The following is a 56,353-nucleotide window of genomic DNA, read 5'->3' as shown; positions in this document are numbered from 1 at the left end:
CGCCAAGGCGAGAATGGCCAGCGTCGGGATGGTGGTGCCGAGATTGATGATCTGGGCGAGCAGCGGCCCGAACAGTCCGAGGCTGCGTCGGGCAAGGAGAATGCCGATCGGGATGCCGGTGACGATGGCGATCGCGCCCGAGATGGCGACCAGCTCCAGATGCTGGAGGGTGAGGAAGCTGATATCCTCGCGATAGAGCATCATCGCGCTCAGCGTGCCGCTGGCGTTCGCCCATACGCCGAGGACGAAGACCAGGCCGAGCAGCGCGAGGCGCCACAAGGTCGCCAGTGCCGCCATCGGGTGTGCGGTGCGGGTGCCCTCCATCACCTGTCCCGATAGGTTGCACCCAGAAGATGGGTGATGCCGCGCTGGGTGATGTAGCCCTGATAGACGCCGGAAGCGTCGACGCAGGCGAGCCAGGACTGATCGTTGGTGAACATGCGCGACACCGCATTGCGCAGATTGTCGTCGATGTCGATCACGCTCGGAAGCTTCTCGAAATGATCGCCGACCACGCCCTTCTTGCCGCGCAGCGCCTCCAGCCGGACAAACCCGCGCGCCCGCCCCTGCGGGCCGACCATCACCACCGAGATGTGGCCGTGGCTCTCCATCAGCGCGATCGCGGTTTCCACCGCATCCTGTGCCGTCACGCGCGGTGGATTCTCCGCCATGGCGTCCCGCACCGCGATCAGGCGCAGCCGCTTGAGGGTGCGGTCGGCCCCCACGAAATCGGCGACGAAGCTGTCGATCGGATGTGCCAGAATATTGTCGGGCGTATCGTACTGCACCAGCCGGCCGGCTTTGAAGATGGCGATGCGCGAGGCCATCTTCACCGCCTCGTCGATGTCGTGGCTGACGAAGATCACCGTCTTCTTCAGCGCCGCCTGCAGCTTCATGAACTCGTCCTGGATCACCTCGCGGTTGATCGGGTCGATGGCGCCGAAGGGCTCGTCCATGAGCAGCACCGGTGGATCGGCCGCCAGCGCGCGGATGACGCCGATGCGCTGCTGCTGGCCGCCGGAAAGTTCCTTCGGGTAGCGCCGGGCGTAGGCGGCGGGCTCGAGATTGACCATTTCCAGCAGTTCAGCGGCGCGTTTGCGCGAAGCCTTGCGGTCATGGCCGAGCATGTCGGGCACCACGCAGATATTGTCCTCGACCGTCTTGTTGGGAAACAGGCCGATCTGCTGGATGACATAACCGATGGAGCGGCGCAGTTGCACTGCGTCGACCTCGGTCACATCCTTGCCGTCGATGAAGATGCGCCCGCCGGACGGTTCGATCAGGCGATTGACCATCTTCATCGTCGTCGTCTTGCCGCAGCCCGATGGACCGAGCAGCACACAGACCTCGCCGGCGCCGACCTCCATGCTGACATTGTCGACGGCGGTGGTGGCACCGAATATCTTGGTGAGATTCTTGAGCCGGATCATGTCGCCTCCGCTGTCAGGATTGCCGCAGCCCAACGGGCGTGAGGCGCCGCTGCAGCAGGAGAAGGCCGAGATCGGCGAGGATGGCGAGCACGCTGACCGCGATCGCGCCGGTGATGAGCTGGCGCGGATCGGTCTGCGAAATGCCGCGCGAGATGAACACGCCGAGCCCGCCGGCGCCGATATAGGTCGCGATGGTGGCGATGGCGATGTTGAGCACCACCGCGTTGCGCACGCCATTGACGATGACCGGCAGCGCGACCGGCAGTTCCACCTCGCGCAGGCGCTGGAACGCGGTCATCCCCATGCCGCGCGCGGCCTCGCGCAGCGCCGGGTCGATGTTCATTATGGCGGTATAGGTATTCCGGATGATCGGCAGTTGCGCGTAGAAGACAAGGGCGATCACCGCCGGCAGATAGCCGATGCCCTGGCCGATCGGCGACAGCACCGGGATGAGCAGGCCGAAGAAGGCGATGGACGGGATCGTCATGATGATCGCGGCAACATAGAGCACACGGTCGGCCGCGACGCGGCTCTGGGTGATGAGGATGCCGATCGGCACGCCCGTGAGCACCGCGACGCTGACCGCCACGCCGACAAGCGAGATGTGCTCCCAGCCGCGCGCCACGATCTGCGACCAGTTGGCGATGGCAAAGTTCAACGTTTCCAACGGCGTTGCTTTCCAAATGAGCGCCCGACCCCGCATCCGGTGGATGCCTTGCTGGAACACCTCTACTGATGCACGGGCAAGGGGCGGCTTTCGTAGCGTTTTCGACATCGGGGAATAGGAATCCGACATCGCCCGGATTCCCCCGGTAAAATCCGCCGCCGGCAATTCTGCAACCGAGGCCTTAGCTCGGGCCTTAGCTCGGGCCTTGGCCGCCCAAGGTGGCGCAGGCGCGGCACCGGCTCTCCTTGCCAAGACGCATGTCGTGTTTCTGATTGCGCTCGTCGCAAAGCGGTGGGTGCCCGGCGTGCACTCGCTGCAAGGATTGATAAATGGCGGGTCCGGGTCAATGCGTCCTCGGCCGTCCCGAGGCGACATCATGAACGTCCAGACCTTCATCCACGATCTGCGCCATGCCGACCTGCCGCCACCCGTCGCGGCGCTGGCGCGGCGCTGCCTGCTCGATCTCGTCGGCGTCGCCGCCAGCGGCCGGCGCACCGATCTCGCGCGGATCGTCACCGATCACGCCGCCCGCCAGTTCGGCGCCGGCGAAGGGCGCGGCGCGCGCATGATCTTCGACGGACGGCGGGTCTCGCCGGCCGGGGCCGCCTATGTCGGCGCCTCGCTGATCGACTCGTTCGACGCCCATGACGGCCACGCCCTCACCAAGGGTCATGCCGGCGTCGCCATCCTGCCGGCGCTGCTCGCCTTCTGGGAGGCGGAGGATCTCGCCCTCGACGACCGCGAGGTGCTGACCTCGATCGTCATCGGCTATGAGATCGCCACGAGGGCGGGCATCGCGCTGCATGCCAGCGCCTGCGACTACCACACCTCCGGCGCCTGGAACGCGCTGGCCTGCGCGGCGCTTGGCGCCCGGCTGTTGAAGCTCTCCCCGGCGCAGACCCGGGAGGCGCTCGGCACCGCCGAATATCACGGCCCGCGCAGCCAGATGATGCGCTGCATCGACCACCCCACCATGCTGAAGGACGGCTCGGGCTGGGGGGCGCTCGCCGGCGTCTCCGCCGCCTATCTCGCCGCCGACGGCTTCACCGGCGCGCCGGCGCTCACCATGGAAGCGCCCGGGCAGCAGGCGCTGTGGGGCGATCTCGGCACGCGCTGGTATATTCTCGAACAGTATTTCAAGCCCTATCCGGTCTGTCGCTGGGCGCAGCCGGCGGTGGAGGCCGCGCGCCGGCTGATGGCGGCGCACGGGCTGACCGGCGCCGACATCGCCGAGGTCGAGGTCCGCAGCTTCGCCGAGGCGGTGCGCCTCGCCTCCGCCCGTCCCGCCACCACCGAGGAAGCGCAATACAGCCTGCCGTTTCCGCTGGCCGCGATGATCGTGCGCGGGCGCCTGGGTGCCGACGAAATCACCGGCGCCGGCCTGCACGACGCCGCGGTGCTGGACCTCTCCGCCTCCATTCGCCTGACCGAAGACCCCGACATCTGCGCCCGCTTCCCGGCGGAGCGCTTCGCGGTGGTCTCGCTCGGCACCCGGGACGGTCGGCACGTCACCTCGGAATGGACGCAGGCCGATGGCGGACCGGCCAATCCACTCCCGGACGACGAGATTTCGGCCAAGTTCCAGGCCCTTGCTGGTCAGCTCGGCGACAACCGCCGCCAGGCGATCGAGACGCTGATCACCGAGATGGGCACCGGCGAGATGGGCACCGGAAAGCCGGCCGCGGACCTCGCCGAACTCGTGCTGGCACCGATCGGAGAGGCGGCATGAGCGTCGATCGTCGCTCCGTTGCCGACAAGAAACTCACCGTCCAAGGCCATGCCCAGCTCCTTGTCGTCGGCGCCGGCGCCGCCGGCCTCGCCGCGGCGATCGAAGGGGCACGGCGTGGCCTGTCGGTAGTGCTGCTGGACGAGAACCCGGTGCCGTTCGAGACCATGGGCGAGAGCGTGCCATTGCATTTCGGTGGGCGCGTCGGCGGCGTGGCGCGCAATCGCAACGCCATGATGGAGGCGATGCTGGAGAGCGCGCCCGACCTCGCCACCGCGTTCGAACTGGGCGTGGATGTACGGCTCGGCACGGCGTGCTGGGGCCTTTACGTCAATGGTGCGAATCTCGGCTGGATGCCGGCGCCGCTCGCCGGCCTCGCCGACGAGGAAGGCGGCACGCATCTCGTCAGCTTCGAACGCGCCATCGTCGCCACCGGCCGGCGCGACATGGGACTGGCCTTCCCCGGCTGGGAGCAGCCGGGCGTGATGGGGGCCACCGCCGCGGTGCAACTCGCCACGCGCTATGGCGCGCTGGAAGGCACCCGCGCGGTCGTGCTGGGAACCACGGCGGAAGCGCTGCTGGCGGCGCTGACCCTTCAGGCCCGCGGAATAACGGTGGCTGCCGTGATCGAGCAGGCAACCGCGCCGGTCGGCCCGGCCGATCTCGTCGCCGACCTCCGCAAGAGCGGAATCGAGCTGCGCTGCGGCGAGGTGGTGCGCGCGGTCGACACCGATCTCAACGGCGTATGCGGCGTGGCGACACGTTCGGGTCCGCTTGCGTGCGACCTCGTCGTGCTCGGCATCGGCGCCGTGCCGATGGTCGACCTCCTCGATGCCGCCGGCTGCGAACTGGCCTTCCACGCTGCGCGCGGCGGCTACACCCCGATGCTCGACGCGGCGGGGCGCACCAGCGTGGACATCATCCAGGCGGTGGGCGACTGCGCCGGCATCTGGCCCGCCAAAAGCCGTGATGCCGCCATCGCCGAAGCCGAAGCTCGCCAGGCCGTGGCGGCGGCCGCCGCCGCGCTGGGCATGGCGGGAGAAGCCCGGCCACCAGCCCCCCCGCCCGGCGACGCCCCCCCCGCCGAGGCGCCCTACGACATCAGCGCCTACCGCCAGGACTGGGTCCGCGCCAGCGTGATCGAGGCGACAGGCGAGCCCTATATCTGCCAGTGCGAGGAGGTCACCGCCTGCGAGATCCTTGACGTGCGCCCGCCGCGCTATCTCGACTGGCAGGGCGCGGACCATCGCCGGCGCAACCTCGCGACGCTGCTGGGAGAGGAACCACCCAATCCCGATCAGATCAAGCGCCTTACCCGCGCCGGCATGGGGCCGTGCCAGGGACGGCGCTGCCGCGAGCAGGTGCAGGCCCTGCTCGCGCTGCAGGCCGCCGTGCCGCTCGGCGCCGTGCCGCTCGCGGGCTATCGCGCCCCGGTCCGCCCGCTGCCGCTCAAGGCCGCCGCGCCGCAGGCCGAAGACGCGGCCTTCGGCGAGCAGTGGGACTCCTGGTTCGGCATGCCGCGGCAATGGGTGCCGTTCTGGGATGTCGAGGACGACTACACCGTTGCCGGCCTTGCCGTGGAAAAGCCCCATGCCAGCGAATGATCTCACGCAACCGGACGGCGCCAGGGGGGCGTCGGTCGTCGTGGTCGGTGGTGGCGTCACCGGGCTCAGCGCGGCCTGGTGGCTGGCGCGGGCCGGCGTCGATGTTGTCGTGATCGAGAAGGGCATCGTCGGCTGGGAGGCCTCGGGCCGCAACGGTGGCGGCTGCTCGCACCATCACTCGCCACTTTTCGCCGAGGAGCAGCGGCTCTGGCCGCTGATGGACGAGATGCTCGGCCACCCCACCGAGTTCCAGGCCAACCGCGTGCGCATCGCGCTCAACGAGAAGCAGCTGGCGCTGTACAGCCGGGCGGTGGTCAATGCCCGCCACCAGGGCTTCTGCATCGACGAGATCGACGCGAAGCAGGTGCGCGAGCTTGTGCCGCTCGCCGGCGACAATGTGCTCGCCGGCCATTTCTACCATTTCGGCGGGCACGCCAACCCGCACCGTACCGTGCAGGCCTTCGCCTGGGCGCTGCAGGACCTTGGCGGACGGGTCATGCAGCACACCACCGTGACCGGATTCACTCGCGAAGGTGGCAAGGTGATCGCGGTGGAAACCGACAAGGGCCGCTTCGGCTGCGACCACCTCGTGCTCGCCGCCGGCCCGCAGACCGGCCGGCTGGCGGCGATGCTCGACGTCGACATCCCGCTGAAGGTCGCCCGCGCCGAGATGATCGTCACCGAGGCGCTGCCGCTGATGCCGATCGGCGGCGTCGACGGCAACGGCCTCTATGGCCGGCAGACCTTGCGCGGCAACCTCGCCTATGGCGGCGGACCGCATGAATGGGTGGAGACCGAGGAACTGCCGGGCGGCGCCCGCCCGTCGACGCCGCTGATGCAGAACATCGCCAAGCGGGTGGCCGAGCTGCTGCCGCTGGCCGGCCATGCAAGGATCATCCGCTCCTGGGCCGGCCTGATCGAGAACACGCCGGACGGGCGGCCGGTGATCGACCGCGCGGAAGGCTGGGACAACCTCACCGTCGCCACGCTGTCGGGGGTCGGCTTCGGCCTGTCGCCGGCCAGCGGGCGTGCCATCCAGCAGTTGGTGACGGACGGTGCGTGCTCCTTCGCCGACTTGTCGACGCTCCGCCTCCGGCGTTTTGCCCATCTGGAACCGGACTGGGCCGCGCTGCAGGGCTGGCAGTCGCTGGCGATGGCAACCTGAAACCCGGTCCATCGACGGCGCGCATGTCGGTTTCGTTGCCTTGATGACGGTTTTGAGCCATTCTAAAGGCCTGTCCTCCGTCCCCGGTGCCGGCATGTTCTACGACTCGGTCGCAGAGCCACTGACGTTCAGCTTCCTGCTGATCGAAAACCTCTCGATGATGAGCCTTTCCTCCGCCATCGAGCCGCTGCGATCGGCCAACCGGCTGATCGGGCGCGAGGCGTTTCGCTGGCGGCTGTGCAGCGTCGATGGCGAACCGGTCACGGCCTCCAACGGCATCCGCCTCGATGCCGCGCCGGTCGAGCAGGCGCTGGATGGCTCGCATGCCATCTTCGTCTGCGGCGGCATGCGGATCGCCCCGACGGACGTGAAGCGCTACCTCGCGGTGCTGCGCGGCGCGACGCGGCGGGGAATCGCGGTGGGCTCGCTCTCCACCGGCAGCTATCTCCTCGCCTGGGCCGGGCTGCTCGACGGCTATCGCTGCACCATCCATTGGGAGAATGGCGCCGCCTTCGAGGAGGATTTCCCGAAGGTGATCGCCACCGGCAAGATCTACGAGATCGACCGTGACCGGATGACCTGTTCCGGCGGCACGGCGGCGATGGACATGATGCTCCACGTCATCGCCGACCGCTATGATCCCGACCTCGCCCAGAGGGTCGCCAACCAGTTTCACCACGAGCGCATCCGCGACGCCAATGACGAGCAGCGCGGCGGCCGGCTGCGGCGGGTCGGCAGCCTTCCGGCCCCGCTCCAGCGCACCGTGCACACCATGCAGCGCAATCTGGAGACGACGGTCAGCGTCGGCGAACTGGCGAGGGCGGCGGGACTGAGCCCGCGCCAGCTGGAACGGCTGTTCAACCAGCATCTCGGCATGACGCCGGCACGCTACTACCTCTCGCTTCGCGTCGATCGCGCGCGCGAATTGCTCATCTACACCAACCAGCCGATCCTGGAGATCGCCGTCGCCGTCGGCTTTGCCTCGACCTCGCATCTCGGCCAATGGTTCAAGCGCATCTACGGCATGCGCCCGAGCGAGCTGCGCGAGCGCGCGGGTCGGCGCCAGCTCGGCCAGATGGTGCAGCGAGGCGACGTCGCCTCCCTTTCACCCGCTGTCGCATTCGGGACGGACGCGCCGGCCAAACAGTAGGATAGTTGCCATCGTCGCATGCCGGGAGCCGACGATGAGCGCGCGTGATAAAGTGGCCGAACTGATGGCGCAGTACCGGGCGGGCTTCAGCCTGCCGGGGCCGCTCTACTACGATGGCGATCTCTTCGATTTCGAGATGAAGGCCATCTTCGGGACGCAGTGGCTCTTTGCCTGCAATGAGTGCGAGGTGAAGGAGCCGGGCGACTATCTCACCCTCGAACTGGGACGCAACTCCATCATCATCGTGCGCGATGACAATGGCGAGGTGCAGGCCTTTCACAACACCTGCCGGCACCGCGGCTCGCGCATCTGCCAGGAGCACAAGGGCACGGTCGGGCGGCTGGTCTGCCCCTATCACCAGTGGACCTATGATCTCGACGGCACGCTGCTCTCCGCCACCCAGATGCCGGACGATTTCGATCCGCGGCGCTATTCGCTCAAGCCCGTGCATGCCGCCAACGTTGCCGGCCTCATCTATATCTGCCTCGCCGAGAACCCACCCGATCTCGACCATTTCAAGCGGACCGTGACGCCCTACATCGCCCCGCATCAGCCGGCGCGCACCAAGGTGGCGTTCGAATCGGTGCTGATCGAGAAGGCGAACTGGAAACTCGTCATCGAGAACAACCGCGAGTGCTACCACTGCGCCGGCAATCACCCGGAACTGCTGGTCTCACTGGTCGAGGCGGCGCTGCCCAGCGACACCCGCACCCACTGGTTCAGCGAATTGATGAAGCGCAAGGCGGGCGAATGGGACGCGCTTGGCCTGCCGCACCGTCCGGCCGATGGCGGCATCGAATTCCGCTGCATCCGCCTGCCCTTCAACGAGGGCGTGACCTCGATGACCATGGACGGCAAGCCGGCCTGCAAGAAGCTGGTGGGCGACCTCACCGAGCGCGATCTCGGCTCTGTGCGCATGTTCCACGTGCCGAATAACTGGAACCACTTCCTGTCCGACCATATCATCCATTTCCGCGTGCTGCCGCGCGGGCCGATGGAGACCGAGGTGCGCACCACCTGGCTGGTGCATGAGGACGCGATCGAGGGCTGGGACTATGATGTCCAGCGGCTCGCCGAAGTGTGGCAGATCACCAACCAGCAGGACCAGCACCTGGCCGAGCAGAACTTCCTCGGCGTGCAGTCGGACGCCTATGAGCCCGGCCCCTATTCGCCTGCCGGCGAGTTCATGATCCTCGACTTCAATCGCTGGTACATGTCCACGATGGCCGAGCACCTGCCGCCGGGCGCGCCCGGGCTCCGGGTGGCGGCCGAGTAATGGCGCCGCGCGACCTGCGCCTCGCCTGCGTCGGGCGCCGGCGGGAGACGGCCGATGTCGTCACCTTCGTTTTCCGCGATGTCGAGGGCCGGCCCTTGAGGCACCTGCCGGGGCAGGCGGTCACGCTCGCGCTGCCCCTGCCGGGCGAAACCGTGTGGCGGACATTCACGGTCGCCTCCACGCCGACGCGGCCGGAAGTGGTGGAGTTGACCATCAAGGCGGCGCCGGGTGGCCATGCGACGCGCTGGATGCACGAGGCGCTGCACCCCGACATCGAGATCGACGCCCGGGGGCCGATCGGCCGGTTTTCCATCGTCCATCATCATGCGCCGGCCTTCGCACTGATCTCCGGCGGAAGCGGCATCTCGCCGATGATGTCCATGTTGCGCTGGATGGCCGATCGGGGCGAGAGCGTCGACATCGTCTTCCTGCATGCGGCGCGCACGCCGGCCGACGTTCTGTTCGCCGAGGAACTGGCGGCGCTGGACCGGCAGATGCCGAACCTGCGTGTCGTCACCCTGGTCGGGGATGTGCCGATCGGCCAGAGCTGGACGGGTTACCGGGGCATGATCGACCGGCGCATGCTGGCGCTGATGATGCCGGACCTCGCCCGGCGCGAGGTGTTCTGCTGCGGGCCGGCCGGCTTCATGGCCGCCGTCGCGCGCATCCACGACGCCGAGGGCGGACAGGCGGAGCATTTCCATATCGAGAGCTTCGGTGCCTCCAAGGCGGAGGAAAGCCCACGGGAAGCGACCTCGATGCCGGGCGCCCTGCTTGAGCAGCCCGGCACCACGCTGACCATAGACGGCCGGGCGATCGCGACACGCCCCGGAACGACCGTGCTCGCCGCCGCCCGCGCGGGCGGCATCGTGCTTCCCACCGGCTGCCAGGAAGGCATGTGCGGCACCTGCCGGGTCCGGAAACGCGGCGGCGAGGTGGAGATGACGCACAAGGGCGGCCTCAGCGCCCGCGAGGAGCGCGAGGGCTATATCCTCGCCTGCTGCTCACGTCTGAAGGGCGACGTCGAGGTCACGACCCGGACCTGAGTGCCGCGCCCGGTCCGCCGCCGCGCCTCGCGCATGAAGGCGGGCTGCTCCGCGCCCGCCTGGCGACCGATGGCGCAAGCCTTCTTCGGTCCCTGCCGTCCTGCGCCCGCCTGCGCCGCGCGCCCATACCCCATTGAACCGCTTCCGGATTCCCGAGTCGCCGCGCCGGGCGAATGCGTACGGGCTTGACCGTGGAACCGTGGTATGTACACTGGTCTGACCACGGCATGACTAAGGCCGTGCACCAGGATGCTGCAAGCCCCGCGATGAACGAGACATTCGAAATCACGCGCCTCGACGAACAGGGCGGCAAGGGCTTCGAGAAGGTGTTCGCCTTTCTGCGCGAAAGGCTGCTCGCCGGCGCGCTCAAGCCGGGCGACCGGCTGATCCCGGAACGCGAGCTCGCCGCGCAGCTGGGGGTCAGCCGCCCGATCCTGCGCGAGGCGCTGCGCGCGCTCACCGTGCTGGGCATTGTCGAAATCCGCGACCGCGTCGGCACCATCGTGCGCCGGCCGGACATCTCGGTGCTGAACGACTTCTTCACCTTCGCCCTCGCCCATCGCGCCGACCTGATGGACGACATCGTCCAGGCCCGCGTGGCGGTGGAATGCCAGTCCATCCGGCTGGCGGCCGAACGGGCGAGCGTGGGCGATCTCGAGCGCCTGCAGGCGGCGCTGCGCCGGATCGAGGCGACCATCGACGATGTCGATGCCGGCGGCCGGGCCGATTTCGATTTCCATCACGCCATCGTTCAGGCCAGCGGCTCCGAGACGCTGCGGGTGCTCTACGATTCCATGTCCGCGGTGCTGATGCGCTCGCATGTCGACCGCCGCCATCTCGTGCGCGTCTTCGACATGCGCACCTATCTGATCGAGGACCACAAGCGCGTCTTCGACGCCATCGTCGGCGGCGACCCCGAGGTCGCCGACCGTTCGCTGCGCGAGCATTTCGCCATCGGCGACGAGTTCCGCCGGAAACTGGCCATCGAGGGAGGGCACCGGGCCGACAAGCTCGACTGATCCTCGCCACAACAAAAAACGCAGGATGCTATGGGACGGAAACAAGGAAGCGTCGGCTTCATCGGCCTCGGCACGATGGGCCGCGAAATGGCACGCAATCTCCTCGAAGCCGGCTTCGCCGTGCGCGCGTTCGACGTCGTGCCGACGGCCATCGAGGCTCTTGTCGCGCTCGGTGCCGAGGCGGCCAGCGGACCCGCCGATGCAGCCCGCGACGCCGACATCGCCATCACCATGCTGCCCGACACGCCGCAGGTCGAAGAAGTCGTGCGCGGCGCCGGCGGCCTGCTGGCCGATCCACCGCGCGGGCGGCTCGTCGTCGACATGAGCACCATCTCGCCGGTGGCGGTGCAGCGCATGGCGGCCGAACTGAAGGGCGCGGGCATCGACCTGCTCGACGCCCCGGTTTCCGGCGGCCCTGTCGGGGCCAAGAACGCAGCCCTCTCCATCATGGCCGGCGGCGACGCCGATGCCTTTGCCCGCGCCCGGCCATTCTTCGCGGCGATGGGCACGACGATCAACCATGTCGGCGGACCGGGTGCCGGCCAGGCGGTGAAGCTGTGCAACCAGCTCATTTGCGGCATCAACATCCAGGCGGTCTGCGAGGCTCTCGCGCTCGGCCGCGCCTTCGGCGTCGATCTCGACCAGCTCCGGCAGGTGCTTCTCGGCGGTTCCGCCGCCTCGTGGATGCTCGACAAGCTCGGCCCGGCGATGATCGCCGGCGACGACGCGGCCGGCTTCCGCATCGACCTGATGCTGAAGGACCTGCGCCTCGTGCAGGAACAGGCGCTCGCGCTCTCCGTGCCGCTGCCGGCGACCGCGCTGGTGACCAGCCAGTATGTCGAGGCGCGCGCCCATGGCGAAGGCGCGAACGGCAACCAGGCGCTGTTCCGCGTCTATGACCGCATGGCCAACCAGCCACGCCCCCCGGGCAATGGCTGAGCCGTCGCCGGATACCTCGCACGCCTTCCGGACAGTTGGGTGGAGCCTCCCCCATGGGTCTCGAACTTGATTTCTCGGTCGTTCTGGAGCGCTGGCGCGCCCTGCTCGACGGGGCGGCGCTGACGCTTCAGCTCGCCTTCATCGCGGTGATCTGCGGCGCGGCCATCGGCGTTTTCGGCGCCATCGGCCGGCGCGGCGGCAATGCGCTGGTGGAGCGTCTGTGCGGCGCCTATGTCGAGGCGATCCGCAACACGCCGCTGCTGGTGCAGATCTTCCTGGTCTATTTCGGCCTTTCCAGCCTCGGGCTGAAATTCTCCGCCTTCACCGTCGCCGCCGTGGCGCTGACCATCAATGTCGGCGCCTACACGACGGAGATCATGCGGGCGGGCTTCGATTCCATCCACAAGGGGCAGATCGAGGCGGCGGAAGGGCTCGGCCTCTCCAGGGCGCAGATCTACTGGCATGTCATCATCTGGCCAGGCATCGAGCGGGTCTACCCCGCGCTCACCAGCCAGTTCGTGCTGCTCATGCTGGCCTCCTCGGTCACCTCGCAGATTTCGGCCGAGGAACTGACCGCGGTCGCCAACTACATCCAGTCCGAGACCTACCGCTCCTTCGAGACCTACATCGTCGTCGCGTTCATCTACATCGCGCTGTCCTTCGTCATGCGGTTCGGCTTCTGGCTGCTGGGGCTGGCGCTGTTCCCGCGCCGCCGCCGTCTCGGCACCCCGCTGTGAGGAGATGATCATGGGCGGCGATCTGAACATCAATCATCTGCTCTTCCTCGCCCATGGCGCGCTCTGGACCGTAGGGCTTTCCGCCATCGCGCTGGTCGGCGGCGGCACCTTCGGCTTCCTGGTCGCGCTAGGCCGGGTCTCGTCGAGCCGCGCCGTGCGCCTGCTCGCGGCCAGCTATGTGCAACTTATCCAGGGCACGCCACTGCTGGTCATCATGTTCCTGTCCTTCTTCGGGCTGGCGGCGATCGGCTTCAACATCTCGCCGCTGCTGGCCGCCGGCGCCTCGATGACGATCTTCGTCGCCGCCTATCTCGGCGAGATCTGGCGCGGCTGCATCGAGGCGGTGCCGAAGCAGCAATGGGAGGCGGCCGAAGGCCTCGCTCTGTCGCGCGGCCAGCGCATGATCAAGGTCATCCTGCCGCAGGCCATCCGCATCGCCACGCCGCCCACCGTCGGCTTCATGGTGCAGATCATCAAGAACACCTCGCTCGCCTCGGTGGTCGGCTTCGTCGAACTGACGCGGTCGGGCCAAATCATCAACAACTCGCTGTTCGAGCCGTTCATCATCTACTCGATCATCGCCGTTGTTTACTTCTCGCTCTGCTACCCGCTCTCGCGCCTCAGCCGCCGGCTGGAGCGCACGGCCCTCCAGAAGAAGCCGGCACTTGCGTGACACGGCCCGGGGACAGCGAAGGAAACCGCCCATGAACGCCCATTCCGCCCCTCCCGCAGCCGCCGCGCCGGTCGTGGCGCTGCGCAACGTCCACAAAAGCTTCGGCCCGCTCAAGGTGCTCGACGGCGTCAGCTTCACCGTCCCGCGCGGCGAGGTGATGGTGCTCATCGGCCGCTCGGGGTCGGGCAAGAGCACCGCGCTGCGCTGCATCGACCGCTTCGAGACCATCGACAATGGCGAGATCGAGGTCTGCGGCCGGCGGGTCGATGATGCCCGGCTCGACGTGCGGGCGCTGCGCCAGGACGTCGGCATCGTGTTCCAGAGCTACAATTTGTTTCCCCACCTCACCATCGAGGAGAACATCACCCTCGCCCCGCATTCGGTAAAGAAGGTGCCGAAGGCCGAGGCCCGCGCCCTCGCCGCCAAGGTGCTGGCCCAGGTGGGGCTGGAGGAGAAGTTGCACGCCTATCCCGAGCAGCTCTCCGGCGGCCAGCAGCAGCGCGCCGCCATCGCCCGCTCGCTCGCCATGCAGCCCAAGGTGATGCTGTTCGACGAGGTGACGTCGGCGCTCGACCCGGAACTTACCGGCGAGGTGCTGAAGGTCATCGAGGCGCTCGCTACCGAGGGCATGACCATGGTTCTGGTCACCCATGAGATGAGCTTCGCGCGCGGCATCGCCGACCAGGTGGTGTTCATGCACAAGGGCAAGGTCCACGAAGCGGGATCGGCCGACATCCTCTCATCGCCCTCCACGCCCGAACTCGCGCAGTTCGTCGGCACGGGGCTCTGAGCCTTCAAAACAAAGTAAACAAGGGAGAGACGCATGATCAAGCATACGATGTTCGCGGCCGCCGTGGCGGCAGCATGCTTCCTCGGCGGCACCGTCGCCCGGGCCGACCTGCTCGACAACATCATGGCGGCGAAGAAGATCCGCATCGCCACCGACCTCGCCATTCCGCCCTCCGGGATGATGGACGCCAGCATGAAGCCGACCGGCTCCGACGTGGACACCGCCGAGCTTCTCGCCAAGGACCTCGGCCTTGAGATCGAGTGGGTCCAGACCACCGGCGCCACCCGCATTCCCAACCTGCAGACCAACAAGGCGGACGTGGTCATCTCTACCCTCTCTGTCACCCCCGAGCGGGCCAAGGTGATCGACTTCACCGACCCCTATGCCGCTCTGGAATCGGTGGTCGGTGGGCTCAAGTCGATCGAGGTCAAGGACTGGGACGGCCTGAAGGGCAAGACCATCGCCGTGTCGCGCGGCACCACCCAGGACACCGCCCTCACCAACCGCGCCAAGGATGGCGGCGGTTTCGAGGTGGCGCGCTATGACGACGACGCCACCATGGTGACTGCGGCGGTGACCGGCCAGGCCGATTTCATCGCCACCTCGGGCACCATCGTCAACCAGATCGGCGTGAAGAATCCCGCCCGCCCGTTCGAGCCGAAGGTACTGATCACGACCTTCAATCTCGCCATGGGCGTGAAGAAGGGCGAGCCGCACCTGGTCGCGAAGCTCAATGAATGGATCGCCACCAACATCGCCAACGGCAAGCTGAACGCGATCTACAAGAAATATCACGGCACCGACCTGCCGGAGAACATGCGCGGCGCCAGCTGATCGCTTCCACCGCCTCCAACCGGCGGCGCCCGCGAACCGGCGCCGCCGCCTTCCCGCACTTCAAGGAAACACAACATGCGCCTTGTCATTGGATCCGATCATGCCGGCTGGTCGCTGAAGGGCGCCGTCATCGACCACATACGCGGCCTCGGGCACGAGGTGATCGATGTCGGCTCGTATGACGACAAGCCGGTCGACTTCCCCGACATCGCCCGCCAGGTGGCGGCGAAGGTCACCTCCGGCGAGGCCGAGCGCGGCATCATGGTCTGCGGCACCGGCGTCGGCGCCTCCATCGCCGCCAACAAGATGAAGGGCATCCGCGCCGCCGTGTGCCACGACATCCATTCCGCCCACCAGTCGGTCGAGCATGATGACGTCAACGTCATGTGCATCGGCGCTCAGATCATCGGCCCCTGGCTGGCGCAGGATCTCGTGACCTCCTATCTCGCCGCCGAATTCTCCACCGACGAGGAATTCCGCCGTCGGGTGGAGAAGCTGCACCAGATGGATGCCGAAGGCTGAAACCGGCGGGCGGTGAGGAGACGCGCATGATCCTTGTCTTCGGCTCGATCAACATGGACCTCGTCGCCTCCGTCGCCGCCATTCCACGGCCGGGGGAAACCGTGCTGTCGCCGGGATACCGCACGCTGTTCGGTGGCAAGGGTGCCAACCAGGCGGTGGCGGCGGCGCGGATGGGCGGCCGCGTGGCGATGATCGGCCGCGTCGGCGGCGACGCGTTCGGGCAAGCCTGCCGCGCCAATCTCGCCGCCAATGGCGTCGACACCGGCGCAATTGTCACCGCCACCGAGCCGACCGGCTGCGCCTTCATCACCGTCGACGCCGCCGGCGAGAACGCCATCACGGTCGCGAGCGGCGCCAATGGCGCGGTGGAGGCCAGCGACCTGCCCGATCGGGAAATCGGCCCCGGCACGCTGGCAGTGATGCAGATGGAGGTGCCACCAAAGGCGAGCCTCGCCGCCGCGCGCAAGGTGAAGGCGGCGGGCGGCCGGGTGCTGTGGAACCTCGCCCCCGCGCCGGCCGGCCTGTCCGAGGCGGCGCTGCGCGACATCCTCGCGACCACGGATATCTTCGTCGTGAACGAGATCGAGGCGCTCATGGCGGCCCGCGCGCTCGGCGGCGCGACGGACATTGAGGCGGCGGGGCAGCTTGTCGCCCGCCGGGGCGGGATGGTCTGCGTCGTCACCGCCGGTGCTTCCGGTGCGTTTGCCTGCCTGCCGGACGGAACGGTGCGCCACACGCCGGCGCCTCCCGTCACCCCGGTCGACACCACGGGCGCCGGCGATACCTTCGTCGGTGTGCTTGCCAGCGAACTCGGCTCGCCTGCAGACCTAGGCTCGCGTGCAGACCTCGATGCGGCTCTGCGCCGCGCCTGCGCCGCGGCCTCGATGGCCTGTCTCGCGACCGGAGCGCAGGACGGGATGCCGGACCGCCAGCAACTGGATGCCTGGCTATCCCGCTGATCCCTCGACGATCGGGCCGCCGGCCTTGATGACGTCTTACCCGTTCCACGGCCCCAGGCTTGCCGCGACGTCGGCGACCCGCTCGGGCCCGCCCAGGCCCATCCAGACCGCGGAAGCGCAGGCGGCGAACAGCTTCTGCACCCGCATGTCGGTCTCGTCATAGATGTAGCGGGCCTGCGAGGCGGTATTGAACATGCCGATCACCTCGCCTTTCCACATCACGGGCACATAGATCGAGCAGCCGACGCGCCCGGTCTTGATGATCTGGCGGAAGATCGGGTCGACATCGGTGTTCGGCACCACCGCCGCCTGTTTCGTCTGCACCGCGTGACCGGGCCGGCTGTCGGTGACCGAGATGCGGGCCCGTCCGAGGCCGAAATTGTCGGCGAACACGATCATGTGGTCGCGGCTCGGGGCGATGAAGAAGCAGGCGGAGACGACGAACTGGGTCTCGCCCGGCTTCAGCGCGCCCGGCTGGTTCACCGCGTCCGGATCGCCGAGCAGACCGCGCGTGGCATTGGTGAAATGGCGCACCCCTTCCTCGGGGTCGCTCTCGCGCCAGGCCGCCTCATTGGCGTCGTGCAGCACCTCGATGGCGCGGGCGTGGAAATCGGCGGGACGGGGCATGATGTCACTCAATGGCTGAGGCGGGCGGGATAGGTGTCGGCAGCGATGTTCATGCACTGGCAGCGGCGGTAGATGCGCTCGTAATGGGGCGAGATGCGCTCGACATCGGCCTCCGAGGCGGAGAGCTGCGGCTCGATACGGCTGTGCGCCTCGCGGATCTCCTCGATGATCGCCGCCTCGTCGATGCGGGTCAGCTTGCCGTCACGCTCGATCACCTCGCCATCGACCATGACGAGATCGACCTCGGCCCGGCTCGCCGCATAGACCAGCTGGTTCACCGCATTGTTGAGCGGAGTGAAGGGGATGCGGTCGAGCCGGTAACCGACGATGTCGGCGACGCGCCCCGCCTCCACAGCGCCGAGCTCCTGCCCGCGGCCCAGCGCCCGGGCGCCGCCCATGGTGGCGGCATGGAACGCCTCCTCGGCGCCGACCCAGTCGGTGTGGTCGCCGCGCAGCTTCTGCAGCAGCGCCGAGAGATAAAGCGCGTTCTGCATGTCGGTGCCCTCGATCGAACCGCAGCCATCGGTGCCGAGGCTCACATTCACCCCCGCCTTCAGCAGCGCGCGCACCGGGGCGAGGCCCGAGCCGACCTTCAGATTGGAGGGCGGGTTGTGCTGGATCGACACGCCGGTGCTGGCGAGAAGGTCGATCTCGCGGGGGTTCAGCCAGATGCCGTGGATGAACGCCGTCTTCGGCTTCATGAAGCCGATGCGGTGGAGATATTCGATCATGGTCGAGCCGTAGAACAGATGGCCGGTCACCACCTGCATCCGAGTCTCCTGCACATGGATCATCAGCGGGAGGTCGAAATCATCGGCCATGCGGCGCACGTCGAGCAGGAATTCCTGGGTGCAGCGCTGCGGCGCCGACGGCGCGGCCATGTAGGCGACGCGGTTGGTCGAGGGATGGCGGTCGCGCGCAAGCCCGCGCACGAAGTCCAGCAGCTCGGCGCCGCTATACATGCGGGTGCCGTCGAACTCGGCGAGCAGTTCCTTGGGAAACTCCTCGTCGACAAAGGGCACGGCGCGGAAGAACGGCTTGTCGAACAGGGTGATGCCGACATTGGCGCGGATGCCGATGTCCTCATAGGCCTGGAACACCTGCTCGACATGGTCCGGGCGGATGCGCGGGCTCTGGTTGGTGTCGTCGCACAGCGTGGTGGTGCCGCTCCTCACCGCCTCGATGGCGCCGATCATGGTGCGCAGATAGACGTCGCGCGGCGTCAGCTCGATCGGCTTGAGCGGGCGGACATAGTTCATCCAGAGCTCGAGCGGCAGGTTGTCCTTGCGGCCCTTGTAGAAGCCCTCATGGCTGTGGTGGTGGCCGTTGATGAGGCCGGCGGCGATCAAAAGCTCGCGCCCGTCGATCACCGTGCCGGCGGCGGGTTCGCGTGCGCCAGCCGGGCGAACCTCGGTGATGAGCCGGCCCTCGATCTCGATATCGACCGGCGCGGGCGTCGGAGTGGCGTTCTCCCCTGTCAGGGCATGGCAGTTGAGGATGGTGGTCTTCACGCGGCATCTCCCGGGATGGCGAGGCAGTTCTCATTGGCCCGCGGGCGGGACGGCAGCCGCCCCTCCTCCACGGCATGGCAGGCGACGAGAGCCGCCTCGACGCGGATCGGCTGGGGCCGCTCGCGGGCGCAGCGCGCATTGGCCAGCGGGCAGCGCGGGTGGAAGGCGCAGCCGGAAGGCGGGGCGAGCGGGCTCGGCACCTCGCCGGAAAGCCGGGCGCGGGCACGGTTGGGCGCGCGAGGGTTGGGCACGGTGTCGAGCAGCAGCCGCGTATAGGGATGCAGCGGCCGGGCGAGGATCTGTGCGGCATTGCCCTGCTCCACCAGCCGGCCGAGATACATCACCCCCATCGCGTCGGCCATGTGGGCAACCACGGCGAGGTTGTGCGAGATCAGCAGATAGGTCAGCCCCCGCTCGCGCTGCAGCCTCTTCATCAGGTTGAGAATCTGCGCCTGCACCGAGACGTCGAGCGCCGAGGTCGGCTCGTCGCAGACGACGAAAGCCGGGTTGGACGCCAGCGCCCGGGCGATAGAGATGCGCTGGCGCTGGCCGCCGGAGAACTGGTGCGGAAACTTGGCGGTGTCGCCGGGGGACAGGCCGACCGTCTCCAGCAACTCGGCCACCCGCGCCTTGAGCGCCGCCCCAGGCTTCATCAGGCCATGAGTCAGGATAGGCTCGGCGACGATGCGGCCGATCCGCCAGCGCGGGTTCAGGCTGGCATAAGGGTCCTGGAAGATCATCTGCAGGTTGCGCCGGTAAGGCATGGCGGCGTGGCGGGTGCGGAAGCCGGCAATGTCCACGCCCATGAAGGAGATGCTGCCCCCTGTAGGCGCTTGGATGCCGGCAATGGTGCGGGCGATGGTCGACTTGCCGCAGCCGGATTCGCCGACCAGCGCGAAGGTGGAGCCCCGCGCCACCTCGAAATCGACCTCCTCCACCGCATGCACGGTGCGCCGGCCGGCGCCGGTGACCAGCCGCTTCAGCAGCGGCGGCGAGGCGTCGAAGCGCACGGTGAGCCGGTCGACCGAGAGGATCGTGTCCTTCGCCACCATCACGCCGCACTCCGCCCGGCGGGGTCGGCGAGCCAGCAGGCGACCTGCGACGCCCCGGTGGTGAAGCTCGGTGGCCGTTCGCCGGCGCAGCGCGCGAGCGCCTGCGGGCAGCGGGGATGGAAGGCGCAGCCCGGCACCGGCGCGTCGAGACGGGGCATGGAGCCGGGAATCTGCATCAGCTCCTCATCCCGCCGGTACATGTCGGGGATCGAGGCCATCAGCCCGCGCGTATAGGGATGGGCCGCCGCGGCGAGCAGCCGGCGGGTCGGACCGACTTCGACCAGCCGGCCGGCATACATCACCGCGACGTGGTCGGTGACTTCGGCGATCACGCCCATATCGTGCGTCACCAGCATCACCGCAGTGCCGCGCTCGCGGCACATGGCGCGCAGCAGATCGAGGATCTGCGCCTGTATCGACACGTCCAGCGCCGTCGTCGGCTCGTCGGCGATGATCAGGCGCGGCTCGCAGCAGAAAGCGAGCGCCAGCACCACGCGCTGGCGCATGCCGCCGGACATCTCGTGCGGGTAGCTCGCGAGCCGCTCGCGCGGCGCGGGAATGCCGACCTCTGCCAGCAGACGCGCGGCGCGCTCCACCGCCTCGGCCTGCGTCAGGTCGAGATGGGTGCGCATGGTTTCGACAAGCTGGTCGCCGATGGTCATCAGCGGGTCGAGGCTGGTCAGCGGGTCCTGGAAGACGGCGGCGATCTCCCTGCCGCGCAAGGCACGCATGGCGTCCTCGTCCAGCGTGTCGATCCGCCGACCGTCGAACAGGATGCGCCCCGCCGCCTGATAGGCCGGCCGCTCCAGCAGGCCGAGAACGGCGGTGCCGGTGACCGACTTGCCGGCGCCGGACTCGCCAACCACGCCGAGGATCTCGCCCGCCGCTATGTCGAACGACACGTCGTCGACGGCGGTGAGCACGCGATGGCGCTGGGCGATCTCGACGCGCAGCCCCTGTACGGAAAGCAGCGCGCTCATGAGGCAAGCTTCGGGTTGAGCGCGTCGCGCAGCCAGTCGCCGAAGATGTTCACCGACAGCGACAGCAGCACCAGCAGCAGCCCCGGCAGCGCGCTGATCCACCAGTCGCCGGAGAACACGAACTCGTTGCCGATGCGCACCAGCGAGCCGAGCGAGGGCTGGGTCGAGGGCAGTCCGACGCCGAGAAAGGACAGGGTGGATTCGGTCAGGATGGCCAGCGCCAGGTTGATGGTGGCGATCACCAGCACCGGGCCCAGCACGTTGGGCAGGATGTGGGTGAGCAGGATGCGCGCCGTGCTGACCCCGGTCACTTTCGCCGCCAGCACATATTCGCGGCTGCGCTCCACCAGCACGAGGCCGCGCACCGTGCGCGCATATTGCACCCAGAAGGAGGCGGCGATGGCGGCGATCAGGATCGGCACCGCCAGTTCCGCGTGGAGCGCCGAGGGCATGGCGGTGCGCGCCACGCCGTCGATCAGCAGGGCGATGAGAATGGCGGGAAAGCTCAGCTGCACATCCGCCGCCCGCATGATGAAGGCGTCGAGCACGCCGCCGAAATAGCCGGCCATGAGGCCCAGCAGCACACCGGCGATGGCCGCCGCCGCCACGCTGGCGAGCCCCACCACCAGCGAGGTGCGCAGCCCGTAGAGCATGGCCGAGAGCATGTCGCGGCCCTGCGGGTCGGTGCCGAGCAGATAGGTATCGCCGAACAATCCCTCGCCGCCCGGCGGCAGGCGCGCATCGGCGGCATTGGCGGCGGCGGGGTCGAAGGCGTCATAGGGCGCCAGCACCGGCGCGCCCATCGCCGCCACCAGCAGCGCAAGGCCGACCAGGGCGGCGAGGATCGCCACCGGCGAGCGTCGGAAGCGATAGGCAACATCGCCCTGCCACCAGCTGCCGACGGTACGGCCCATCTCGACGAGGCTCATGCCGTCCTCCTGACGCCACCGCCTGACCGCACCCTCGGGTCGATGGCGACATAGGCGAGGTCCACCGCGAGGTTGATGACGGCGAAGCACAGCGCGATCAACACGAGATAGGCGGCAAGCAGCGGCACGTCGGCGAACTGGATCGCCTGGATCACCAGCAGCCCCAGCCCGGGCCACTGGAACACCGTCTCGACGATGATCGAGAAGGCGAAGACGTTGCCGAACTGCAGGCCGATCATGGTCACAACAGGCACCAGCGTGTTGCGCAGCGCATGCCGGTACTGGATGGCGCGCGGCTTCAACCCCCGCGCCCGGGCGAAGCGGATGAAGTCGGCGCGCATCACCTCCAGCATCTCCGCCCGCGCCAGCCGCAGGATCAGCGCCAGCTGGAACACGCCCAGCGTGATGCTGGGCAGGACAAGCGCGCGCAGCCCGCCGACGGTCAAGAGGCCGGTGGTCCAGCCCCCGATCCGCACCACCTCGCCGCGCCCGAAGGAAGGCAGCCAGCCGAGCCAGACCGAGAAGAACAGGATGAGGGCGATACCGATAAGGAAGGTCGGCAACGCGACGCCGATCAGAGAAGCGGCGAGCAGCACCTGCGACAGCCAATGGTCACGGTTGAGCGCGGTCCACACGCCGAGCGGCACGCCGAGGCCGGTGGCGATGAGCATGGAGATCAGCGCCAGCTCCAGCGTCGCCGGGAAACGCTCGGCGATCAGCGTCGCCACCGGCTGGCCGAAGCGGTAGGACATGCCGAAATCGCCGGTGAGCGCATTGCCGACAAAGCGGGCGAACTGGAGGATGAAGGCGTCGTCCAGCCCCAGCGCCGCGCGCATCGCCTCGCGGTCGGCGAGGCTGGCGCTCTGGCCGACCATGTTGTTCACGGGATCGCCGACATAGCGGAACAGCGAGAAGCTGACGAAGGCCGCGACCAGCAGCACGAGCACGGTCTGCCCGAGCCGTCCGAGAACGAAACTCATGTCGCGGCCTCCCTTTCGGAGCGTCAGTCGACGCTCACCCATTTCAGCTCGAGGCTGTCATCCGAGCGCTGCACCACGTTCACGCCCTTGCGCACGCCCCAGGCGAGGCCGGCCTGATGCACCGGGATGTGGCCATAGTCCGCCTTGTCCAGCATCATCGCCTCGAAGATCATGGCGTTACGCTTGGCCGGATCGACCTCGACCTCGATCTTCCGGGTCAGTTCGTCGACCTTCGGGTTGGAGTAGTTGCCGATATTGTAGGTGCCGACCTTCTCCACCGGCGTGTTCATCGTGTCCTGCAGGGTGGAGTGGGCGTCGTAGCTCAGCGGCTGCCAGCCGATCATGGCGAAGGAGGTGTCGCGGGAGAGCACCTTCTCGAAGAATTTGGAGCGGGTCTGGGCGTTCAGCGTCACCTTCAACCCGACACGTCCGAGCATGCCGACGATGGCCTGGCAGATGCGCTCGTCATTCACATAGCGGTCGTTGGAACAATCCATGGTGAAGGTGAAGCCGTCGGGATAGCCCGCCTCGGCCAGCAGCTTCTTCGACGCTTCCGGGTCATAGGGCGCGGCGCGATCGTCGAGCTTGGGGTCATAGCCATTGATTCCCGGCGCGATCATGGTGCCGGCGATGTGCGAGGTGCCGCCCATGATGCGGTCGCGGATCGCGTTCATGTCGATCGCCTGGTAGATTGCCTGACGGACACGCTTGTCCTTGAGGGGGTTCTTGCCTTTGGCGTCGGAGTTCTGCAGCTCGTCGCGGTGCTGGTCCATGGCGAGCATCATGGTGCGCAGCTCGGAGCCCTTGATCACCTTGGTGCCATCGTTGCCCTCGATGCGCGCCACGTCCTGCTGCGGCACCGGGTAGACCATGTCGACCTCGCCCGAGAGCAGCGCGGCCACGCGGGTGGCGTCGGACTGGATCGGCGTGAACACGACCTTGGAGACGTTCGAGCTCTTCTCGCCCCACCAGTTCGGGTTGGGCACCAGTTCGGTCTTCACGCCCGCCTGCCGCGACGCGATCATGAACGGGCCGGTGCCATTGGCGTTGGTGGAGGCGAAGTTCTCGACCTTGGCCTTCACGCTAGCCGGCGCGGTGGCGCCGTTCTTCTCCGCCCAGTCCTTGCTCATGATGTAGGTGGAGGTGATCTGCACTGGCAGGATCGGGTTCGGCTTGGCCATCACCAGGTCGACCGTGTGATCGTCCACCTTCTTGATGTCGGTCACCGAGGCCACGGTATAGGCCATGTCCGAGCCGTCCTTCTTCACCCGTTGCAGCGAGAAGATGACGTCGTCGGCGGTGAGCGGCGTGCCGTCGGCGAATTTGACCCCCTCGCGCAGATGGAAGCGCCACACATCCGGTTCCGGCTGCTCCCATTTGGTGGCGAGCGCCGGCACCAGTTCGAGGTTCTTGCCGCGCCCGACCAGGGGCTCATAGATCTGCCCCAGCCAGGAAAGCGTGAAGGTCTCGGCCAGCGCATGCGGATCGAGCGAGGCCGGATCGACCCGGTAGGCATAGCGGAAGGTCTTGCCCTCCTGCGCCACGGCCGATGTCGGCAGCAGGACCGGCGACGCGACGAGGAAGGCAGCGGATAGCGCGGTGGTCAGCAGAACGGGCAAGCGCATGTCACAGCTCCTGGAAGGTCATTTTTGAATTCATTATCGTGAAAGAAGTCTGCAACAACTAAGTGTTCACTTAAATATCAAATAGTAGGCATTGCGCAGGGCACAGGGCCGTCGCGATGCCGCGTGCCGCGCCATCTGCTGCACGATATCTATGCAGAACCCTTCATTTCAAACCGTCTATCCGGATTGACGAAAACCGACGGCCGGGGCAAGACGAGATGAGAGCGGCGAGGCGAACATCAAGTCAGCCCCGCAACCCGAGACTCGATACAGCGTCAGTCGGATCATTTTTGAATGCAAAAAATCGTCCCCTTCCCACGCCAGTTGATCGGCATGCTGACGCCTTCGTCGAACACCGTGCTGGAGCCCTACACGGCGCGGATGCTGGAACCGCTGTTCCCGGCGGTCTCGGCGCATTTCGGCCGCTTCCGGGTGACGCGGATCGCGCTCGACGACAGCGCCTCGGAACAGTTCCGCCAGGAACCCATCCTCGCCGCGGCTGAACTGCTGGCGGATGCGCGCACCGATGTCATCGCCTGGAACGGCACCTCGGCGAGTTGGCTCGGCTTCGACACTGACGAGCGCCTGTGCGCGGCGATCCACGCCCGCACCGGCGTGCAGGCCACGAGCTCCATTCTCGGCCTCAACCGCCTGATCCTTGAGCGGGGCGTTAAGCGGCTCGGCGTCGTCACCCCCTATACGGACGATGTCGGCAATCGCATCGCCGCCAATTATGCTTCCATCGGCGTCGAGGTGGTCGCGGGCGCCCATTGCGGCATGTCCGACAATTTCTCCTTCGCCGAGATTCCCGAAGAACGGATCGGCGCGATGTGTACGCAGGTCGCGCAAGCGGCGCCGGATGCCATCGCCATCGTCTGCACCAACATGCGCGGCGCCCTGGTCGGCGCGGAGGTGGAGCGCCGGCTGGGCATTCCGGTCTTCGATTCCGTCAGCACCACTCTATGGGGCTGCCTGCGCGCGCTTGATGTCTCCACCGCAGCTCTCGCGTCGTTCGGCTCGATCTTCACCGCCCCGTCCGAGGCGGGCCTGAAGCTTCCGGCGGAGTAGGCTCGATGGCGGGCTCGACGACCGCGCTGGCGCAGGAGGAGGCGGGCACGCTGCACGAGCAGATCGTCAACAAGCTGCGCGGCGTGCTGCTCAATGGCGAACTGGCCGATGGCGCGCGCATCCCGGAGGCGCTGCTCTGCCTGCGCTTCGGCATTTCGCGCACGCCGCTGCGCGAGGCGCTGAAGGTGCTCGCCGCCGAGGGCTTCGTCGAGCTGCGGCCCAATCGCGGCTCCATCGTCGCCCCGATCGACCCTGTCGAAGTGGCGCACCTGTTCGAGATGAAGGGCGCGATCGAGCACATGATCGGCCGCCTCGCCGCCGTGCGGGCGACGGGCGAGGACGTCGCGCGGATCGAGCAGGCGCATGGCGAGCTGGCTCTTCATCCCGATCCCGCGGCCTACACGGCGCTGAACCAGGAATTTCATCGCGCGCTCGCCGCCGCCACACACAATCCCGTCCTGCTCCAGACCTATGACAATCTGCAGAAGCGGGTGCTGCGGCTGCGCTTTGTCGTCAACGAGAACCCGCAGCGTGTGCTTGAGTCCTTCGGGGAGCACGAGGGCATCATGGTCGCCTTCCGCGCCCGCGCCCGCCTTGATCTCGCCGAGCGGCTGGAGGAGCACAACCGCCTCACCGGCGAGGCGGTCAGGCGCGCGCTCAAGGGCGAGAACGCCTGAACGCGGCGGCACCAATGCGGCGCGGATGGGATTTTAGGCACCGCCTGCCCAAGCGGCATGCAACGCCGCCTCCATTCTCATAAAATCATATGAAAACAATATGTTGAGCTAGAACGCCGTGGCCAATCAATCAGCTTTACGGCCTCTGGCGCTCACTCCAAACTAAGTAAGTACTTAATTGTAATTTCCCTCTCGCCCTTGTCGCGCCCACGCACCGGAGCCGCCAAATGTCGATGACCCGCAGAGCTTTCAACCAGATCGCCTTGGCCGGCTCCGGCCTTGCCGCCGCCGGCACGCTCACCGGCGGCCTCATCACGCCCGCCCGCGCCGCCCAGCGCCTGCTCGTGGTGCAGTGGGGCGCGAACTGGATCGAGGTCTCCAAGCAGATCACCGCCGACTTCAACAAGACCAACCCGACCCAGATCGCCTGGGAGCTGCATTCGGGTGGCGCCGCGGCAGTGGTCGCAAAGATCAAGGCGGTCTGGCCGAATACCCAGTACAACGTGCTCTCGGTGTGGGACCCGGTGTTCCGCGCCATGATCCGGGAAGACTGGCTGCTGCCGATCGACGAGAGCATCGTCACCAACCTTGCCACCATCCCCGATCAGTTCATCCAGAAGAACGACAAGGGGCAGAAGATGTCCGTGCCGTTGTCGACGGCGGGCGCTTTCTGGGGCTATCGCGAGGACCTGCTGCCCGGCGGCTTCGATTCGGTCGATGACCTGCTGCGCCCCGAATTCAAGGGCAAGCTCTGCGTCCCTTACCCGATCGGCCTGACCGGGCTGTTCATCGTCAGCTGCGCCATCCAGCGCGGCGGCAACGAAAAGGATGTCGAGCCGGGCTGGGATCTGGTGAAGGAACTGGCCGCCAAGGGCCAGATCGGCATGATCGCCACCAACAATTCCGAATACATCAACGCCATGGCTTCGGGCGAATACTCGGTTGGCTTCTGGAACAATGGCGGCTGGTTCGCCACCGCCAAGAACTTCCCGGTCAAGCTGAAGAACCGCATGCCGGACAATAAGGGCTTCCTCTACAATGAGGGCTTCTGCGTCCTGAAGGGCTCGCCCGAGAAGGCCGCCTTCGAATTCGCCAACTTCTTCGCCGAGCCGAAGATGAACGAGCTCTACAACATGAATCTCGGCTCCGGCCCGACCCAGCCCTCCGCCAAGACCAACCCGATGCTGGTGGACTGGTACTACAAGCCCGACGAACTGGCGAAATACGCCTACTTCGCCGACTTCGCCTATCTCGGCTCGGTGATGAACGAGTGGAATGCGCGCTGGGAACGCGAGATCGTGCCATTGGTGCGGCGCGGCTGACCGCGGGTGAGCATGCGGGCGCGATGGGGCGAGGTGCGGCGATGAGACGGCCGGGACTGACAGCGGCCCTGCTGTGGCCGGCGCTCATCATCATGGCGCCGCTGCTGCTCGGCCCGCTCCTCGCGCTGGGGCATGAGAGCCTCAAGCCGTTCGTCGGCGGGCGCATCGGCGGCAACGATGCCGAGGCGCTCACCTTCGACAACTACGCCGCGATCGCCGCGCCCGAATATGTGCGCTATTTCCTCGACACGTTCCGCGTCGGGCTGATCAGCTCGGCCTTCGCGCTGGTGCTCGGCTTTCCCATGGCGCATTTCATCGTGCGCCGCGCCGCGCCCGCCACGCGCCGCCTGCTGATCGGCGGGCTGGTGGGAACGCTGTTCCTCAGCCTGATCGTACGGGTCTACGCCATCGCCATGACCTTCGGCCCGCACGGCCCGCTCTCCGGCTTCAGCCGACTGTTCGGCATCGCCTCGAGCAGCCCGGACGGGGCGGAGCTGATGGTCGTCCTCGGCCTGATGAACACGACGCTGCCGCTTGTCGCCCTTACGCTCCTCGGCACGTTGCAGAACATCAATCCGCGCCTGGAAGAAGCGGCGATGTCGCTCGGCGCGCCGCGCTGGAAGACCTTCTTCCAGGTCACCGTGGCGATGAGCCTGCCGGGCATCCTCTCCGCCGGAATCATCGCCTATGCGTTCTGCATCAGCAATCTCGTAGTGCCGATGCTGGTCGGACGCGGCTTCATCCTGTTCGTCTCGAACCTGATCTATTTCCGCTTTTCCGAGGTCGCCAACTTCCCCAGCGGCGCGGCGCTCTCGATCGTGATGATGGTGGTGTCGGTGGCGCTGTTCTACGGCCTGCTGCACCTGGTGCGCAGCCAGTGGCAGGAGGCCGGCAAATGAACGGCCTCTCCCTTACCAAGCGCCTCGCCGACGCCGTTTTCGAGACCGCCTATCTCTCGCTGATCACGCTGTTCATCGCCTTCTCCGTGATCCCGGTGATTGTCGCGGTGGTGCTGTCGTTCGACGCGCGCGGCTTCATCGGCCCGTTCCCGCCGACGCAGTTCTCGCTGCGCTGGTATGAGAGCTTCATGGCCGACAGCTATTATCATGACGGCCTCGTCACCGGCCTGATCGTCGCCACCGTTGCCACTCTGGTTTCCACCGTCGCCGGCACCTTCGCCGCCATCGGGTTGAGCCGCGCGGACTTCCGCGGCCGTGGCGCGCTTCAGGCCGCGCTGCTCTCGCCGCTGGTGGTGCCCAATGTGGTGCTCGGCTTCGGCATGCTGATCTTCGCCAGCCGGCTCGGCATCATCGACGGCATGACGCGGCTGATCATGGGCCACATCCTCATCACCTTCCCCTATGTGATGCGCACCACGGCGGCGTCGCTGGTGGGCATCAAGGCGAGCTATTACGAGGCGGCGCTCAGCCTGGGGGCGAAGCCGTGGAAGGCGCTGGCGCAGGTCACGCTGCCGCTCGCGCGCACCGGCATCCTCGCCGGCGCGGTGTTCGGCTTCGTGACCTCCTTCGACGATGTCGGCGTCAGCCTGTTCCTCACCGACGCTTTCACCTTCACCCTTCCGGTGGCGATCCTCGCGCAGATGCGAGCCAATCTCGATCTGACGATCGCGGCGCTGTCGGTCATCTTCATCGTCGCGACCGTCCTGCTGATCGTGCTCCTCGACCGCCTGGCGGGGCTCGACGCGGTGGTCGGACGCGGCGTTTACGGGCGTTGAGCATGGCGGTCCTCGAACTCCAGAACATCACCAAGCGCTTCGGCGGCGCGGCGGCGGTCGACAACGTCTCGTTCGAGGTGGGACGCGGCGAGATCGTCGCCCTGCTCGGCCCCAGCGGCTGCGGCAAGACCACGACCTTGCGCATGATCGCCGGTTTCGAGTGGGCCGATGAGGGGCGCATCTTCATCGGCGACGCCGACATGGCGCTGCGCCAGCCCTATGATCGCAATGTCGGGCTGGTGTTCCAGGACTACGCGCTGTTCCCGCATATGAGCGTGGCGCAGAACATCGCCTTCGGCATGAAGAATCGTGGCGTGCCCCGCGCCGAGATTGGCCGGCGCATCGGCGAAGTGCTGGGCCAGGTGCAGTTGCCCGGCATCGCGGAGCGTCGGCCGAGCCAGCTTTCCGGCGGCCAGCAGCAGCGCGTCGCGCTCGCCCGCGCGCTGGTGACACGGCCGGACATCATGCTGCTCGACGAGCCGCTGTCCAATCTCGACGCCAGGCTGCGCCTGCAATTGCGGCGCGAGATCCGCACCATCCTGTCGACCTTCGACTGCACCTCCATCATCGTGACCCACGACCAGGAGGAGGCGATGGGCCTTGCCGACCGCATCGTCCTGATGAACAGGGGCCGCATCGAGCAGATCGATGCCCCGCACGACCTTTATCAGCACCCGAAGACGCTGTTCGCCGCCGATTTCATCGGCCATGCCAACTGGATCGGCGGCACCCTCGCCCGCCGGGGCGTCGGCGCGGGAGCGGTCGAGACCGCGCTCGGTAGCATCGGCGTCGCGCCGGGCGCCGTGGCGGATGGACCGGTGACACTCTGCATCCGTCCCGAGCGCCTCGCGCTGGTGGACGATGAGACCGGCGTCGACACGCGCCTCGCCGCCGTGGTCGAGCGGCATGACCCGATCGGCGCCGATCTGCGGATCTGGTCGCGCCTGACCGACGGCACGCTGGTGCAGTCGCTGGAGAAGAATATCGGCCGCGAATTGCCCGCCCCCGGCTCGGCCGTGATCCTTGGCTTCCGCGTCGCCGATTGTATCGTCCTGCCGGGAGCACGGCCATGACCGCCCTGTCCGCCCGGCCGCAGGCGATCCGTGGCGGCCTTGTCGCCTTTCCGGCGGAGGGCACGGTCCGCGCGGCCGATCTCCTCATCGAAGGCGGTCGCATCGCCGCCATCGTCGCCCCGGGTGAAGCCCTGCCCGACGAGGCCGAGCGCGTTGATGCCACCGACCGGCTGATCACCCCCGGGCTGGTCAACGCCCATACCCACAGCCACCTCGCCATCGCCAAGGGCATGGCGCGCGCCTGGACGCTGGAACTTCACCTGCACAACGGGCCATGGACGGGCGGCGGGCAGAATGTGGACGACCGCTATCTGCTGGCGCAGGCCTCGGCGGCGGAAATGCTGCTGAAGGGCTGCACCGCCTGCTACGATCTGGTGCTGGAGTTGCCCACCCCCTCGCCCGAGGGCATGTTTGCCACGGCCGCCGGCTATGCCGACGCCGGCATGCGGGCCGTGGTGACGCCCATGCTCGCCGACCGCACCTTCTGGCAGGCGATTCCCGGATTGCGCGAGGCGTTGCCGCCGGAAGCGCGGGCAAGCGTGGATGCCATCGTCATGGCGTCCTCCGACATGGCTCTGGCAGCCTGCGAGCGCGTCCTCGCGCACTGGCCGCACGACCGCGCGCAGGTTCGCCCCGGCCTGGCGCCAACCATCCCGCTGCACTGCTCCGACGACTTCTGGCGCGGCGCCCGCGCGCTGGCCGACCGCCATGGCGCGCCGATGCACGCGCATCTCGCCGAATCGAAGATCCAGGCGCTCGCCGGTCAGGCCCGCTACAGAATGAGCCTGACCGCCCATCTCGACCGGCTCGGCATTCTCGGCCCCGATTTCACCGCCGCCCACGGCATCTGGCTGGGCGAGGACGATCTTGCGCTCCTCGGCCGCAGGGGCGCCTGCATCGCCCACAACCCGTCCAGCAATTTCCGGCTCGGCAGCGGCATCGCCAATGTGCCGGCCATGATCGCGGCCGGTGTTCAGGTGGGGCTTGGAAGCGACGCCTGCAGTTGCTCCGATCACCAGAACCTGTTCGAGGTGATGCGGCTCGCCTGCTACCTCTCGCGCACCGCCTCCTTCGACCCCGACGACTGGCTGACCCCCGCCGATGTGTTCGCCATGGCAACGCGCGGCAGCGCGCGGGCGCTCGGCATGCAGGACCTGATCGGCGACATCTGCCCGGGCCATGCCGCCGACCTCGTCTTCCTCGATCTCGGCTCGATCAATTTCACCCCGCTGAACGACGCGCTGTACCAGCTGGTCTTCGCCGAGGAGGGGCGCAGCATCACCCGCGTCATGGTCGGCGGGCGCATTGTGGTGGAAGATAGCCAGCTAACCACCATCGACTACCCCGCCCTGCGCGCCCAGCTTAACGACCGCGCCCGCGAGATCTTCGCCGCCAACGCCCCGCGCCGGAGGGAACTCGCGGCCATCGAACCCTACGTGAAGCACTTCTGCGTCGGCCTCGCCCAGGGGCGGATCGAACTCGCCGGGAACCCCGCGACATGACCCCACCCGCTCTCGACCTCGTAGCCGCGCTCACCCCACTTCTGGCGGCGCTTCGCGCGCAAACCGGAGCGCTGCGCTGCACCGTGCGGCTCGACCACCCCACCCTCGGCCTTTCGGTGAACGTGCCTTGCGCCGAGGTGCTGGCTCCCGGCGCTGCCTCGATGATGGCGAGCGCCTCCGTCGACCATCGCCGCGCCCGGTCCGTGCGCTGGATCGAGGCGAACCGGCGTACGCTGGTGCAGGGCGACGTCTTCGCCGACCCGGCGCTGGCGCCGCCACGGGCACTGATCGAAATCTTCCGAACCCGCTCGCAGATGGTGGCGCCGCTGATCGGCAGCGACGGCTACATGTTCGGCTGGATCTCCGCCCATTTCGCCGAAGGCCCGCGCACCTTCAGCCCGGCCGACGTTGCGGCCGTCGAGGATGCGCGCGACGACGTCCTCGCCCTGCCCGGCATGCCGCTGGATATCTGAAAGGAGCCCGCGCCGATGGACCTGATCGTACGGAACGCCCGCCTTCCCCACGAACCCGGCCGCACGGTCGATATCGGCATTGAAGGCGGGAGGATCGTCGTCATCGAGACCGGCCTCAAGGCCGAGGGAGAGGAGTTGGACGTCGGCGGGCGCCTGGTCTCGCCCGGCTTCGTCGAAACCCATATCCACCTCGACAAGTCCTGCATCCTCGACCGCTGCCAGTCGCAGCGCGGCGACCTTACCGAGGCGATCGGCGAAGTCGCCAAGGCCAAGGCCGGCTTCACGCCGGAGGATGTCTATGCCCGCGGCAAGCGCACGCTGGAGAAGTGCCTGATGCAGGGCACCACCCACATGCGCACCCAGCTGGAGGTCGATCCCGGCATCGGCCTGCGCGGGCTGGAGGGTGTGCTGCCGCTGATCGAGGAATACCGCTGGGCCATCGACATCGAGATCTGCGTGTTCCCGCAGGAGGGGCTGCTCAATAATACCGGCACCGACGCACTCATGGTGGCGGCGCTGAACAAAGGCGCCCGGGTGGTCGGCGCCGCGCCCTACACCGACAGCGACCCGCACGGCCAGATCGACCGGGTCTTCGAGATGGCGCGCGAGTTCGACGCCGACATCGACATGCATCTCGATTTCGGGCCGACCGCCGACACGCTCGACCTCGATTATGTGTGCGCCATGGCGGATCGCTACCGCTGGGGCGGGCGCACCGCCATCGGCCACGTCACCAAGCTCGCGGCCGCGAGCCCCACCCGCTTCGACGCGGCCGCAAGGCGCATGCGCGATGCCGGCGTCGCCCTCACCGTTCTGCCCTCGACCGACCTGTTCCTGATGGGGCGCGACTGCGATTGCAACCAGCCGCGCGGCGTCACCCATACCCACAAGCTGATCCATCACGGCGTGAACTGCTCGCTGTCGACCAACAACGTGCTGAACCCGTTCACGCCGTTCGGCGACTGCTCGCTGGTCCGCATGGCGAACCTCAACGCCAACATCTGCCATATCGGCGCCACCGACGACATCCGCGAATGCTTCAACATGATCACCGAGCGCTCCGCCCGGCTGATCAACGCCCGCGATTACGGGCTCGCCCCTGGCAAATCGGCCGACTTCGTGGTGCTGGACTGCCAGACCAGCGAGGCGGCGATCGCCGAGCTCGCACCGGTCCTGTTCGCCTACAAGCGCGGACGACGCACCCTGACGCGGCCCGCCGCGACGCTGCACCGTCCGCCGCTCAACTGAGTTTTTCGCATGCCGCATGCAGACACTTATGACCGCCCGCCTGCCGATCCGTTCGGCGCCTTCTGCCAGGAAAATCATGTCGCCCGCCCTGCTACCGGCGAGGGGCAGCTCTCGGGCCTGTCCTTCGCGGTCAAGGATGTGTTCGATGTCGCCGGCAGCCGCACCGGCTTCGGCCATCCCGCCTGGCTCGCCACCCACCCGCCGGCCGAGGTGACGGCCGGCGCGGTGACGCGGCTACTCTCCGCTGGCGCCGACCTGCGCGGCCGCACGCTCAGCGACGAGCTGTGCTACTCGATCTCGGGCGAGAATTTCCATTACGGGATGCCGATCAATCCGGCGGCGCGCGAGCGCCTGCCAGGCGGCTCCTCCAGCGGCTCGGCGGTGGCGGTCGCGGCCGGACAGGTGGACTTTGCCATCGGCACCGATTGCGGCGGCTCAGTGCGCGTGCCCGCCGCCTATTGCGGGCTGTTCGGCATGCGCCCGACCCATGGCCGCATCGCGCTCGACGGCGTCTCGCGGTTCGCGCCGCGCTTCGACACGGTCGGCTGGTTCGCCCGCGACGCCGTCCTGCTGAAGCGCGTGGGCGAGGCTCTGCTGGGCCCCTCGCGGCCGCAGGGATTCGACCGCGTGCTGCTCGCCGTCGACGCGTTCGAGCAGTGCGACCCGCTGGTGCGCCCCCAGCTGGACCGGGCAATGGAACGGATCGGACCTTCCGCCCCGCTGCGCCTGAGCGCGATCGGCCTCGACCGTTGGCTCGACGCCTTCCGCACCGTCCAGGCCGGGGAGATCTGGCAGTCGCTGGGGGGCTGGATCAGCCATGCCCGCCCGAGCTTTGGCGACGGCGTAGGCCAGCGGCTGGCGGCGGCCGAGCAGATCGGCCATGCCGAGGCGGAAGCGGCCCGCCAGCATGTCGACGCCATCGCCGCGGAACTGGCCGAGACCATCGGTGACGGCCTTGTCGTCCTGCCGACGACGCCGGGGCTGGCGCCGCTGCGCAGCACCGGCTCGGCCGAGATCGAGAACGTCTATCGCCGCCGTGCCATGCAGTTGCTGTGTCCGGCGGGGCTCGGCGGCCTGCCGCAGCTCACCATTCCGGTCGGAACGGTAGCCGGGGCGCCGGTAGGATTGTCGATCATGGCCCGACGCGGCAAGGATATGGATTTGCTGGAACTGGCGGCGAAAGCCTTCGCCGACCTGCCGACCACACCGGGCCCACGATGAAAGCGACACGTTCCGCGGCCGCGCCTCCCGAGGAAGGACACACCGCCTCCTCGCCGGCGCCGGCGAAATCGCGGCGCACGGCCGGCAAGCGCAACGCCGTGGCCACGCGCCAGCGCATCCTCGAAGCCGCCATGGCGGAATTCGCCGAGCACGGCTTCAGCGGCAGCCGCATCGACCGCATTTGCGCCGCCGCCGACGTCAATGTCGGCATGATCTATCACTATTTCGGCAATAAGAACGATCTCTACCTCGCCGCGCTGGAATCCTCCTACAAGATCATCCGTGACCGCGAGCAGAGCCTCGACGTCAACGACGCCGACCCCCTGCTGGCGTTGAGGGCGTTGATCGAGCTGACTTTCGACTTCCTCAGCACCGATCCGCATTTCGTGCGGCTCATCATGAACGAGAACCTGATGATGGGCCGGACGGCGCAGCGGTCAGCCACCATTCCGCACATGACGCGCCCGCTGCTCGATTCGCTGCGCACCATCTTGAAGCGCGGCCAGAAGGAGAAGGTGTTCCAGAAGAATATCGACGCCGAGAACCTCTATGTCTCGATCCTCGGCCTGTGCTTCATCCACGTTTCCAATCGCCACACGCTCAGCAGCATGTTCCAGCGCGATTTCGCCGAGCCCGACTGGCTGGCGCAGCGCAGGCTCATCGTCGTAGACGTGGTGACCAGCTACATCACCGACAAGGCCGGCAAGTGACGCGGCGTCCGACGCGGGAGTCAAGGGTACGAACCCACCTCGCGGGGAGCCGCGTGAGCGCGGGAATGCCCGGCAAGGCAAGCGACGCCGATCTGGCGTGCGACGCCCAGATGATCGACACAGTGGTCGACACCCGCGTGGCGATCATCGGCGGCGGCTTCTCGGGCGCCACCGTCGCCTGGCACCTGCTGCACCGGCGGCCCGACCTGTCGGAGGTCGTCATCGTCGAGCCGCGCGCCGAGATCGGCCGCGGCCTCGCCTACAGCGCGACCGACCCCGCCCACCGCATCAACGTGCCGGCGACGCGCATGTCGCTGACCCCGGACACGCCCGACCATTTCAACGACTGGCTGGAAGCCTCCGGCGCGCTCGACGCCGACCCGGCCGCCCGCCACGAAGGGCGCAACTTCCCCTCGCGTGCCGTGTTCGGCCGCTATGTCGCACAGGCAATCGCGGCAGTTGGGGCGCGAGTGCGCCATGTCCGGGCAACGGCCGAGAACATCGACCTCGTTGACGGGCGCTATCTCGTCACCACCGCGGGCGGCACACGCATCCGCGCGGAGATCCTCGTCCTGGCGGTCGCCCATGCCGCACCATCCGCGCCGCCCGCCGTTGAAACGGCGCTCCACGGCCATCCGCGCTATGTGCGCGATCCCTGGCAGGGCGGCGCCTTCGATTCCATTCGACCGACCGACCGTGTGCTCATCATCGGCACCGGCCTCACCATGGCCGACATCGTGGCGAGCCTCGAGGCGCGCGGCCACACGGGCGAGATACTCGCCATCTCCCGCCGGGGCCTGCGCTCACGCGGCCACCCGGCGGCGCAGCACGACTCCTCCGGCGATTTCGTCAGCCCGCCCATCGGCACGGCGGGCGACCTCGTGCGCCGCATCCGCGCGGCGGTGGCGCAGGCGGAACAGGCAGGCCAAAGCTGGCACTGCGTGCTCGACCAGGTACGGCTGCAGGGCAGCGCCATCTGGAATGCGCTGCCTCTGGCGGAGCGTTCGCGGCTGCTGCGCCATCTGCGCCCGTTCTGGGATGTGCATCGCTTCCGCATCGCCCCGCAGATCGAGGAAGTGCTGGACCGACGTATCGCCGCCGGAACGCTCGACTTGCGCGCGGCCTCGCTCAAGGCGATCAAGCGGGAAGGCGAGGCGATCCATGTCGACCTGCACCAGCGACGCGGCGGCGCACTGGTGCACGAGACCTTCGACGCGGTGATCGTGGCAACGGGTCCGGCGCATGGTTCGGTCTTCGCCTCCAATCCGGCGCTCGCCGCACTGGAGGCGCACGGCCTCGCACGGCCCGACCCGCTGCGGCTCGGCATCGACGTCACCTTGAACGGCGAAGTGCTCGACGCGCGGGGCGCGGTGCAGCCCACGCTGGTGGTCGCGGGCCCGCTCGCGCGCGGCACGATCGGCGAACTCATGGGACTGCCCGACGTGACCAACCATGCGATCCGCATTGCCGGCGCGGTCGAGCGGATGCTCGCCGCCGGCGCGGCGGAGCCGGCGGCGTAGCAGCGTTGTCTCGACTTCGGCCGGCGGCGGGGTCGGATCGCTGCGCCGCGAGGCGTGAGCATGGTAGACTGAACGGCGAGCCGTTGGCTCGGTGTTCCGCGGGACGACGCCCTCCCCGGGAAAGCCTGCTCATCAACATAGGCGGTTGCTTCGTGATCGGCCTGTTCGCAGCCCCTTTCGAGAGCAGTACCCGGTCGGTCGTCCCGTTTGGGGTCCGCCAGTTCATGCCGATCGGCCTGTCCGGCGGCTTCACCACCTTTTCGACATTCAGCCTGCAGACACTCGTGCGGCTCGATGCCGGCGAGGCAGGCCGGGCGGTGCGGAATGCCGCGCGGTCGATCATCCTATGCCTGATCGCCGTCGGCCTGGGCTATAAGTTGCCGAACGCCCTCGGCGCGGTGACAAGGAGTATGGCCACGTGAGAATATCATCGGTCCTGACCAGTTCCGCCAGCGTTCCCGCCGCCCTTGATGGTGCCGAGCTTGCCGCCGCCGCACTGCCTGGCGTGTCCATCGAAGCCCTCGAAGTGGTTGTCGATCCCGCTCAGATGATCGCCTCAAGCGAGGAAATCAGTATTCAGCAACTGAGAGGGCACGGCCGAGCAGCGCGCCCGCACGACCCGCGCGGCGTTCGACGACTGGAGCGCACAGCGCGCCTCCAAGGTCGCGCCAGTGGCCTGGCAATCCGGCACCGGCCGGCGTCCATCGGCACCCGGCGCCACCCGGCTACCGATTCTTCCATGGGATGATCACTCGGGATACGTCTCGCCCCGATCCGCTGCATCCTTGTGGAACAGGATGAACACCAGGGGGTTGCCAGGCTCCGCCATCGCGTCGCTGCGCTGGCCGGTCACCTCGCCGGCAACGCTGCTGGTGTATTCAGCGACCACTTCGCCGAAACTGTCGCGCTGGATGGCGACCTTCTGTCCCGGCTCCACCTTGTCGTTGAGCCTGACCAGGTGCTCGACGATCCCGCCCTCGGTGGCCAGGATCGGGAAGGCGCTGTTGCCGACGAAGACATCGACATCCTTGCCCGTGCGTCCCATCGGGCCGGCCACGATGCCGTGATGCTTGAGGACGTTCATCGTGCCTTCGACGAATAGCGCGATCATCTCAATATCCAGAACACGCGCCGCGCCGATCTCCGGCGTGAAGGCAGGAATGCCCACATCCATGAAGGCATTGTGCAGCACGCCCGGATAGACGTGATTGTCGAAGATCTGGCCGACGGGATAGAGCTCCACCATCGCCTTGACCTCTGGCACATCCATCCCGCCGATGTTGAAGGCGGTGACGTCGAACCCGGTGGTCCCGGTGTGGAAGTCGATGGCGGCATCGGCGTTCGGCCGCAGCAGGCGGTTGAACAGAAGGCCGGCATGCCGGCTGGGGGCGGTAAGCCCATTCTCATTGCCTGGCCATTCCCGGTTCATGTCGATCAGATCGGCACCTCGGCCCGCATTGGGCCATCGGCGCTGCATGCCTTCCATGGCGGCGCGGGACACATCCGTGACCGCCATCACCGTGCCCGACATCTGGGCCGGATCGAGCTGGTTCATCACCGACTGCACCGTGTGTATGGAACTCATCTCGTCGCCATGCACGCCGCTGACCAGCACGACGCGCTTGCCCGGCTTCGCTCCCTTGGCGACCGTCACCGATACATACCAGTGCTGGCCGCTGGGCATCTCGACACCCTGAAAATACAGGAGATGCTTCTTGCCCGGCTCCAAATCACCGAGGTCGAGCGCGCTGACGACCTTTTTCCCCTGGATGACGTCGCCGGTGTAGACGGTCGCCGATGATGCTGTCGGTGCCGAACCGGGAGAGGGTGTCGCCGCCTCACGGGCGCTTGCAGAGCTGGCGTCGGCCGCGAGAGCGCCCGCCATGCCGGCGGTGGCAAGTGATCCGATCATGAAATGGCGACGGTCGAGGCGCTCATCCAATTTGTTCGACATGACCCAGATCCTTTCGATGTCCATCGCGCGAGGTTGGATGTTTGCAAGGTTGCTCGGCTAGCTTCCCAAAAGAGGCGGGCAGAAGCGTGGCGCGCCGTCCCTCTTGAGACCGTAATAGCCGCTGCGTGCAGAAGAATTTCCGCGACACGAAGGCCTATCGAGAATGTCGATACCCACCATTGCTTATGAGCATGGCTGGACATCCAAGTTATTCAACAATCTGTCACGGAGGCAACCTACTTCAACGGGCCATGCAGCGCGCTCCAGTCAGTGCGTATACAATGGGAATTGCAACCAATGACCAGCATCGTAAGCCCCATCCTCGACTTCATGGCGAAGCGCGGCTCGGAAGATCGCGTCATCGATCTGAGTAGCGTGTTCGGCGGCAGCGGCCTCACCTACACGATCGAGAGCAGCGATCCTGCGGTTGCCGCGGTCAGGATCGAGGGCAGCGAGCTGACCATCGATTTTCTCGAGACGCTGGGCTACACCGACCTCAAGATCACCGCGACCGATACCGACGGCTCCACCGCGGTCGAGAATGTCCGCGTGCGCGTGGCCAGCGAGAGCGCTTTCACCATTGCGGTGATGCCCGACACGCAGGACTACACGTCCAACGCCGACCTCAACCACATCTTCGGCGACATGACCCAGTGGCTGGTCGATCACCAGGAGAGCCTGGGCATCGAGTTCGCCATCCATGTCGGCGACATCACCCAGCGCAACACCGCGGAGAACTGGGCGGTCGCCGAGGAAGCGCTGCGCAAGCTCGACGGCAAGATCCCCTATTCGCTGCTGCCGGGAAACCACGACCAGAGCGACCAGGGCCGCGCCAACGACCACAGCTCGGTCTATCTCGACGACCTGTTCTCGCCGGAGAAGCAGGCCGCCACCAGTTCCACCTTCGGCGGCGTCTATGACCAGGAGCCGGAAAGCTCCAAGAACAACTACCACACCTTCACCGCGCCGGACGGCACCAAATGGCTTGTCATGTCGATGGAATTCGGCGTGCGCGACGACGTGCTGCGCTGGGCCGGCGATGTCATCGAGGAACATGCCGATCACCGTGTCATCATCGCCAATCACTCGATGACGAACTTCGCGGGCCGCCATGATCCGCTCGGCTCGCCGCTGTTCAATGAGGGCACCGGCTACGACTACGGCATGGGCAACACGCTCGAGAACCCCAATGATGGCGAGACCATCTGGCGCGAGCTGGCCAGCAAGTACCCGAATGTGGCGATGACGTTCTCGGGCCACATCTTCGGCGACGGCGCCGAAACCGTGACCAGCTACAACCAGTATGGCCAGCCGGTCCACCAGATGCTGGTGAACTACCAGAACGGCGTCGCCAACGAGATCAATGGCGGACGCGGCGGCAATGGCGCCATCCGCCTGGTCGTGGTCGATCCGGAAGCCGGCACCATCTCGACCGAGACCTATTTCACCGAGTTCGACAGCTACCTCACCGGCGGGCGCACCGAAGGCGAGCTCCAGGGCAACTATAAGGAGCACGAGCAGGTGCTCGACGGGCTCGATCTCGGCCCGGTGACGCCGCAGGCGCTGGCCGATGCCGGCGACGACATCTTCGCCGCCGCCACGGCCGGTGCCGACGACCTCGCAGTGGCCCTCGACGCCAGCGGCTCGCGCAACCCGGGCGACGCCATCGTCGAATATCGCTGGCTCGACAAGGAGGGCCAGGTGGTCGCCACCGGCCAGAAGCCGACCGTCTCCTTCGAGGTCGGCAGCCACAAGCTGACGCTTGAGGTCGAGGACCGCGCCGGCGTGGTGACGCGCGACGAGATCCGCGTCGTCGTCAGCGGCGATCGCACCCTGCTGGTGGACAATTTCAACGACGGCGACGCCGCCGGCTGGACCACCGTCCGGCCGCTGCTGGCCAATATCACGCTCCTGCAGACCGCCTCCGCGGCCAGCGCCCCGGCGCTGCCCGGCGGCGATGCCGGCGTGCTCTCGTTCCCCCCGCTCGAAGCCAGCCAGTACTACCATGTGATGCCGGATTTCGAGCCGTCTTCCGGCGATGACTTCGAATCCTATACGCTGATGATGGACCTGATGGTCTATGACGGCCAGGGCGCCTATTTCTCGCTGTTCCAGAATGACCTCGAAAACACCGAGGATGGGGTCATCTTCATTGAGAACAGGAACGACGGCACCGGCAGGCTGGAAATCCTGCGCGGCGCCCATGGCACCATCACCTATGGCCAGTGGCACCGTATCGCGCTGACCGTCGAGAAAATCGACGACGCCACCGCGACGCTGAGCAAATATATCGACGGCACTCTCGTCGGCACCCAGGTGGTGGCTATGGAGCGCCTGAAGATCGACGGCGAGGGCGGCTTCTACCTGCTCGCCGACGACAATGGCGAAAGCGGCTACGGACACCTCAACAGCGTCGTGTTTTCCGACCGCGTGTTCAGCGCCAGCGAGATCGCCGATATGGGCGGGGCGCAGGCCAGCGGTCCGCTGGCGACGGCGAGTGACGGGCGCACCGTGCAGTTCGACTTCAACGGCGACCTGTCCCCCAGCCTCGGCGCCGGCACCATCGCCATCGTCGACAAGAAGGGCGATGCGCTCGAGACCCTGACCAAGTTCGGCACGGCCTCCTCCTTCGAGATTCCCGCGATGCCGGGCGGCGATGACCAGGTAATGTTCTTCCCCGCGCCGAAGGAAAAGCAGGGCTTCGTGGTGACGCCGGGTGGCGAACAGGAGGTCATCACCGAATACAGCCTCGTCATGGACGTGCTGATCCCAGACGGCCAGGGCCGCTACATCTCGTTGCTGCAGACCGACCCGAGCAACAGCAGTGACGGCGACGTCTTCATCCGCCGCAACAACGCCACCGGCAGCGCCGAACTCGGCGGCGGCGGGTATGACGGCGCGTTCGCCTATGGCGAATGGCAGCGCATCGCGCTGGTGGTCGACCAGGCGGAAGACGGCACCGTCACGCTCCACAAATACCTGAACGGCAGCCTCATCGGTTCGCGCGTCGTGGATGCCGAGCGCTTCAAGCTGGATGGCGAGAAGGGCTTCCTGCTGTTTGCCGACGAGGACGGCGAAATGTCCGATGCCTATGTGAGCGGCGTGTCGTTCACCGAGGGCGTGCTCACGGCCGAGCAGGTCGCGGCGCTCGGTGGCGCCAAGGCCGGCGGCATCTTCACCCAGGCGCCGGACCTCAACACCACGCAGTTCGACTTCTCCGGCACTCTCGACGCCACCTTCGGCAATGCCCAACTCGACTTCCTGGACGAATCCGACACCGGCTTCTGGAAGGTGAAGGGCAGCGTTCACTCACGCAAGGATGACGACGCGTCCATCGACGCACCGGAAGGCGCGCTCTACTACTCGCAGGACAATCCCGACAAGGTCCTGGTGTGGAACGATCCCGCCGCGCTGGCGTGGAACAACTATGTGTTCGACGTCACCATCCGCTCCACCGACGACGACGTGATCGGCACGGTGTTCTACTACGCCGACGAGAGCAATTATTACCGGCTCGAACTCGACGGCGAGGGCTCTACCCGCCACCTGATCAAGGTGCAGGACGGCGTCGAGACCGTGCTCGCCTCGGTCACGGGCGGCTACCGCTTCAATGACGAGATGGAACTGCGCGTCGCCGTGGTGAATGGCGAGATCACCGTGCTGCTCGACGACAGGAACGTCTTCGGCGGGCCGGTGGTCGACAGCGCGCCGCTCGCCGGCGGCACCATCGGCGTGCTCTCCAGCAACCAGAAGAGCGCGATCTTCGACAATGTCGCGGTCAACAAGGTGGCGCTGGCCGCGCATGGCGCCGGCGACATGCGCAGCATCGACAGCGATGGCGACGGCTTCGCGGTGGTTGCGCTGTCGGCGTCCGGCTCGTTCGGGCCGAACGACATCGTGGCCTATCGCTGGCTGCTCGATGGCGAGGAGATCGGCACCGGCAAGGAGGCTGTCCTCACTCTCCCCGCCGGCACCAAGGCGGTGACGCTCGAAGTCACCGACGCGGCCGGCAAGACCTCCCGTGACCACGTCAAGGTCGATGTCGTCGGCGCCGACAAGGTGCTGGTGAGCGAGGGCTTCAGTGGCGCCTCGCTCGCCGGCTGGACCATCGTCGACGAGGGCACGCTGGGTGGCGCCTCCGACTGGAAGTTACTGGACGGCAAGCTGTTCCAGATGTCGGACATTCACTCCCGCCAGCTGATCTCCAACGGCAACGCCTCCGATCCCGACCCGTGGAACCGCGGCTGGAGCCCGCTGGGCGATGGCTACAACGCGCTGCGCAAGGGCACCTACGCACTGTACAACGCGCCCGAAGCGGCGGAATGGAGCGACTATTCGGTCGAGGTCACCATCCTTACCCCGGACGATGACGGCATCGGCCTCCTGCTGCACTATCAGGATCCGCAGAACTACTACAAGATGGAGCTCGATCGCGAGGGTGGCCTCTGGCAGCTGCGCAGCATGGTCGATGGCTATGAGAAGACCCTGGCGCAGGTGCCGGGCCGCTACGTCAGCGGCGAGCCGATCCATCTGCGCGTCGACACGGTCGGCGGCAAGATTCAGGCCTATGTCGACGGCGAGCCGGTGTTTGCCTACGACATCGAGGACCACAAGCTCGAGAGCGGAACGGTCGGCCTCTATTCCTGGGGCAGCGCGGGCGTCTCGTTCGACGACCTGACCGTGGTGTCGCTGGCGGATGCGCCGGTGCAGCCCGGCGACAACGCCGCACCGGAAGCTACCAATGACGGCGGCTTCTCGCTGGTGTCCGGCACGTCGCTCATGCTGACCGCCGCGCTGCTGCTCGCCAACGATCTGGATGCCGATGCCGATGAACTTGTCCTCGTCTCGGTGCAGGAGGCGATTGGCGGCACGGTGGCGCTCGACGATGCCGGAAACGTCCTGTTCAAGGCGACCCCCGGCTTCTCCGGCACGGCCTCGTTCAGCTACACCGTTTCCGACGGCAAGGGCGGCACGGACAAGGCCACGGTCACGCTGAACGTGGAGGCGGCGGCCAACCGCAACCCCGACGCGCTCGACGACCGGCTCTATGTCCTGGAAGAGGCGGTGGTGACGCTGGCGGCTTCCAGCCTGCTGGCCAATGACACCGATGCCGATGGCGACGCCCTCACCCTTGTCTCGGTGCAGGGCGCGACCCATGGCACGGTCGCGCTGGTCGACGGCAAGGTGGTGTTCACGCCGGCCGACGGCTTCACCGGCGCCGCGTCCTTCACCTACACCGTCTCCGACGGCAAGGGCGGGCAGGACACCGCGAAGGTGGTGATGAACGTCCAGCCCCGCCCGAACGCCGCGCCCGTCGCCCAGAACGACGGCGGCTTCACGGTGACCTCGGGCCTCGCGCTTTCGCTGGCGGCGGCCGCGCTGCTGGCCAACGACGTGGATGCCGACGCCGACGCGCTGAGCCTCGTCTCGGTGCAGGGCGCGAGCCATGGATCGGTGGAACTGGTCGATGGCCAGATCGTGTTCACGGCCCAGGCCGGTTACGAGGGTGAGGCGTCCTTCACCTACACGATCTCCGACGGCCAGGGCGGAACGTCCACCGCGACGGTTACGCTGACCGTCGAGGCGGCGGGCCCGCAGGAGCCGGACCATGAGGGCTGGCAGCTCGGCACCACGGGCGACGATGTCCTGGGCGGGTCTTCCACGGTCGGCGTCAAGATCTTCGGCGACGATGGCGACGACGTGATCAAGGGCGGCATGCGCGGCGACCAACTCGACGGCGGCGAAGGCGGCGACGTGCTGCGGGGCGGCATCGGCGACGACACCCTCAAGGGCGATGCTGGCGACGACGTTCTCGAAGGCGGCATCGGCAATGACCGGCTCGAGGGCGGCACGGGCAGCGACCTGCTGCGCGGCGGCATCGGCCAGGACACGCTGGTCGGCGGCGACGGCGACGATGCCCTCGAAGGCGGGATCGGCAGCGACGACCTCGCCGGCGGCAGCGGCGACGATCTGCTGAAGGGCGGCGTGGGCGAGGACCGCCTCGAGGGCGGCGAAGGCGACGACATTCTGACCGGCGGCATCGGCCGGGATGTGTTCGTGTTCGCGGAAAACTCAGGGGCGGACATCATCACCGACTTCCATCCCGGCCAGGACCTGATCGCGTTTCAGGATCTCGATTTCGCAACCTTCGACGCGGTGCTCGCCGCGATGGTCGACACGGATGAGGGCGTCGTTCTCCAGCTCGACCAGAGCGGCGAGAACTATGTGCTGATCGAGAACACCACCCGGAACGGGTTCGGCGCCGACGACTTCACCTTCGCCTGAGCCGCGCCCCGCGACGGACCAGGAGAGACCGGGATCTCCGGCGAAGGGGCCTTCTGCAGCGTCGCGGCGGTTGCCGCACCACGCCTGCGGCAGGCCCCTTCCCTTGATCGCGGCCTCGCCTCCAGCCGGTGACCGGGGCCCCGCTCTCGCGCCATCGCTCGACGCGGCCGGCAGCAGCGTCAATCTGTTCGGCGCGTCACAAATTGAAACATCCCCGTCAATCGCAAGTGACGCCGCGCCCCTAGCACGGAAACCTCAGGGAACAGCATCCTGCCTCTGCGCCCCGGCGACAGAGATGGACATCATGAGGATACCCCATGCTCAGGACCCGCCTCTTCATCGCGGCAGCCATCATCGCCTTCGCTCTGGCTGGCATGTCGGTCGCGCAAGCCGCCACGACCGGCATCGCCACCGCCAACGTCAATCTGCGGGCCGGCCCCTCGACGGGTTATCCCGCCATCACCGTCGTTCCGGCGGGCACGGCCATCCTTACCCATGGATGCGTCGCGGGCTATGGCTGGTGCGATATCGCCTTTGGCCCCTATCGCGGCTGGGTTGCCGCATCCTACATCCAGGTCGTCTATCGCGGGGCGCCGGTCGTGCTCTCGGCGCCGTTGGCGCCGGCGGTCGGCATTACCGTCGTCACCTTCAACCGCGTGTATTGGGACACCTATTATCGCGCCTACCCCTGGTATGGCCGCTGGGCGGCCTATCCGCCCTATGTTCCTCCGCGCATTACGTCCGCCAACCGCTCCGTCACCTGTGCGGGCGGCGCCTGCGTGGGCACGAGCGGCGCCAGCGGCCGCTATGGTGGCTCGACCGCCCAGACCCGCACCTGCACCGGCGGCGCGTGCACATCGACTCGGGTGACCGAAGGTCCCAATGGCGGCACCGCGGCCCGCACCCGCAACTGCGCCGCTGGGCTGGGGTGCACCACGAATCGCGCGGTCGTCGGGCCTAGTGGCGGGACCCGCACCGGATCGCGCAGCTTCCAGCGCTGGTAGGCCTGCCGCGAACAACCCGCCAGCCGACAGAGAAAAGGCCGGGAGGGCGCCCCCGGCCTTTTCCATTGCGCCACGCGGGCAGCTTCGCACGCCCTCAGAGTGGGGCGCCGAAACTTTCGCCACGCTGCCATTCGATCAAACGTGCCACGCGCTCGACCAGGCGGGCCTGCGTCTTCGCGACAAGCGCCATCTGCTCGGGCGTCAGCGTCGCCTTGAGGACATCAACTGACTGCTTGAGACGCTTCGCCTTATCGGCCCGCTCGATGGCAGCGTCGGCAACGTCCTGCACAAGATCGAACGCCTCGGCCTTGGCGCGCCCTTCCGGTGCGAGCCAGCGCTCCACCCGGTCGCCGGAGGGCACCATGGCGACCAGGGCGCCTGCATAGTCGCGCCACGCTTCGGCCTGATCCGGCCGGATGCCGAGCACGGTTTCCTGCGCCGCCAGCAGCATGCCCGCCACCAGGCGCAACTCAACCGGACCAAGCATGGGGGCCGGCCCGGCATCGAAGTCGGGCGGCTCGCAGGCCCATGGACCGGCGGGCTCGACGACCACGTCCTGCGCCTCCGCCTGTCCGGCCACGATGGCGAGGCCCGAGGCCGCGAACACGGCGGCGGACACGGCGCCGGCGGCCAGGATCGCGAATGGCCTTCGCTTCAGGAACGGCCCTCGCTTCAGGAACGGCTCTCTCATGGCTTTCATCCTTCTGCCGTTGAGGAGCCCGCACGCTAGGCGGCCGAGGTCTCGCCCGTCGCACCGCGTGATGTCGATTTGTATCGGCCTTCTCACCTCCGCCGCTTTACCCGGCAGGGAGCAGGTGAACCCGGACGGCAAGCCCACCATGGCGGCTGTCGCCCAGTTCGATACGCCCGCCATGGCGCTCGACAAGACGCCGGACAATGGTGAGGCCGAGGCCGGTGCCCCCGCTCTCGCGGTTGCGCGAGGTCTCCAGCCGATAGAAGGGCTCGAAGACCCGCTCGCGCTCATCCGGCGGGATGCCCGGCCCGTCGTCCTCGACCACGAGCACCACCGCACCCGAGGCACGCTCAATGGCAGCGTAGGCACGCTCGCCATGGCGCAGCGCATTCTCGACCAGATTGGCGCAGACCCGGCCAAGCGCCTTCTCTCCCATCGCGACCGCCACCGGCCCCGCCGGTTGATCGAACACGATACACTCAGCCGGTCCATGCCCGGCGTGGTGACCGGCGCGATAGCGCTCGAACACGGCAACGAGATCGGCGATGGCAGGCTCGTTCGGAGCGAAGGAATCCTGTGCGAAGTCGAGTGTGTCCTCGACGAGCGCCTGCATCACCTCCACATCGGCGATCGCACCCTCCCGATAGCGGCTCGACGGCATCATCTCGACCCTCAGGCGCAGGCGGGTGAGATAGGTGCGCAGATCGTGCGAGATCGCGCCCAATGTGAGCGTCCGATTGCGCAGCAGCGCGGCAATGCGTTCCTGCATGGCGTTCACGGCGCGGATGAGCGTACGCAACTCCGGAGCGCCGCGCTCGGGAATGCGCACAGGCCTACCGCCCTCCCCCACCTTGTCCACCTCGCGGGCGAGGCGGGCGAGCGGCTTCATCTCCCGCGCCACGGCAATCAGCGCCGCCACCGCCACCAGCACGCCGAACAGCCCGGCGAAGAAGCCGATGGGCACGCCGAGCAGGCGCACCGTCACCCGGTCGCGCACATCCAGCCAGAGATAGCCGCCCGAGGCAAGCTGCACATAGACGCTGAGTGAATCGCCTTGCCCGCCCTGATCGCGCCCTTCGAGGCGCACCCGGACATCGCGATCGAGCGTTCCGCGCAGATTGAGCGCCGCGCGGATCGCCCGCTGCACTCTTACCAGTTCACCGGGTCCGGCCAGGCCCGCCGGCAGTTCCGGCACGATGGACACGGCGCGCCCACTCTCCGTAAACGCTTCCAGCACCGCCGGCCGCAGCGGCGCGGGCACCTCGTCGACCAGCCGGACGAGCGAGGCGACCTGCCGCGGCAACGAGGGCGAACTCTCGCCGAACTCGCCGCGCCCGGCGGGAAAGCCGAAATAGAAGGCGAGAACCAGCAACTGGATGGCGAACAGCGCCAGCGCGACGATGAGGATGATGCGCGCCAGCAGGCCGAAACGCATGGCTCCCACGCCTCTCAGGCATCACGCACGTCGGCCGAGAACAGGTAACCGACATTGCGCACGGTGGTGATGGGTTGCTCGTTCTCGGCAAGGCACAGGGCCAGCTTGGCGCGCAGCCGCGATACGGTGACGTCGACGGTGCGGTCGAAGGGATCGGCCATGCGCCCGCGTGTCCAGTCGAGAAGCTGATCGCGCGAGAGCACCCGGCCCGGCCGTTCAAGAAAACACACAAGCAGGTCGAACTCGGCGGTGGTGAGGTTCACCCTCTGGCCGGCCTCATCCTCGACGAGGCGGGCGTCAAGATCGGCGATCAGGCGGCCGAAGCGGCGGCGGCGGCGCTCGGCTACCCCGGAGGCGGGCGCGCTGGAGGAGCGGCGCAGCAAGGCGCGGATGCGCGCGAGCAACTCGCGCGGGTTGAACGGCTTGCCGAGGTAGTCATCGGCCCCGATCTCAAGGCCGACGATGCGGTCGACATCGTCGTGCTTGGCGGTGAGCATCAGAATAGGCACGCGCGAGCGCACTCTTAGCCGCCGGCAGATCGAGAGACCACCCTCGCCGGGCAGCATGATGTCGAGGATGAGCAGATCCGGCATGCCACGCAGCAGGGCGCGGTCCATCAGCGTCCCGCTCTCCACCGCCTCGACGCGATAACCCTCCGCGCCGAGAAAGTCGACGAGAAGGCCACGAATGTCGCGATCATCCTCAACCAGCAGCAGCCGTTCCGCAGTCATGGCGAAGGCATGACAGGCCCGCAAGTCACCGGCAAGAGGCACAGGCGCCGCTGTTACAAACTGTAACGAAATGCGCCCGTCCCGAGACAGCGGCGCAAAGCAGACCGTGCATCCTCTCCACGTGCCGCCCTGACCCACACCTCATGGCGGCCCGTGGGGAGTTGCCCCGCCCGCGCCCTGGAGCCTGCCCGGCCGACCACCCCAAACCGGGCGGGCTCCAGGGCCAGCCCTCATTCATGCACCCGCATGCACCCGAAGGAATCGACATGTTGGACCGTGGCTTTTTCATGCGCGCCTCGCTCGTGCTCGTCTTCTCTGCCATCGCCGGCGCCGCGTTCTCGCAAAATCTTTCCCGTGCGCAAATGCAGTCGGTGCGCAGTGCCTGCGCCGCCGACATCAAGGTCGCCTGTCCCGGGGTACAGCCCGGCGGCGGCCGCATCATCGCCTGCATCAAGGCCAATCCGGACAAGATCTCCCAACCCTGCATGGATGCGCTGGTCGCCGCCAAGGCGATGCAGGCGCAGTGAGGACGCCGGCCGAAGCGGAATAAAGACGGCGCGTACGCGATGAACATCCAGCCGGATCTCGACCAGATACTGGCGCTCGCGCCGCCGCCCGCCCGCCCGTCCGCGCCCGCGCCGCTACCTGCGCCGCACCCTCCTGGCCCTGGCCCTCGCCGGCCTCGCCATCGGTGGTCCGCGCTATCTCTATCCCTATGAGGTGAGAAGCGAGACCGTGCGGCCCGGCAAGCTCATCATCGAGATCAAGGGCCCGGGCACACTCGATGCCTTGTCGCAAGCTGCCTTAGGCAGCCGCCTCCAGGCGCGCATCGAGACACTCGCCGTCGACCGCAACGATGTGGTGTCCAAGGGCGATGTGCTGGGCCGCCTCGCCTTTGACGAACTCGCGGGCGGGCTCGCCGCCGCCGAGGCGAGCGCCCATGCCAGCGAGCGGGCGGTCGACACCGCCGGGGCCGAACGCGACCACGCGCTCGCCTCGCTCGACAAGGCGCGGGCCACGCATGAGCGCCAGGTCGCGCTCGTCGCCAAGGGCGTGGCCAGCCAGGCCGGGCTCGACGACGCTGCCGCCATCTTCCGGCAGGCACAGGCGGACCTCGTGCGGGCACGGCGCGCCATCGAGCAGGCCGAAGCCGAGCGCGAAGCGGCGCGAGCCCGTATCGCGGTCGCTCGCGCCCAGCTCGACGACAGCGTGCTGCGCGCGCCCATAGACGGAATCGTCATCTCGCGGACGCACCATCCGGGCGAGGTGGTCGCGCCGGGGTCGGAGCCGTTGCGCATCGCCGATCCGACCAGCCTCGTGCTCAACGCCCGGCTCGATGAGAGCGCCATCGCCTCGGTACAGGCCGGACAGCTTGCGCACATACGCTTCAGCGGCTTCGAGACGCCAATCAACGGCCATGTGCTGCGGCTCGGCCGCGAAGTGGACGAGGAGACGCGGGAGTTCGAGCTCGACATCGCCCTCGACCGCCTGCCGCCCAATTGGGCGCTGGGGCAACGTGGCACAGTGCGGATCGAAGTGGAGGAGCGGCCGGACGTACTCACCGTGCCGCAGACCCCTGGCACGCCGCGACGGCGCACCAGGGGTCTGGCTCGCGCGGAGCGGGCGGGCCGCTGGCAGGCGGTCACGCTCGGCTCGGCCGGCGGCGCCCGCGTCGAAGTGCGCGGCGGGCTTGAAGGCGGCGACATCGTGCTCGCACCTGAAGGGCTGCATCCCTTCATGCGCCTGCGGGTCGCGGATTCCACGCCATGAATCTCGCCCTCAAGGATGCCGCTCATACGCCGATGCGCTTCGTTCTCACGGCATTCGGCGTCGCCCTGCTGATGACGGCCGTGATCGGCATGACCGGGCTTTACCGTGGCGTGGTCGGCGACGCATTGCTCGTCATCGAGCGCATCGATGCCGATCTGTGGGTCGTGCAGGGCGAGCGCGCCGGTCCGTTCGCCGAAGGCTCGGCGGTCGCCCCGGACATGGATCGCCGCGTCGCGGGCGTGCCGGGCGTCGCGGATGTGCGACGCTTCACCCAGTTCAGCCAGCAATTCGCCTTCGAGGGGGCGACGCGCCGTGCCACCATCACCGGCGCCGATATCCCCGCCGATGACGGGCGCTGGCTCGCCCTTGCCGCCGGCCGCTGGCTCGCGGCCGGCCGTTGCGAGGCGGTGGCGGATGAGAGCACCGGCCTTGCTGTCAGCGACTGGGTGGAACTGGCGCGCGACGTCTACGAGATCGTCGGCTCGACGCGGCACATGGTGGATTCGGCGGGCGACGGGCTGCTCTTCGTCGGTATCAATGATGCTACCGCGATCGCCCAGAAGCGCACCTCGGAAGCGATATATCTCGCCCGCGCGGCTCGCGGCACCGGCGAGTTCGCCGGCGCGGGCAGCTCCGTCGCGCAGGAGAGCAAGATCGCGGCGGTACTGGTGCGCCTCGCCCCGGCAGCCGATGCTGCGAACGTCATTGCGACCATTGAACGCTGGGGCGACGTGCGGGTGCTCACGACGCAGCAGCAGCGCGACCTGATGCTGAACGCGCGGCTGTGGAAGCTGCGGTTGCAGATCCTCGCCTTCACCGGGCTGATCCTGCTGATCACCGCTATCGTCGTCTCGCTGATCGTCTACACGATGACGCTGGAGAAGCTGTACGAGATCGCGCTTCTCAAGCTGATCGGGGCGCGCGAAAGCGTCGTTGCGACCATGATCGGCCAGCAGGCCGGCCTGATCGGCCTGATCGGCCTCGCCGGTTTCCTGCTGTCCATCGGCGCCGCCGAACTCGTCTTCCCGCTGTTTCCGCGCCGGGTGGTGATCCTCGCTGGTGACCTCGCGCTGCTGGGCCTGGCGCTGCTGGGCCTGGCGCTGGCTCTGATCTGCGCCGCAGCGGCGTGGATCGGCATCGCCCGTGCCTCGCGCGTCAACGCCCGCGAGGTGCTGGCGTGAGCCCGCCTGTCATTCTCTCGGCACGCGGTTTGGCGCGCCATTACGCCGGCCCCGCCGGACTGGTGCGGGCGCTGGACGGCATCTCGCTCGACATCCAGGCCGGCGAACTTGTCGGCATCTTCGGCCCCAGCGGCTCCGGCAAGAGCACGTTCCTCATGCTCGCCGGCCTGCTGGAAACGCCTAGCGCCGGCGAGGTCTGGCTCGCTGGCGAACGGGTGTCGCAGCCCGGGACCGATCTCGACCGGCTCCGGGAGGTGCGCCGCCAGAAGATCGGCTTCGTGTTCCAGAAGGCCAATCTTATCCCCTTTCTCACTGCCGCGGAGAATGTGGCGCTTAGCCTCGAACTGGTCGACGTCGCGCCCGCCCCGGTCCTCGCCCATGGATGCCGGCTGCTCGCGGCGCTCGATCTCTCGCATCGGGCCGATAGCCTGCCCGCGCGGCTTTCCGGCGGCGAACAGCAGCGCGTCGCGGTGGCGCGGGCGCTGGCCAACAGCCCGCCGCTGATACTGGCCGACGAGCCCACCGCCGCGCTGGACAGCGTGCGTGGCCGGCAGGTGATGCAACTGTTCCGCCGCATCGCCGCATCGCGAGGCACCGCGGTTGCGGTGGTGACGCACGATACGCGCTCCGCGGACCTGTTCGATCGGCGGGTTCATCTCGAGGATGGTCGTTTGGCGACACGCCGTCAGGAATAGCCGCTGCACGGGCGGTCCGGAGCGTACCGGCTCCTCGTCACCTTCCGAGCGAGCCCTGATGCCCGGCGCCTGGAGGCACGGCCCTGCAGCCAGTCGTCGACCTGCGACTTTGCCAATTCGTCCCGGACCGCATCGTTTGGCCCGCTGCCGGTTCTGTGAACGCGAGGCTCGGCAAGCCCTGCCCGCTCCCCGCACGGAGGGGCCAAGATGACCCGGCGCGGGGCGCCTGCACCGGCGAGTGTAGAAGCGCCCGACGCCGTATGCGGAGCCAGGTGGATCGAGGGCGGCAGCCAATCGGTGAGATCACCCGCGCGCTTTCGCCCAGCGCATCGAGGGTGCCGATGAACAGATTCGCATCGTGGGATTAAAGTCGGAACGACCTCGAATGCTCCTCGCCGCTTCGAGCGGGGAACCGGGAGCTTTTGGCGTTCGCGGTTTTGTACCGAAGTGGCGCGCCCACGGGGAATCGAACCCCGGTTTTCGCCGTGAGAGGGCGACGTCCTGACCGCTAGACGATGGGCGCATCTAGGCAGGCCGGTCTCATAGAGCGGTTTGGCGGTGGGATCAAGAGCGCCGGCGCGACGAGGCGGCTTTTTCAACCGCTGTGGACGCCCTCCCCGTCGGGCCGCTCCCGAGAGTGCCCGTGAAGCCGCTCACGGCGCACTGGCAAAGCCGAGCACACCGCGCGGGGCGCGCGTGTCGAGGTCGAAGAAATGCGTCTCCACCCGCCCCTCGCGCGCCACCGTCACCGCGATGAGGTCGCCGGAGACGACGGCGGAACGCACATCCGCGCCCTTCGGCAGCTGGATCGTGCCGGCGATCTCCGCCGGCGCGCTTTTCCTGCCGCTGATCAGCTTGTATCCGATGGCACCAAACACGGCGAGAAAGCCGAGAAGCATGATAAGGCCGGAGAAGGCGGCGAAGCGGCGCATCCGGCGCAGCACGCGCTCGGCCGCGGGGTCGAGCTTGTCGTCGTCTGAATCAGGAGAAGTCATGCCGGCACCCGACGAACTGAACGAGGATCTGGATGATGTCCTGCCGGTAGCCGGCGCGACGCGCGTCGATATCACCGTCGGGCCGGAGGATGAAGGGCTTCGGCTCGATCGGGTTCTGGCGCGGCACCTGCCGGAGCTCAGCCGCACCCGGCTGCAGGCGCTGATCGCCGAGGGCCGGGTGCAGCGCGCGGGCCTCGCCGTCCCGGGCGGCTCGGCCAAGGCCGTGGTGGGCGAGAGCTACAGTGTCGAGGTACCGGCGCCCGAAGCTGCCGAGCCGGCGGCGCAGGACATCCCGCTGACCATCGTCCACGAGGACGATCACCTCATCGTCATCGACAAGCCCGCCGGCATGGTGGTGCATCCCGCGCCCGGCAATGCCGACGGCACGCTGGTCAACGCGCTGCTGTTCCATTGCGGCGCCAGCCTTTCGGGCATTGGCGGGGTGAAGCGCCCCGGCATCGTCCATCGGCTCGACAAGGACACATCCGGCCTGATCGTGGTCGCCAAGAACGACCGCGCGCACAAGCGGCTCGCCGCCCAGTTCGCCGATCACGGCCGCACCGGCCCGCTGGAGCGCGCTTATCTCGCCTTCGTGTGGGGCGAGCCGGACCTGCCCAGCGGTACCGTGGACGCGCCGCTCGCCCGCCACCCCATTGCCCGCGAGCGCATCGCGGTGCGTACCGGCGGGCGCTTCGCCATCACCCACTGGCAGCGCCTTGAGGCCTATGCCGACACGCAGGGACGCCCCATCGCCGCCCTCGTCGAATGCCAGTTGGAGACCGGCCGTACCCACCAGATCCGTGTCCACATGGCCCATGTCGGCCACCCCCTGCTGGGCGACGCGATCTATTCCGGGGGGCAGCGCACCCGCGCCAGCCGGCTGGGCGGCGCCGCGCGCACGGCGCTGGAGGCACTGGGCCGCCAGGCCCTGCACGCCGCGCGGCTGGGCTTCGAACACCCCGCGACCGGCGAGTTCCTGCTGTTCGAGAGCGCGCTTCCTGCCGACCTCGCCCGCCTGCGGGCCGCTCTCGCGGCCGGCGATTGAGCGCCCCGGCGCCCGCTCAACGGTTCGTGACCCCGCTTTGCCTTGCGGTTTCGCAAAAACGGCCTCTTCCTGCTATTATATGTGTGAGGCCGGCTGAAAGCGGCCGCAAATCGGTCGCCCACTATAGGGGACCGCGAGAGAAGGAGGGTGCAGTCATGGCCCGTTCCGCTATGAGCCTACCATCCGCCGAAGGTGGCCTGAGCCGCTATCTGGCGGAAATCCGCCGGTTCCCGATGCTGGAGCCGCAGGAAGAATACATGCTCGCCAAGCGCTGGCGCGAGCACGAGGACCCCGACGCTGCCCATCGGCTCGTCACCAGCCATCTGCGGCTGGTGGCCAAGATCGCCATGGGCTATCGCGGCTACGGCCTGCCGATTTCGGAAGTCATCTCCGAAGGCAATGTCGGCCTCATGCAGGCGGTGAAGCGCTTCGAGCCCGACAAGGGCTTCCGCCTCGCCACCTATGCGATGTGGTGGATCAAGGCCTCGATCCAGGAATACATCCTGCGCTCCTGGAGCCTGGTGAAGATGGGCACCACGGCGGCGCAGAAGAAGCTGTTCTTCAACCTGCGCAAGGCCAAAAGCCAGATCTCCGCGCTGGAGGAAGGCGACCTTCGCCCCGATCAGGTGCAGCAGATCGCGACCAAGCTCGGCGTCACCGAGCAGGAAGTGATCGATATGAACCGGCGCCTCGGCGGCGACGCCTCGCTCAACGCCCCGCTGCGCGGCGATGTCGAGGGTGGTGGCGAGTGGCAGGATTGGCTGGCCGACGATCACGACAGCCAGGAATCGGTGCTGGTCGAGCATGAGGAGATGGACAATCGCCGCAACGCGTTGTCCGGGGCGCTGTCGGTGCTCAATGAGCGCGAGCGGCGCATCTTCGAGGCGCGGCGCCTGTCGGACGACCCGATGACGCTGGAAGACCTCGCCACCGAATTCGGCGTGTCGCGCGAGCGTGTGCGCCAGATCGAGGTGCGCGCCTTCGAGAAGGTGCAGAAGGCGGTGATCGACCGCGTGCACCAGATGGAGTCGGCACCGATGCGGCAGGAAGTCTCGCCGGCGCTGTAAGGCGTTCGCGACATCACGCGAAGACGACCGGAGGGCGCCCCGCAAGGGCGCCCTTTTGCGTTGCGGGTCAGGCCGGCAGCGCGTTGGCCCCTGCCGAGGGCGCGATCGGCGCGGAAAACTGGCTCGCCCGGCGCACATCATGCGAGAGCACGTCGCGTATGCTGAGCACGCCGACCAGCTGATGCTCCTCCAGAACGGGGAGATGGCGCACATGGTGCTCTTCCATCAGGGCGCGGACATGGTCCACCGTGTCTTCCATCCGGCACGAGATCATGTTGCGCGACATCAGGTCGCCGACGGTGAGCTTGAGCGCCGCCGCGCCGCGCTCGGCGACGGCACGCACCACGTCGCGCTCGGAGAAGATGCCGACCACGGTGTCCCCTTCCGAGCCGCAGGCGTCCTTCACCACCACGGCACCGATGCGTTCGCGATTGAGCAGGGTCGCAGCCATTTCAACGTTTTCCGACATACGGATCGTCGGCACGCGGGCGCTTTTCAGCTTCATGAGATCGGCGACGAGCATGGCGTATCCCTCTGGTGGCGGAACCTCGACTGTCACGCTTCTTATTCTTTTGTCTAAGTCTGGTATGCAATACACACGCCGTCAACAGAATCCGTTGCGGCAGCGCAGCATCCAGCCTTCACCGAGACGCCGCAAAAAGGCCCGCGCGGGGCGGGCCTTTTCGTCGTCCGTGGCGGTGGCGCGT

The 56,353-nt window shown here is 67.7% G+C and carries 52 protein-coding genes and 1 tRNA gene (1 of these 53 cut by a window edge); 36 read left to right on the top strand and 17 right to left on the bottom strand.

The window, feature by feature from the left end:
* The 3 genes in view from KHC23_RS05570 to KHC23_RS05560 are tightly spaced (at most 13 nt apart) and all read right to left on the bottom strand, a layout consistent with a single transcriptional unit that may run on beyond the window.
* A protein-coding gene (locus tag KHC23_RS05570; RefSeq protein WP_213370327.1) for an ABC transporter permease crosses the window boundary here: on the bottom strand, positions 1–324 show its beginning. It extends 426 nt beyond the left edge of the window; only the first 324 of its 750 coding nucleotides appear in the window; its start codon is at positions 322–324; its stop codon lies beyond the left edge, outside the window.
* A complete protein-coding gene (locus KHC23_RS05565; RefSeq protein ID WP_213370325.1) occupies positions 324–1,430 on the bottom strand; it encodes an ABC transporter ATP-binding protein in 1,107 nt (368 codons plus the stop codon). The genes KHC23_RS05570 and KHC23_RS05565 overlap by 1 nt, the downstream gene beginning before the upstream one ends.
* Positions 1,431–1,443: 13 nt before the next feature.
* A complete protein-coding gene (locus KHC23_RS05560) occupies positions 1,444–2,097 on the bottom strand; it encodes an ABC transporter permease (RefSeq protein ID WP_213370324.1) in 654 nt (217 codons plus the stop codon).
* 376 nt (positions 2,098–2,473) lie between these two features.
* Between KHC23_RS05560 and KHC23_RS05555 the strand changes: the two genes are divergently transcribed.
* The 14 genes from KHC23_RS05555 (at position 2,474) to KHC23_RS05490 (ending at position 16,537) form a co-directional block, all read left to right on the top strand.
* On the top strand, positions 2,474–3,826 hold the full coding sequence (locus KHC23_RS05555) for an MmgE/PrpD family protein (RefSeq protein WP_213370322.1): 1,353 nt from the start codon (positions 2,474–2,476) through the stop codon (positions 3,824–3,826).
* A complete protein-coding gene (locus KHC23_RS05550) occupies positions 3,823–5,427 on the top strand; it encodes an FAD/NAD(P)-dependent oxidoreductase (protein WP_213370320.1) in 1,605 nt (534 codons plus the stop codon). The genes KHC23_RS05555 and KHC23_RS05550 overlap by 4 nt, the downstream gene beginning before the upstream one ends.
* Positions 5,414–6,592 carry an NAD(P)/FAD-dependent oxidoreductase gene (locus tag KHC23_RS05545; RefSeq protein ID WP_213370318.1) on the top strand — a complete coding sequence of 393 codons (1,179 nt, stop codon included), beginning with the start codon at positions 5,414–5,416 and terminating at the stop codon, positions 6,590–6,592. The genes KHC23_RS05550 and KHC23_RS05545 overlap by 14 nt, the downstream gene beginning before the upstream one ends.
* A gap of 94 nt (positions 6,593–6,686) precedes the next feature.
* Positions 6,687–7,742: a GlxA family transcriptional regulator gene (locus KHC23_RS05540; RefSeq protein WP_213370316.1), complete on the top strand. Its 1,056-nt coding sequence runs from the start codon at positions 6,687–6,689 to the stop codon at positions 7,740–7,742.
* Positions 7,743–7,776: 34 nt separating this feature from the next.
* The gene (locus KHC23_RS05535; RefSeq protein ID WP_213370314.1) at positions 7,777–9,018 is read left to right on the top strand and encodes an aromatic ring-hydroxylating oxygenase subunit alpha; all 1,242 of its coding nucleotides are present in this window, start codon (positions 7,777–7,779) and stop codon (positions 9,016–9,018) included.
* Positions 9,018–10,064: an FAD-binding oxidoreductase gene (locus tag KHC23_RS05530; RefSeq protein WP_213370313.1), complete on the top strand. Its 1,047-nt coding sequence runs from the start codon at positions 9,018–9,020 to the stop codon at positions 10,062–10,064. Before KHC23_RS05535 ends, KHC23_RS05530 begins: the two co-directional genes overlap by 1 nt.
* Positions 10,065–10,330: 266 nt before the next feature.
* Positions 10,331–11,083 carry a FadR/GntR family transcriptional regulator gene (locus tag KHC23_RS05525; RefSeq protein WP_213370311.1) on the top strand — a complete coding sequence of 251 codons (753 nt, stop codon included), beginning with the start codon at positions 10,331–10,333 and terminating at the stop codon, positions 11,081–11,083.
* A 30-nt stretch (positions 11,084–11,113) separates the two neighbouring features.
* Complete coding sequence (locus KHC23_RS05520) at positions 11,114–12,022, top strand: NAD(P)-dependent oxidoreductase (RefSeq protein WP_213370309.1); 909 nt, start codon at positions 11,114–11,116, stop codon at positions 12,020–12,022.
* Between the two features lie 53 nt (positions 12,023–12,075).
* The gene (locus KHC23_RS05515) at positions 12,076–12,759 is read left to right on the top strand and encodes an amino acid ABC transporter permease (RefSeq protein WP_213370307.1); all 684 of its coding nucleotides are present in this window, start codon (positions 12,076–12,078) and stop codon (positions 12,757–12,759) included.
* Positions 12,760–12,769: 10 nt separating this feature from the next.
* Positions 12,770–13,432, top strand: coding sequence for an amino acid ABC transporter permease (locus KHC23_RS05510; RefSeq protein ID WP_213370305.1), 663 nt, complete (start codon positions 12,770–12,772; stop codon positions 13,430–13,432).
* A gap of 31 nt (positions 13,433–13,463) precedes the next feature.
* The gene (locus tag KHC23_RS05505) at positions 13,464–14,222 is read left to right on the top strand and encodes an amino acid ABC transporter ATP-binding protein (protein ID WP_213370303.1); all 759 of its coding nucleotides are present in this window, start codon (positions 13,464–13,466) and stop codon (positions 14,220–14,222) included.
* A 33-nt stretch (positions 14,223–14,255) separates the two neighbouring features.
* Positions 14,256–15,056, top strand: a complete 801-nt coding sequence (locus KHC23_RS05500) for a transporter substrate-binding domain-containing protein (RefSeq protein ID WP_213370301.1) — start codon at positions 14,256–14,258, stop codon at positions 15,054–15,056.
* 75 nt (positions 15,057–15,131) lie between these two features.
* Complete coding sequence (gene rpiB / locus KHC23_RS05495; protein WP_213370299.1) at positions 15,132–15,578, top strand: ribose 5-phosphate isomerase B; 447 nt, start codon at positions 15,132–15,134, stop codon at positions 15,576–15,578.
* Between the two features lie 26 nt (positions 15,579–15,604).
* Positions 15,605–16,537 carry a ribokinase gene (locus KHC23_RS05490; RefSeq protein ID WP_213370297.1) on the top strand — a complete coding sequence of 311 codons (933 nt, stop codon included), beginning with the start codon at positions 15,605–15,607 and terminating at the stop codon, positions 16,535–16,537.
* 36 nt (positions 16,538–16,573) lie between these two features.
* Here KHC23_RS05490 and KHC23_RS05485 read toward each other — a convergent pair whose 3' ends face one another.
* Genes KHC23_RS05485 through KHC23_RS05455 form a run of 7 tightly spaced genes read right to left on the bottom strand, consistent with a single transcriptional unit; the run spans position 16,574 to position 24,241 of the window.
* On the bottom strand, positions 16,574–17,164 hold the full coding sequence (locus KHC23_RS05485; RefSeq protein ID WP_213370295.1) for a GAF domain-containing protein: 591 nt from the start codon (positions 17,162–17,164) through the stop codon (positions 16,574–16,576).
* Between the two features lie 8 nt (positions 17,165–17,172).
* Positions 17,173–18,675, bottom strand: a complete 1,503-nt coding sequence (locus KHC23_RS05480; RefSeq protein WP_213370293.1) for an amidohydrolase family protein — start codon at positions 18,673–18,675, stop codon at positions 17,173–17,175.
* Positions 18,672–19,727: an ABC transporter ATP-binding protein gene (locus KHC23_RS05475; RefSeq protein WP_246544278.1), complete on the bottom strand. Its 1,056-nt coding sequence runs from the start codon at positions 19,725–19,727 to the stop codon at positions 18,672–18,674. The genes KHC23_RS05480 and KHC23_RS05475 overlap by 4 nt, the downstream gene beginning before the upstream one ends.
* Entirely contained in the window at positions 19,727–20,707 is a 981-nt protein-coding gene (locus KHC23_RS05470) for an ABC transporter ATP-binding protein (RefSeq protein WP_213370289.1), read from the bottom strand. Before KHC23_RS05470 ends, KHC23_RS05475 begins: the two co-directional genes overlap by 1 nt.
* Positions 20,704–21,636 carry an ABC transporter permease gene (locus KHC23_RS05465; RefSeq protein ID WP_213370287.1) on the bottom strand — a complete coding sequence of 311 codons (933 nt, stop codon included), beginning with the start codon at positions 21,634–21,636 and terminating at the stop codon, positions 20,704–20,706. The genes KHC23_RS05470 and KHC23_RS05465 overlap by 4 nt, the downstream gene beginning before the upstream one ends.
* A complete protein-coding gene (locus tag KHC23_RS05460; RefSeq protein WP_213370285.1) occupies positions 21,633–22,616 on the bottom strand; it encodes an ABC transporter permease in 984 nt (327 codons plus the stop codon). The genes KHC23_RS05465 and KHC23_RS05460 overlap by 4 nt, the downstream gene beginning before the upstream one ends.
* Before the next feature lie 23 nt (positions 22,617–22,639).
* Entirely contained in the window at positions 22,640–24,241 is a 1,602-nt protein-coding gene (locus tag KHC23_RS05455) for an ABC transporter substrate-binding protein (protein ID WP_213370283.1), read from the bottom strand.
* Positions 24,242–24,535: 294 nt separating this feature from the next.
* On the opposite strand from KHC23_RS05455, the gene KHC23_RS05450 reads away from it, so the two are divergent.
* From KHC23_RS05450 to KHC23_RS05385, 14 genes are all read left to right on the top strand, one after another.
* Positions 24,536–25,309, top strand: a complete 774-nt coding sequence (locus tag KHC23_RS05450) for a maleate cis-trans isomerase family protein (RefSeq protein ID WP_213370281.1) — start codon at positions 24,536–24,538, stop codon at positions 25,307–25,309.
* A 5-nt stretch (positions 25,310–25,314) separates the two neighbouring features.
* Positions 25,315–25,986: a GntR family transcriptional regulator gene (locus tag KHC23_RS05445; protein WP_213370279.1), complete on the top strand. Its 672-nt coding sequence runs from the start codon at positions 25,315–25,317 to the stop codon at positions 25,984–25,986.
* A gap of 227 nt (positions 25,987–26,213) precedes the next feature.
* The gene (locus tag KHC23_RS05440) at positions 26,214–27,308 is read left to right on the top strand and encodes an extracellular solute-binding protein (protein ID WP_213370278.1); all 1,095 of its coding nucleotides are present in this window, start codon (positions 26,214–26,216) and stop codon (positions 27,306–27,308) included.
* Positions 27,309–27,349: 41 nt separating this feature from the next.
* Positions 27,350–28,207, top strand: a complete 858-nt coding sequence (locus tag KHC23_RS05435) for an ABC transporter permease (RefSeq protein WP_213370276.1) — start codon at positions 27,350–27,352, stop codon at positions 28,205–28,207.
* The gene (locus KHC23_RS05430) at positions 28,204–29,043 is read left to right on the top strand and encodes an ABC transporter permease (protein ID WP_213370274.1); all 840 of its coding nucleotides are present in this window, start codon (positions 28,204–28,206) and stop codon (positions 29,041–29,043) included. The genes KHC23_RS05435 and KHC23_RS05430 overlap by 4 nt, the downstream gene beginning before the upstream one ends.
* 2 nt (positions 29,044–29,045) lie before the next feature.
* Positions 29,046–30,116: an ABC transporter ATP-binding protein gene (locus KHC23_RS05425; RefSeq protein WP_213370272.1), complete on the top strand. Its 1,071-nt coding sequence runs from the start codon at positions 29,046–29,048 to the stop codon at positions 30,114–30,116.
* Positions 30,113–31,618, top strand: coding sequence for an amidohydrolase family protein (locus KHC23_RS05420; protein WP_213370270.1), 1,506 nt, complete (start codon positions 30,113–30,115; stop codon positions 31,616–31,618). Before KHC23_RS05425 ends, KHC23_RS05420 begins: the two co-directional genes overlap by 4 nt.
* Positions 31,615–32,091, top strand: a complete 477-nt coding sequence (locus tag KHC23_RS05415) for a GAF domain-containing protein (RefSeq protein ID WP_213370268.1) — start codon at positions 31,615–31,617, stop codon at positions 32,089–32,091. Before KHC23_RS05420 ends, KHC23_RS05415 begins: the two co-directional genes overlap by 4 nt.
* A gap of 15 nt (positions 32,092–32,106) precedes the next feature.
* Entirely contained in the window at positions 32,107–33,339 is a 1,233-nt protein-coding gene (locus KHC23_RS05410; protein ID WP_213370266.1) for an amidohydrolase family protein, read from the top strand.
* A gap of 9 nt (positions 33,340–33,348) precedes the next feature.
* Entirely contained in the window at positions 33,349–34,560 is a 1,212-nt protein-coding gene (locus KHC23_RS05405; protein WP_213370264.1) for an amidase, read from the top strand.
* Positions 34,557–35,270, top strand: coding sequence for a TetR family transcriptional regulator (locus KHC23_RS05400; protein WP_213370262.1), 714 nt, complete (start codon positions 34,557–34,559; stop codon positions 35,268–35,270). Before KHC23_RS05405 ends, KHC23_RS05400 begins: the two co-directional genes overlap by 4 nt.
* A gap of 65 nt (positions 35,271–35,335) precedes the next feature.
* A complete protein-coding gene (locus tag KHC23_RS05395) occupies positions 35,336–36,790 on the top strand; it encodes an FAD/NAD(P)-binding protein (protein WP_246544256.1) in 1,455 nt (484 codons plus the stop codon).
* 5 nt (positions 36,791–36,795) lie between these two features.
* Complete coding sequence (locus KHC23_RS24855; protein WP_373878543.1) at positions 36,796–37,212, top strand: CrcB family protein; 417 nt, start codon at positions 36,796–36,798, stop codon at positions 37,210–37,212.
* Positions 37,209–37,538, top strand: a complete 330-nt coding sequence (locus KHC23_RS05385) for a hypothetical protein (RefSeq protein ID WP_213370260.1) — start codon at positions 37,209–37,211, stop codon at positions 37,536–37,538. The genes KHC23_RS24855 and KHC23_RS05385 overlap by 4 nt, the downstream gene beginning before the upstream one ends.
* Here the strand turns inward: KHC23_RS05385 and KHC23_RS05380 are convergent, their stop codons facing one another.
* Complete coding sequence (locus KHC23_RS05380; protein WP_213370258.1) at positions 37,539–38,744, bottom strand: M14 family metallopeptidase; 1,206 nt, start codon at positions 38,742–38,744, stop codon at positions 37,539–37,541.
* Positions 38,745–39,041: 297 nt separating this feature from the next.
* On the opposite strand from KHC23_RS05380, the gene KHC23_RS05375 reads away from it, so the two are divergent.
* Both KHC23_RS05375 and KHC23_RS05370 read left to right on the top strand, forming a co-directional pair.
* Complete coding sequence (locus KHC23_RS05375) at positions 39,042–45,029, top strand: Ig-like domain-containing protein (RefSeq protein WP_213370256.1); 5,988 nt, start codon at positions 39,042–39,044, stop codon at positions 45,027–45,029.
* 317 nt (positions 45,030–45,346) lie between these two features.
* Positions 45,347–46,033: an SH3 domain-containing protein gene (locus tag KHC23_RS05370; RefSeq protein WP_213370254.1), complete on the top strand. Its 687-nt coding sequence runs from the start codon at positions 45,347–45,349 to the stop codon at positions 46,031–46,033.
* Positions 46,034–46,127: 94 nt separating this feature from the next.
* Here KHC23_RS05370 and KHC23_RS05365 read toward each other — a convergent pair whose 3' ends face one another.
* The 3 genes from KHC23_RS05365 to KHC23_RS05355 form a co-directional block, all read right to left on the bottom strand.
* Positions 46,128–46,724, bottom strand: coding sequence for a hypothetical protein (locus tag KHC23_RS05365; RefSeq protein WP_213370252.1), 597 nt, complete (start codon positions 46,722–46,724; stop codon positions 46,128–46,130).
* 106 nt (positions 46,725–46,830) lie between these two features.
* Entirely contained in the window at positions 46,831–48,162 is a 1,332-nt protein-coding gene (locus tag KHC23_RS05360) for an ATP-binding protein (protein WP_213370250.1), read from the bottom strand.
* Positions 48,163–48,176: 14 nt separating this feature from the next.
* On the bottom strand, positions 48,177–48,893 hold the full coding sequence (locus tag KHC23_RS05355) for a response regulator (protein WP_213370248.1): 717 nt from the start codon (positions 48,891–48,893) through the stop codon (positions 48,177–48,179).
* 266 nt (positions 48,894–49,159) lie between these two features.
* Here KHC23_RS05355 and KHC23_RS05350 point away from each other — a divergent pair, with 266 nt between their 5' ends.
* The 4 genes from KHC23_RS05350 to KHC23_RS05335 all read left to right on the top strand — a co-directional run bounded on the left by KHC23_RS05350 (position 49,160) and on the right by KHC23_RS05335 (position 52,539).
* On the top strand, positions 49,160–49,420 hold the full coding sequence (locus tag KHC23_RS05350) for a cysteine rich repeat-containing protein (protein ID WP_246544255.1): 261 nt from the start codon (positions 49,160–49,162) through the stop codon (positions 49,418–49,420).
* A gap of 208 nt (positions 49,421–49,628) precedes the next feature.
* Positions 49,629–50,663 (top strand): efflux RND transporter periplasmic adaptor subunit, encoded by a 1,035-nt coding sequence (locus KHC23_RS05345; RefSeq protein ID WP_213370246.1) that lies wholly within the window; start codon positions 49,629–49,631, stop codon positions 50,661–50,663.
* Positions 50,660–51,844: an ABC transporter permease gene (locus tag KHC23_RS05340; protein ID WP_213370244.1), complete on the top strand. Its 1,185-nt coding sequence runs from the start codon at positions 50,660–50,662 to the stop codon at positions 51,842–51,844. The genes KHC23_RS05345 and KHC23_RS05340 overlap by 4 nt, the downstream gene beginning before the upstream one ends.
* Positions 51,841–52,539 carry an ABC transporter ATP-binding protein gene (locus tag KHC23_RS05335; RefSeq protein WP_213370242.1) on the top strand — a complete coding sequence of 233 codons (699 nt, stop codon included), beginning with the start codon at positions 51,841–51,843 and terminating at the stop codon, positions 52,537–52,539. Before KHC23_RS05340 ends, KHC23_RS05335 begins: the two co-directional genes overlap by 4 nt.
* 448 nt (positions 52,540–52,987) lie before the next feature.
* Here the strand turns inward: KHC23_RS05335 and KHC23_RS05330 are convergent.
* Positions 52,988–53,062: transfer RNA gene (locus KHC23_RS05330), tRNA-Glu, on the bottom strand.
* Between the two features lie 130 nt (positions 53,063–53,192).
* Positions 53,193–53,534 (bottom strand): hypothetical protein, encoded by a 342-nt coding sequence (locus KHC23_RS05325; protein WP_213370240.1) that lies wholly within the window; start codon positions 53,532–53,534, stop codon positions 53,193–53,195.
* On the opposite strand from KHC23_RS05325, the gene KHC23_RS05320 reads away from it, so the two are divergent.
* Entirely contained in the window at positions 53,533–54,579 is a 1,047-nt protein-coding gene (locus KHC23_RS05320; protein ID WP_213370238.1) for an RluA family pseudouridine synthase, read from the top strand. The genes KHC23_RS05325 and KHC23_RS05320 overlap by 2 nt on opposite strands.
* Before the next feature lie 155 nt (positions 54,580–54,734).
* Positions 54,735–55,646, top strand: a complete 912-nt coding sequence (rpoH, locus tag KHC23_RS05315) for an RNA polymerase sigma factor RpoH (RefSeq protein ID WP_213370236.1) — start codon at positions 54,735–54,737, stop codon at positions 55,644–55,646.
* 67 nt (positions 55,647–55,713) lie between these two features.
* Here rpoH and KHC23_RS05310 read toward each other — a convergent pair whose 3' ends face one another.
* Entirely contained in the window at positions 55,714–56,169 is a 456-nt protein-coding gene (locus KHC23_RS05310; RefSeq protein ID WP_213370355.1) for a CBS domain-containing protein, read from the bottom strand.
* Positions 56,170–56,353 lie beyond the last annotated feature (184 nt).

The sequence above is a fragment of the Ancylobacter dichloromethanicus genome, from assembly GCF_018390645.1.
GTDB classification, from domain to species: domain Bacteria; phylum Pseudomonadota; class Alphaproteobacteria; order Rhizobiales; family Xanthobacteraceae; genus Ancylobacter; species Ancylobacter dichloromethanicus.
This window is presented reverse-complemented; position numbering and strand designations above follow the sequence as displayed.

Excerpts from the sequence above, each read along its gene's own strand:
- KHC23_RS05565 (WP_213370325.1), bottom strand. The coding sequence starts at position 1,430 with ATGATCCGGCTCAAGAATCTCACCAAGATATTCGGTGCCACCACCGCC.
- KHC23_RS05555 (WP_213370322.1), top strand. The coding sequence starts at position 2,474 with ATGAACGTCCAGACCTTCATCCACGATCTGCGCCATGCCGACCTGCCG.
- KHC23_RS05550 (WP_213370320.1), top strand. The coding sequence starts at position 3,823 with ATGAGCGTCGATCGTCGCTCCGTTGCCGACAAGAAACTCACCGTCCAA.
- KHC23_RS05545 (WP_213370318.1), top strand. The coding sequence starts at position 5,414 with ATGCCAGCGAATGATCTCACGCAACCGGACGGCGCCAGGGGGGCGTCG.
- KHC23_RS05540 (WP_213370316.1), top strand. The coding sequence starts at position 6,687 with ATGTTCTACGACTCGGTCGCAGAGCCACTGACGTTCAGCTTCCTGCTG.
- KHC23_RS05535 (WP_213370314.1), top strand. The coding sequence starts at position 7,777 with ATGAGCGCGCGTGATAAAGTGGCCGAACTGATGGCGCAGTACCGGGCG.
- KHC23_RS05530 (WP_213370313.1), top strand. The coding sequence starts at position 9,018 with ATGGCGCCGCGCGACCTGCGCCTCGCCTGCGTCGGGCGCCGGCGGGAG.
- KHC23_RS05525 (WP_213370311.1), top strand. The coding sequence starts at position 10,331 with ATGAACGAGACATTCGAAATCACGCGCCTCGACGAACAGGGCGGCAAG.
- KHC23_RS05520 (WP_213370309.1), top strand. The coding sequence starts at position 11,114 with ATGGGACGGAAACAAGGAAGCGTCGGCTTCATCGGCCTCGGCACGATG.
- KHC23_RS05515 (WP_213370307.1), top strand. The coding sequence starts at position 12,076 with ATGGGTCTCGAACTTGATTTCTCGGTCGTTCTGGAGCGCTGGCGCGCC.
- KHC23_RS05510 (WP_213370305.1), top strand. The coding sequence starts at position 12,770 with ATGGGCGGCGATCTGAACATCAATCATCTGCTCTTCCTCGCCCATGGC.
- KHC23_RS05505 (WP_213370303.1), top strand. The coding sequence starts at position 13,464 with ATGAACGCCCATTCCGCCCCTCCCGCAGCCGCCGCGCCGGTCGTGGCG.
- KHC23_RS05500 (WP_213370301.1), top strand. The coding sequence starts at position 14,256 with ATGATCAAGCATACGATGTTCGCGGCCGCCGTGGCGGCAGCATGCTTC.
- rpiB (WP_213370299.1), top strand. The coding sequence starts at position 15,132 with ATGCGCCTTGTCATTGGATCCGATCATGCCGGCTGGTCGCTGAAGGGC.
- KHC23_RS05490 (WP_213370297.1), top strand. The coding sequence starts at position 15,605 with ATGATCCTTGTCTTCGGCTCGATCAACATGGACCTCGTCGCCTCCGTC.
- KHC23_RS05485 (WP_213370295.1), bottom strand. The coding sequence starts at position 17,164 with ATGCCCCGTCCCGCCGATTTCCACGCCCGCGCCATCGAGGTGCTGCAC.
- KHC23_RS05475 (WP_246544278.1), bottom strand. The coding sequence starts at position 19,727 with ATGGTGGCGAAGGACACGATCCTCTCGGTCGACCGGCTCACCGTGCGC.
- KHC23_RS05470 (WP_213370289.1), bottom strand. The coding sequence starts at position 20,707 with ATGAGCGCGCTGCTTTCCGTACAGGGGCTGCGCGTCGAGATCGCCCAG.
- KHC23_RS05465 (WP_213370287.1), bottom strand. The coding sequence starts at position 21,636 with ATGAGCCTCGTCGAGATGGGCCGTACCGTCGGCAGCTGGTGGCAGGGC.
- KHC23_RS05460 (WP_213370285.1), bottom strand. The coding sequence starts at position 22,616 with ATGAGTTTCGTTCTCGGACGGCTCGGGCAGACCGTGCTCGTGCTGCTG.
- KHC23_RS05455 (WP_213370283.1), bottom strand. The coding sequence starts at position 24,241 with ATGCGCTTGCCCGTTCTGCTGACCACCGCGCTATCCGCTGCCTTCCTC.
- KHC23_RS05450 (WP_213370281.1), top strand. The coding sequence starts at position 24,536 with ATGCAAAAAATCGTCCCCTTCCCACGCCAGTTGATCGGCATGCTGACG.
- KHC23_RS05445 (WP_213370279.1), top strand. The coding sequence starts at position 25,315 with ATGGCGGGCTCGACGACCGCGCTGGCGCAGGAGGAGGCGGGCACGCTG.
- KHC23_RS05440 (WP_213370278.1), top strand. The coding sequence starts at position 26,214 with ATGTCGATGACCCGCAGAGCTTTCAACCAGATCGCCTTGGCCGGCTCC.
- KHC23_RS05435 (WP_213370276.1), top strand. The coding sequence starts at position 27,350 with ATGAGACGGCCGGGACTGACAGCGGCCCTGCTGTGGCCGGCGCTCATC.
- KHC23_RS05430 (WP_213370274.1), top strand. The coding sequence starts at position 28,204 with ATGAACGGCCTCTCCCTTACCAAGCGCCTCGCCGACGCCGTTTTCGAG.
- KHC23_RS05425 (WP_213370272.1), top strand. The coding sequence starts at position 29,046 with ATGGCGGTCCTCGAACTCCAGAACATCACCAAGCGCTTCGGCGGCGCG.
- KHC23_RS05420 (WP_213370270.1), top strand. The coding sequence starts at position 30,113 with ATGACCGCCCTGTCCGCCCGGCCGCAGGCGATCCGTGGCGGCCTTGTC.
- KHC23_RS05415 (WP_213370268.1), top strand. The coding sequence starts at position 31,615 with ATGACCCCACCCGCTCTCGACCTCGTAGCCGCGCTCACCCCACTTCTG.
- KHC23_RS05410 (WP_213370266.1), top strand. The coding sequence starts at position 32,107 with ATGGACCTGATCGTACGGAACGCCCGCCTTCCCCACGAACCCGGCCGC.
- KHC23_RS05405 (WP_213370264.1), top strand. The coding sequence starts at position 33,349 with ATGCCGCATGCAGACACTTATGACCGCCCGCCTGCCGATCCGTTCGGC.
- KHC23_RS05400 (WP_213370262.1), top strand. The coding sequence starts at position 34,557 with ATGAAAGCGACACGTTCCGCGGCCGCGCCTCCCGAGGAAGGACACACC.
- KHC23_RS05395 (WP_246544256.1), top strand. The coding sequence starts at position 35,336 with ATGCCCGGCAAGGCAAGCGACGCCGATCTGGCGTGCGACGCCCAGATG.
- KHC23_RS05380 (WP_213370258.1), bottom strand. The coding sequence starts at position 38,744 with ATGTCGAACAAATTGGATGAGCGCCTCGACCGTCGCCATTTCATGATC.
- KHC23_RS05375 (WP_213370256.1), top strand. The coding sequence starts at position 39,042 with ATGACCAGCATCGTAAGCCCCATCCTCGACTTCATGGCGAAGCGCGGC.
- KHC23_RS05370 (WP_213370254.1), top strand. The coding sequence starts at position 45,347 with ATGCTCAGGACCCGCCTCTTCATCGCGGCAGCCATCATCGCCTTCGCT.
- KHC23_RS05365 (WP_213370252.1), bottom strand. The coding sequence starts at position 46,724 with ATGAGAGAGCCGTTCCTGAAGCGAGGGCCGTTCCTGAAGCGAAGGCCA.
- KHC23_RS05360 (WP_213370250.1), bottom strand. The coding sequence starts at position 48,162 with ATGCGTTTCGGCCTGCTGGCGCGCATCATCCTCATCGTCGCGCTGGCG.
- KHC23_RS05355 (WP_213370248.1), bottom strand. The coding sequence starts at position 48,893 with ATGACTGCGGAACGGCTGCTGCTGGTTGAGGATGATCGCGACATTCGT.
- KHC23_RS05350 (WP_246544255.1), top strand. The coding sequence starts at position 49,160 with ATGTTGGACCGTGGCTTTTTCATGCGCGCCTCGCTCGTGCTCGTCTTC.
- KHC23_RS05340 (WP_213370244.1), top strand. The coding sequence starts at position 50,660 with ATGAATCTCGCCCTCAAGGATGCCGCTCATACGCCGATGCGCTTCGTT.
- KHC23_RS05320 (WP_213370238.1), top strand. The coding sequence starts at position 53,533 with ATGCCGGCACCCGACGAACTGAACGAGGATCTGGATGATGTCCTGCCG.
- KHC23_RS05325 (WP_213370240.1), bottom strand. The coding sequence starts at position 53,534 with ATGACTTCTCCTGATTCAGACGACGACAAGCTCGACCCCGCGGCCGAG.
- rpoH (WP_213370236.1), top strand. The coding sequence starts at position 54,735 with ATGGCCCGTTCCGCTATGAGCCTACCATCCGCCGAAGGTGGCCTGAGC.
- KHC23_RS05310 (WP_213370355.1), bottom strand. The coding sequence starts at position 56,169 with ATGCTCGTCGCCGATCTCATGAAGCTGAAAAGCGCCCGCGTGCCGACG.